At 61.3% G+C, this 57,671-nt stretch carries 48 protein-coding genes and 1 pseudogene (2 of these 49 running past the window's edge); 27 read left to right on the top strand and 22 right to left on the bottom strand.

Translation table 11 applies throughout. The features are described from left to right. The 3 genes in view from NKH98_RS19300 to NKH98_RS19290 are tightly spaced (at most 7 nt apart) and all read left to right on the top strand, a layout consistent with a single transcriptional unit that may run on beyond the window. Window positions 1-198 carry the 3' portion of an ABC transporter ATP-binding protein gene (locus NKH98_RS19300; RefSeq protein ID WP_352475717.1) on the top strand. It extends 513 nt beyond the left edge of the window, so only the last 198 of its 711 coding nucleotides appear in the window; its start codon lies beyond the left edge, outside the window; its stop codon occupies window positions 196-198. 7 nt (window positions 199-205) lie between these two features. Beyond that, window positions 206-1,093 carry a branched-chain amino acid ABC transporter permease gene (locus NKH98_RS19295; RefSeq protein WP_352900670.1) on the top strand — a complete coding sequence of 296 codons (888 nt, stop codon included), beginning with the start codon at window positions 206-208 and terminating at the stop codon, window positions 1,091-1,093. Between the two features lies 1 nt (window position 1,094). After that, window positions 1,095-2,072, top strand: coding sequence for a branched-chain amino acid ABC transporter permease (locus NKH98_RS19290; protein WP_352900668.1), 978 nt, complete (start codon window positions 1,095-1,097; stop codon window positions 2,070-2,072). A 19-nt stretch (window positions 2,073-2,091) separates the two neighbouring features. Here the strand turns inward: NKH98_RS19290 and NKH98_RS19285 are convergent, their stop codons facing one another. The 4 genes from NKH98_RS19285 to NKH98_RS19270 are packed head-to-tail and all read right to left on the bottom strand — an operon-like array spanning window position 2,092 to window position 6,058. Further along, a complete protein-coding gene (locus NKH98_RS19285; protein WP_352900666.1) occupies window positions 2,092-3,267 on the bottom strand; it encodes an ABC transporter ATP-binding protein in 1,176 nt (391 codons plus the stop codon). Beyond that, window positions 3,260-4,402: an extracellular solute-binding protein gene (locus NKH98_RS19280; protein ID WP_352900663.1), complete on the bottom strand. Its 1,143-nt coding sequence runs from the start codon at window positions 4,400-4,402 to the stop codon at window positions 3,260-3,262. The genes NKH98_RS19285 and NKH98_RS19280 overlap by 8 nt, the downstream gene beginning before the upstream one ends. A gap of 22 nt (window positions 4,403-4,424) precedes the next feature. Continuing rightward, entirely contained in the window at window positions 4,425-5,246 is an 822-nt protein-coding gene (locus NKH98_RS19275) for an ABC transporter permease (protein WP_352900660.1), read from the bottom strand. Then, the gene (locus tag NKH98_RS19270; RefSeq protein WP_502894279.1) at window positions 5,243-6,058 is read right to left on the bottom strand and encodes an ABC transporter permease; all 816 of its coding nucleotides are present in this window, start codon (window positions 6,056-6,058) and stop codon (window positions 5,243-5,245) included. Before NKH98_RS19270 ends, NKH98_RS19275 begins: the two co-directional genes overlap by 4 nt. Window positions 6,059-6,373: 315 nt before the next feature. Between NKH98_RS19270 and NKH98_RS19265 the strand changes: the two genes are divergently transcribed. The 7 genes from NKH98_RS19265 to NKH98_RS19235 all read left to right on the top strand — a co-directional run bounded on the left by NKH98_RS19265 (window position 6,374) and on the right by NKH98_RS19235 (window position 13,333). Then, a complete protein-coding gene (locus tag NKH98_RS19265; RefSeq protein ID WP_352507219.1) occupies window positions 6,374-7,300 on the top strand; it encodes an ArsR/SmtB family transcription factor in 927 nt (308 codons plus the stop codon). A gap of 4 nt (window positions 7,301-7,304) precedes the next feature. Continuing rightward, entirely contained in the window at window positions 7,305-7,466 is a 162-nt protein-coding gene (locus tag NKH98_RS19260) for a hypothetical protein (protein WP_352900654.1), read from the top strand. A gap of 18 nt (window positions 7,467-7,484) precedes the next feature. Then, the gene (gene arfA, locus NKH98_RS19255; RefSeq protein ID WP_352897620.1) at window positions 7,485-8,996 is read left to right on the top strand and encodes an arabinosylfuranosidase ArfA; all 1,512 of its coding nucleotides are present in this window, start codon (window positions 7,485-7,487) and stop codon (window positions 8,994-8,996) included. A 49-nt stretch (window positions 8,997-9,045) separates the two neighbouring features. Continuing rightward, window positions 9,046-10,137, top strand: a complete 1,092-nt coding sequence (locus NKH98_RS19250) for an ABC transporter ATP-binding protein (protein WP_352704757.1) — start codon at window positions 9,046-9,048, stop codon at window positions 10,135-10,137. 1 nt (window position 10,138) lies between these two features. Continuing rightward, on the top strand, window positions 10,139-11,074 hold the full coding sequence (locus NKH98_RS19245) for a carbohydrate ABC transporter permease (RefSeq protein WP_352737326.1): 936 nt from the start codon (window positions 10,139-10,141) through the stop codon (window positions 11,072-11,074). Further along, a complete protein-coding gene (locus tag NKH98_RS19240; protein WP_352803032.1) occupies window positions 11,071-11,919 on the top strand; it encodes a carbohydrate ABC transporter permease in 849 nt (282 codons plus the stop codon). The genes NKH98_RS19245 and NKH98_RS19240 overlap by 4 nt, the downstream gene beginning before the upstream one ends. 94 nt (window positions 11,920-12,013) lie before the next feature. Beyond that, the gene (locus NKH98_RS19235; protein ID WP_352900650.1) at window positions 12,014-13,333 is read left to right on the top strand and encodes an ABC transporter substrate-binding protein; all 1,320 of its coding nucleotides are present in this window, start codon (window positions 12,014-12,016) and stop codon (window positions 13,331-13,333) included. Window positions 13,334-13,512: 179 nt separating this feature from the next. Here NKH98_RS19235 and minE read toward each other — a convergent pair whose 3' ends face one another. The 3 genes from minE to minC are packed head-to-tail and all read right to left on the bottom strand — an operon-like array spanning window position 13,513 to window position 15,336. Beyond that, the gene (gene minE / locus NKH98_RS19230; protein ID WP_023677151.1) at window positions 13,513-13,785 is read right to left on the bottom strand and encodes a cell division topological specificity factor MinE; all 273 of its coding nucleotides are present in this window, start codon (window positions 13,783-13,785) and stop codon (window positions 13,513-13,515) included. Beyond that, window positions 13,782-14,597, bottom strand: a complete 816-nt coding sequence (gene minD / locus NKH98_RS19225; protein ID WP_254819515.1) for a septum site-determining protein MinD — start codon at window positions 14,595-14,597, stop codon at window positions 13,782-13,784. The genes minE and minD overlap by 4 nt, the downstream gene beginning before the upstream one ends. A gap of 19 nt (window positions 14,598-14,616) precedes the next feature. Then, on the bottom strand, window positions 14,617-15,336 hold the full coding sequence (gene minC, locus NKH98_RS19220; protein WP_352475705.1) for a septum site-determining protein MinC: 720 nt from the start codon (window positions 15,334-15,336) through the stop codon (window positions 14,617-14,619). A 239-nt stretch (window positions 15,337-15,575) separates the two neighbouring features. Here minC and NKH98_RS19215 point away from each other — a divergent pair, with 239 nt between their 5' ends. Beyond that, window positions 15,576-16,436 (top strand): alpha/beta hydrolase, encoded by an 861-nt coding sequence (locus NKH98_RS19215; RefSeq protein WP_352900647.1) that lies wholly within the window; start codon window positions 15,576-15,578, stop codon window positions 16,434-16,436. 93 nt (window positions 16,437-16,529) lie between these two features. Here NKH98_RS19215 and NKH98_RS19210 read toward each other — a convergent pair whose 3' ends face one another. Together NKH98_RS19210 and NKH98_RS19205 are read right to left on the bottom strand one after the other, a co-directional pair. Beyond that, window positions 16,530-17,636: a glycosyltransferase gene (locus tag NKH98_RS19210; protein WP_352900645.1), complete on the bottom strand. Its 1,107-nt coding sequence runs from the start codon at window positions 17,634-17,636 to the stop codon at window positions 16,530-16,532. Between the two features lie 8 nt (window positions 17,637-17,644). Further along, a complete protein-coding gene (locus NKH98_RS19205; RefSeq protein ID WP_352900642.1) occupies window positions 17,645-19,195 on the bottom strand; it encodes a GumC family protein in 1,551 nt (516 codons plus the stop codon). Between the two features lie 321 nt (window positions 19,196-19,516). Between NKH98_RS19205 and NKH98_RS19200 the strand changes: the two genes are divergently transcribed. Then, window positions 19,517-20,584 (top strand): acyltransferase family protein, encoded by a 1,068-nt coding sequence (locus NKH98_RS19200; protein WP_352900640.1) that lies wholly within the window; start codon window positions 19,517-19,519, stop codon window positions 20,582-20,584. Window positions 20,585-20,742: 158 nt separating this feature from the next. Next, the gene (locus NKH98_RS19195; RefSeq protein WP_352900637.1) at window positions 20,743-22,053 is read left to right on the top strand and encodes a VpsF family polysaccharide biosynthesis protein; all 1,311 of its coding nucleotides are present in this window, start codon (window positions 20,743-20,745) and stop codon (window positions 22,051-22,053) included. 19 nt (window positions 22,054-22,072) lie between these two features. On the opposite strand, the gene NKH98_RS19190 is transcribed toward NKH98_RS19195, so the two are convergent. Then, on the bottom strand, window positions 22,073-23,515 hold the full coding sequence (locus NKH98_RS19190; RefSeq protein WP_352900635.1) for a glucosamine inositolphosphorylceramide transferase family protein: 1,443 nt from the start codon (window positions 23,513-23,515) through the stop codon (window positions 22,073-22,075). A 201-nt stretch (window positions 23,516-23,716) separates the two neighbouring features. On the opposite strand from NKH98_RS19190, the gene wecB reads away from it, so the two are divergent. From wecB to NKH98_RS19175, 3 genes are read left to right on the top strand one after another with little or no spacing between them, the layout of a single operon-like run. Continuing rightward, on the top strand, window positions 23,717-24,871 hold the full coding sequence (wecB, locus tag NKH98_RS19185) for a non-hydrolyzing UDP-N-acetylglucosamine 2-epimerase (protein WP_352900632.1): 1,155 nt from the start codon (window positions 23,717-23,719) through the stop codon (window positions 24,869-24,871). Further along, window positions 24,864-26,195 (top strand): UDP-N-acetyl-D-mannosamine dehydrogenase, encoded by a 1,332-nt coding sequence (gene wecC, locus NKH98_RS19180; RefSeq protein WP_352507205.1) that lies wholly within the window; start codon window positions 24,864-24,866, stop codon window positions 26,193-26,195. The genes wecB and wecC overlap by 8 nt, the downstream gene beginning before the upstream one ends. Further along, window positions 26,192-26,995, top strand: coding sequence for a WecB/TagA/CpsF family glycosyltransferase (locus tag NKH98_RS19175; protein ID WP_352507204.1), 804 nt, complete (start codon window positions 26,192-26,194; stop codon window positions 26,993-26,995). Before wecC ends, NKH98_RS19175 begins: the two co-directional genes overlap by 4 nt. Window positions 26,996-27,039: 44 nt before the next feature. Here NKH98_RS19175 and NKH98_RS19170 read toward each other — a convergent pair whose 3' ends face one another. After that, window positions 27,040-28,479: a lipopolysaccharide biosynthesis protein gene (locus tag NKH98_RS19170; RefSeq protein ID WP_352900630.1), complete on the bottom strand. Its 1,440-nt coding sequence runs from the start codon at window positions 28,477-28,479 to the stop codon at window positions 27,040-27,042. Window positions 28,480-28,648: 169 nt separating this feature from the next. Here NKH98_RS19170 and NKH98_RS19165 point away from each other — a divergent pair, with 169 nt between their 5' ends. After that, on the top strand, window positions 28,649-29,767 hold the full coding sequence (locus NKH98_RS19165; protein ID WP_352900627.1) for a glycosyltransferase family 4 protein: 1,119 nt from the start codon (window positions 28,649-28,651) through the stop codon (window positions 29,765-29,767). Here the strand turns inward: NKH98_RS19165 and asnB are convergent. Then, the gene (gene asnB, locus NKH98_RS19160) at window positions 29,741-31,666 is read right to left on the bottom strand and encodes an asparagine synthase (glutamine-hydrolyzing) (protein WP_352900624.1); all 1,926 of its coding nucleotides are present in this window, start codon (window positions 31,664-31,666) and stop codon (window positions 29,741-29,743) included. The two genes, NKH98_RS19165 and asnB, sit on opposite strands and share 27 nt — an antisense overlap. 166 nt (window positions 31,667-31,832) lie before the next feature. After that, window positions 31,833-33,074 carry a glycoside hydrolase family 5 protein gene (locus NKH98_RS19155; protein WP_352900621.1) on the bottom strand — a complete coding sequence of 414 codons (1,242 nt, stop codon included), beginning with the start codon at window positions 33,072-33,074 and terminating at the stop codon, window positions 31,833-31,835. Between the two features lie 116 nt (window positions 33,075-33,190). Between NKH98_RS19155 and NKH98_RS19150 the strand changes: the two genes are divergently transcribed. The 3 genes from NKH98_RS19150 (at window position 33,191) to NKH98_RS19140 (ending at window position 37,518) form a co-directional block, all read left to right on the top strand. Next, window positions 33,191-35,119 (top strand): heparinase II/III family protein, encoded by a 1,929-nt coding sequence (locus tag NKH98_RS19150; protein WP_352900619.1) that lies wholly within the window; start codon window positions 33,191-33,193, stop codon window positions 35,117-35,119. Between the two features lie 237 nt (window positions 35,120-35,356). Further along, the gene (locus NKH98_RS19145) at window positions 35,357-36,352 is read left to right on the top strand and encodes a sterol desaturase family protein (protein ID WP_352803068.1); all 996 of its coding nucleotides are present in this window, start codon (window positions 35,357-35,359) and stop codon (window positions 36,350-36,352) included. Window positions 36,353-36,684: 332 nt separating this feature from the next. Beyond that, window positions 36,685-37,518 carry a GNAT family N-acetyltransferase gene (locus NKH98_RS19140; protein WP_352900616.1) on the top strand — a complete coding sequence of 278 codons (834 nt, stop codon included), beginning with the start codon at window positions 36,685-36,687 and terminating at the stop codon, window positions 37,516-37,518. Window positions 37,519-37,629: 111 nt separating this feature from the next. Here the strand turns inward: NKH98_RS19140 and NKH98_RS19135 are convergent, their stop codons facing one another. The 5 genes and pseudogenes from NKH98_RS19135 to NKH98_RS19115 form a co-directional block, all read right to left on the bottom strand. Continuing rightward, window positions 37,630-37,941 carry a UBP-type zinc finger domain-containing protein gene (locus tag NKH98_RS19135; protein WP_036238601.1) on the bottom strand — a complete coding sequence of 104 codons (312 nt, stop codon included), beginning with the start codon at window positions 37,939-37,941 and terminating at the stop codon, window positions 37,630-37,632. Then, window positions 37,938-39,630: pseudogene (locus tag NKH98_RS19130) on the bottom strand (FAD-dependent oxidoreductase). The gene NKH98_RS19135 and the pseudogene NKH98_RS19130 overlap by 4 nt, the downstream one beginning before the upstream one ends. 360 nt (window positions 39,631-39,990) lie before the next feature. Then, entirely contained in the window at window positions 39,991-40,917 is a 927-nt protein-coding gene (locus NKH98_RS19125; protein WP_352900613.1) for an NADP-dependent oxidoreductase, read from the bottom strand. A 113-nt stretch (window positions 40,918-41,030) separates the two neighbouring features. After that, complete coding sequence (locus NKH98_RS19120; protein WP_352472517.1) at window positions 41,031-41,468, bottom strand: CBS domain-containing protein; 438 nt, start codon at window positions 41,466-41,468, stop codon at window positions 41,031-41,033. 490 nt (window positions 41,469-41,958) lie between these two features. Next, window positions 41,959-42,972: an AraC family ligand binding domain-containing protein gene (locus NKH98_RS19115; protein ID WP_502894278.1), complete on the bottom strand. Its 1,014-nt coding sequence runs from the start codon at window positions 42,970-42,972 to the stop codon at window positions 41,959-41,961. Between the two features lie 61 nt (window positions 42,973-43,033). Between NKH98_RS19115 and NKH98_RS19110 the strand changes: the two genes are divergently transcribed. The 6 genes from NKH98_RS19110 (at window position 43,034) to NKH98_RS19085 (ending at window position 52,028) form a co-directional block, all read left to right on the top strand. Next, window positions 43,034-44,500 (top strand): alpha-glucosidase/alpha-galactosidase, encoded by a 1,467-nt coding sequence (locus NKH98_RS19110; protein WP_254819493.1) that lies wholly within the window; start codon window positions 43,034-43,036, stop codon window positions 44,498-44,500. Between the two features lie 125 nt (window positions 44,501-44,625). Further along, window positions 44,626-46,710, top strand: a complete 2,085-nt coding sequence (locus tag NKH98_RS19105) for an ABC transporter substrate-binding protein (RefSeq protein WP_352900610.1) — start codon at window positions 44,626-44,628, stop codon at window positions 46,708-46,710. A gap of 105 nt (window positions 46,711-46,815) precedes the next feature. After that, window positions 46,816-47,823: an ABC transporter permease gene (locus NKH98_RS19100; RefSeq protein ID WP_352650414.1), complete on the top strand. Its 1,008-nt coding sequence runs from the start codon at window positions 46,816-46,818 to the stop codon at window positions 47,821-47,823. Between the two features lies 1 nt (window position 47,824). After that, complete coding sequence (locus tag NKH98_RS19095) at window positions 47,825-48,958, top strand: ABC transporter permease (RefSeq protein WP_352467677.1); 1,134 nt, start codon at window positions 47,825-47,827, stop codon at window positions 48,956-48,958. Window positions 48,959-48,968: 10 nt separating this feature from the next. Then, a complete protein-coding gene (locus NKH98_RS19090; RefSeq protein WP_352900713.1) occupies window positions 48,969-50,636 on the top strand; it encodes an ABC transporter ATP-binding protein in 1,668 nt (555 codons plus the stop codon). Window positions 50,637-50,657: 21 nt separating this feature from the next. Beyond that, entirely contained in the window at window positions 50,658-52,028 is a 1,371-nt protein-coding gene (locus tag NKH98_RS19085) for an alpha-glucosidase/alpha-galactosidase (protein ID WP_352803597.1), read from the top strand. 96 nt (window positions 52,029-52,124) lie between these two features. Here the strand turns inward: NKH98_RS19085 and ftsZ are convergent, their stop codons facing one another. After that, entirely contained in the window at window positions 52,125-53,132 is a 1,008-nt protein-coding gene (gene ftsZ, locus NKH98_RS19080; protein WP_023677189.1) for a cell division protein FtsZ, read from the bottom strand. Between the two features lie 220 nt (window positions 53,133-53,352). Next, window positions 53,353-54,471: an NAD(P)/FAD-dependent oxidoreductase gene (locus tag NKH98_RS19075; protein WP_352900607.1), complete on the bottom strand. Its 1,119-nt coding sequence runs from the start codon at window positions 54,469-54,471 to the stop codon at window positions 53,353-53,355. A gap of 165 nt (window positions 54,472-54,636) precedes the next feature. Between NKH98_RS19075 and NKH98_RS19070 the strand changes: the two genes are divergently transcribed. Further along, entirely contained in the window at window positions 54,637-56,013 is a 1,377-nt protein-coding gene (locus NKH98_RS19070) for an aspartate aminotransferase family protein (protein WP_352900605.1), read from the top strand. 5 nt (window positions 56,014-56,018) lie between these two features. Here NKH98_RS19070 and NKH98_RS19065 read toward each other — a convergent pair whose 3' ends face one another. Both NKH98_RS19065 and NKH98_RS19060 read right to left on the bottom strand, forming a co-directional pair. After that, entirely contained in the window at window positions 56,019-57,119 is a 1,101-nt protein-coding gene (locus NKH98_RS19065; RefSeq protein WP_352900602.1) for an alcohol dehydrogenase family protein, read from the bottom strand. Between the two features lie 9 nt (window positions 57,120-57,128). After that, a protein-coding gene (locus NKH98_RS19060; RefSeq protein WP_352900599.1) for an aspartate aminotransferase family protein crosses the window boundary here: on the bottom strand, window positions 57,129-57,671 show its final stretch. It continues 837 nt past the right edge of the window; only the last 543 of its 1,380 coding nucleotides appear in the window; its start codon lies beyond the right edge, outside the window; its stop codon occupies window positions 57,129-57,131.

Raw genomic sequence — 57,671 nt, 5'->3', positions numbered from 1 at the left:
GTGCAGCGCATCGGCGATCTGCTGGCGACGATGAAAAAGCGCGGTATGACGATCCTGCTGGTCGAGCAGAATTTCCGCTTTGCCAGCCGCGTCACCGACCGTTTCTACCTGATGGAGCACGGCAAGGTCGTGGCGGCCTTTCCGGTCGGCGAACTGCCGGATCGCATGACGCTGCTGCATGAAGTGCTGGGTGTATGATGGCGCCATGACGATGATCTTCGGAATACCCGTTCAGGCATTCCTCGGCCAATTGCTGGTCGGCCTCATCAACGGCTCGTTCTACGCAATGTTGAGCCTGGGCCTTGCTGTCATATTCGGCCTGTTGCGCGTCATCAATTTCGCTCACGGCGCGCTCTATATGCTCGGCGCCTTCATCGGCTATCTGCTTCTCACCAGGTTCGGCATCGGCTACTGGCCGGCTCTGATCCTGTCGCCGCTGATCGTCGGCGGCTTCGGCGTCGTGGTCGAGCGCCTGGCGCTGTCGAGGCTTTGCGACATCGACCCGCTCTACGGGCTGCTTTTCACCTTTGGCCTCGCGCTCGTGCTCGAAGGGGTATTCCGTTACTACTATGGCGTATCGGGAAGTCCTTATTCCGTGCCGCCGCTGCTGTCCGGCGGCACCAATCTCGGCTTCATGTTCCTGCCCAATTATCGCGGCTGGGTGGTTGTTGCCTCGATGATCGTCTGTTTCGGCACTTGGGCGCTGATCGAGAAGACCAGGCTGGGCTCCTATCTGCGCGCGGCAACGGAGAACCCCGGCCTGGTGCAGGCTTTCGGCGTCAACGTGCCGTTGCTGCTGACCCTCACCTACGGCCTTGGCGCCGCTCTTGCCGGGCTTGCGGGGGTTCTAGCCGCGCCGATCTATCAGGTGAGCCCGCTGATGGGATCTGACCTCATCATCGTCGTTTTCGCCGTTGTCGTGGTCGGCGGCATGGGATCGATCCTTGGGGCGATCGTCACCGGTTACATGCTTGGCCTCGCCGAAGGCTTGACCAAGGTTTTCTATCCCGAAGCCTCCAATCTGGTGGTCTTCGTCATCATGGCGATCGTGCTTCTGGTCCGGCCAGCCGGCCTGTTCGGAAGGGATGCCTGAGATGGCCGAACTGACACTTCGCGAGACGCGTGCCAAGAATTCCGCACGGCTTGAATGGGCGCTGGTCGGGCTCGGCATCCTGGCGCTGCTGGCGGCGCCTTTCTTCGTCTATCCGATCTTCCTGATGAAGATGCTGTGCTTTGCGCTGTTTGCCTGCGCGTTCAACCTTCTGCTCGGCTACACCGGCCTGTTGTCCTTCGGCCATGCGACGTTCTTCGGCGGGGCGGCCTATTTCACCGCATACGCGGTCAAGGTCTTGGGCTGGCCGCCGGAAGCCGGCATCCTGCTCGGCGTCCTGGGTGCCGCGCTGCTCGGCCTTGTGATGGGCTTCTTTGCCATCCGCCGGCAAGGCATCTATTTCGCCATGATCACGCTGGCGCTGTCGCAGATGTTCTTCTTCTTCTGCGTGCAGGCACCGTTCACCGGAGGTGAGGACGGCATCCAGGGCGTGCCGCGTGGCAGGCTGCTTGGAATGCTCGACCTGAACGTCTCGATCAACATCTATTATTTCGTGCTGGCAGTCTTCCTCATCGGCGTGTTCGCCATCTGGCGCATCATCAACTCGCCTTTCGGCATGATCCTGCGTTCCATCCGGGAAAACGACAGCCGGGCCATTTCGCTGGGCTATTCCGTCGCCAACTACAAGCTGGCGGCTTTCGTCATGTCGGCGACATTGGCCGGGCTGGCCGGCGCGCTCAAGGCGATCGTTTTTCAGTTTGCCACGCTCACCGACGTCACCTGGCAGATGTCGGGCGAGGTGATCCTGATGACGCTCCTCGGCGGCATCGGCACCATGGTCGGGCCGATCATCGGGGCCAGTCTGGTCGTCGGCCTGGAAAACACACTCGCCACCTCGAGTTTTCCGGTGACCATCGCCACCGGCCTGACCTTCATGGTCTGCGTGCTGGTTTTCCGGCGCGGTATTCTCGGTGAGGTCTATGCGCGATTTCTCGGGCCAAAGGGTGACGCGAAAGACTGAACGGCTCAGTTCTGCCTCGCTACGCGATGCGTAAGCCTTGCGCGTCGAGAAGCACGCAGCTCAGAGGATCGAAGCAGACATCGACCATTTCGCCTTCACGCAGCGGCTGGCCGTCGATCAGCGTGTTGGCGCGCACCAGCGTGCCGGCGCCGATGTCGATCTCGTAGACCGCATTGCCGCCCAGATAGGAGGTCGAGACTATCCGTCCCGCCAGCCTGTTGGCAGCACCGACGGTACCGACGGTAAGCTTCTGCGGGCGAACGACGACGGTGACCGCGCTGCCGGTCGCGAGCGCCTTCGGCGCGGCCGCCTTTACGACATGGCCGCTGGCCAGCGCGATCGTCGCCATCTTGCCGTCCATCACAGTCACGCTGCCGGGCAGCATGTTGGCCTTGCCAAGGAAATTGGCAACGAATGCGGTGGCCGGCTGGTCATAGACCTGCGCGGGGGAGCCGATCTGCTCGATCAGGCCGGCATTCATGACGACGATGTAGTCGGACATCGACAAAGCTTCTTCCTGGTCGTGCGTCACGAAGATAGCGGTGATGCCCGTCTCCCTCTGGATTTTCTTGATCTCGACGCGCATGTCCTCGCGCATGTTGGCGTCGAGTGCCGACAAGGGCTCGTCCAGCAGCAGCACTTCCGGCTCGAAGACGATGGCGCGGGCCAGTGCGATGCGTTGCTGCTGGCCGCCAGAGAGCTGTGATGGCAGCTTTGTCTCACTGCCGGGCAGCCGCACCATATCCAGCGCCTTCTTGACCCGGCGCACGATTTCCGGTTTCGGCACGTTTCGATATTTCAGGCCGAATGCGACGTTGTCGAAGACGTTCTTGTGCGGAAAGAGCGCGTAGTTCTGGAACACCAGACCAATGTTGCGCTTGTAGATCGGGATATCGTCGACCCGCTTTCCGCCGATCGAGATCTGGCCGCTGGAGATGTCGACCAGGCCCGCGATCGATCGCAGGATTGTCGTCTTGCCGCAGCCGGACGGCCCGAGCAAGGTGACGAAACTACCTTTGCGGATCGCCAGTGAAAAATCGCGCACAGCGGCGAACTTGCCGTAAAAAATATCGATGTCGCGGAACTCGACCGCAGGCTTTCCTGTCGGTTGCCTCTCGCCTTGGGCAAGCGGGTCGGCAGCGGCCCCGGCCGAAGCCGGCCGGGGCTGCTGGTCGTGGCTGTTGTCGTCATGCACCTTTCGACACCCTGTCCCATTGCTTGGTCCAGGCGTCCTCGTTCTTCGCCCAGTAGAGCGGATCGGCGAAGGTCAGCGACTTCATCGATCCGGTCGGGTCGAAGGCCGGAAGTGCCGCGATCTTGTCGGTCAGCTTCACCTTGGTCGGGTCAAGCGATGGCGGATAGTTCTGGCCCTCGGCGACGGCGATCGACGTTGCCGGATCCAGCATGAAGTTGATCAGTTCCTCGCATTCGGCCATCGGCGAACCCTTGAGCACCAGCATATCCTCCATCCATGCGTATGAGCCGGCAGGGTCGAGATAGCCGATCGGCTGGCCCTGCTGCTGCAGGGCGGCGACACGTCCTGACCAGGCGTCGGTGACGACGATCTCGTTTCGCGACAGGAGGTCCATCAGTTCCGCGCCGGAACTCCAGAACTTCTTGGCCAGGTCGCGGGTCTCGCGAACCTTGGCCCAGATGGCATCCATGTCCTGGATGTTGTTGGGATCCTGTTTCGTCTGCAGCGCCGCATACCAGACGCGCGTCGTCATATCGGCGTAGCCGCCGATCTTGCCGGCATATTTCTTGTCGGTAAGCAGGTTGGCGCCCTTTTCCTTTGCTTCATCCGGCGAAATGACCCTGTTGTTGTAGGCGATGCCAGTGGTGCCGTAATCATATGGCACTGCCGACAGCTTCGGCGTGATCTTGCGGAACGGCTCGATCATGGCGGTCAGCACATTCGCCATGTTCGGGATGTTCGCCTCGTTGATCTCCGAATTGAAACCGCCATTGACGTATTTGATGTAGTAGTTGACGCCGGAAGAATGGACGATCTGGAAGTCGCCCGGCTTCGACGTCTTGATCTTGGTGATGATCTCGTTCTCGTCGCCGAAGGTGCCCTGGACGACCTTGACCTTGGACTTGGCGGTGTAGGGCTGGAACGCGTACTTATCGATCGCTTCCTGCACCACGCCGCCCCATCCGTCGAAGCGCACTTCCGAAACCGCGGCCAGCGCCCGTCCCATCCAGGGCATGGAAAGCCCGGTGGCGGCGGCAGCGGCGGCCGTCAGCGTCAGGAATGATCGCCGGCTGATGTCGCCATCGGCATAGCGTTCGTTGAGCCGTTCCAGTCGTTTGGTGGTTGTCACTTTCATTTCCGTTCTCCCATTTTCATTTTCACTTGCCTGCCTTGAACCAGGTGAGGCTTTGCAGGATGAGCCCGCCAGCCAAGGGAATGCCGACCGTCAAAAGGATCATGACGGTTCCGAGCGCGTTCACCTCGGGGCTGATCGAGATCTTCAGCATCGAAAGGATTTGCGTCGGCATGGTCTCGACGCCCGCCGGCCGCCAGAACAGGCTGGCCGAAGTGTTGTCGAACGAAATGGTGAAAGCGAGCAGGACGCTGGCAAGCACTGCGGGAATGAGCAGCGGCAGCGTAATCTCGCGGAATGTCGACACACGCGGCGCGCCGAGTGACAGCGCCGCCTCCTCATAGGAACGCTTTATGCCGACCATGCGCGCCTGGACGATCAGCACCACGTAGGGGAGCGTGAGCAGAATGTGGCCGAGCACCAGCAGCGTCATGCTGCGCGGCTGGTCGACGGCTTTGATCATGACCAGCAGGCCGACGCCGAGTATCGTTTCGGGGACCAGCGCGGGAAGAATGACAAGTGTGTTGATCGCCTGCTTGCCACGAAACTCGAAGCGCACCAGCGCCAATGCCGCCATGATGCCGAGCAGCGTCGTCACCGTCGCCGTTACCAGGGCAATCCACATCGATGTCCGGAAGGCGTCGAGAACCGGCTCGTTGGTGAGCAGCTTCTTATACCATCTCAGGCTGAAGCCGGTGAGGGGAAAGCCGCCGAACATCGAGGCGTTGAAGGAAAGCACGACCGTGGCGAGGATCGGCGCAAACATGAAGACGTAGACGCACACCGTGACCACGCCGGTCAGCCGCCAGGCCCATCTGCCTTCGCGATCGGGATGATCCGCTCTCATGCGCTGAGGCCCTTCATGATCTGCGACAGGCCCATATAGCGGCTGTAGGCGGCCGCGGCGGCGCCGAGCAGGACGAACAGGACGATGGAAAGCGTTGCGCCCATCGGCCAATTGAGCTGCCCCATAATGGTATCGTAAATCAGGTTGCCGAACAGCGCATCGCGGCTACCGCCGAGCAGCTGCGGCGTCACATAGGAACCGGCCGCCAGCACGAAGCAGAGCAGCAGCCCAGCGCCCAGCCCCGGCATCGATAGTGGCAAGGTCACTTCGCGGAACGCCTGCGCGCTGGTACAGCCCATCGAGCGGGCGGCGGCGATCAGCGTGCGGTCGATGCTTTCCAGGCTGACATAGACGTTCAGGATCATGTAGGGCAGCAGAAAATGCAGCAGCCCCATGATGACGGCGCCCTCGGTGTAGAGCATCGGCAACGGCTCGTTGATGACGCCCAGCCTGATGAGCGCGACGTTGATCAGCCCCTGTTCGCCGAGGATGTGGATCCACGAGAACGTCCGGATGGTGAAGCTGATCCAGAACGGCACGATGAGCAGCAGCAACAGCAGCCATTTGTGCCTGAAGGTCGTGGCCCAGATGAAATAGGCGGGGAAATAGCCAAGGATCGCGCAGATCACCGCGGTGATGGCGCCGACGCGAACGGTCTTCCAAAGAAAGCCGTGATAGTAGCTGTCGGTGAGGAATTCCTTCCAGTTATCGAAGGTCAGCACCGCCGACTCAACTCCGGCGGTGACGAAGGTGAAAAACGTGTAGACCGTCATCATCGCGATCGGCAGCAGCAGAAGCAGGGTAAGCAGCATAAGCACAGGCGCGACGAGGACCCAGGCCAGTCGCTGATCGTATAATTTCCACCCTTTGGTCACGACCCGTCCACACCAATTTATGTGCAAGCCGCCATCACCGGGGCTCGGCTCGGGACTAGATTGGGCGATCGGCGTTCAGGTGTCCACTCTGCATGTGACTCCAGCATAAACTCTGTGCAGGGCCACCGCGCGACCCTCGCCCTGCCGGATTCAACAAATTGCCCGGCGTTCCGCCTGCGCATTGATTAAATCAGCTATCTCGATATACAGGGTAAATTTCGGATATGGATTTCGCATGGGCCGGGCAATTTCATGAGTCGCAATTTTCTGGTGATTGAACCTGAGGAAGGCATTGCCGTGCTCAAGGGGCTTGCCTCCTCGGCGCGGATCTCGATGCTGAAGCTGCTGCATGAGAAGGGGCCGATGAATATCAACGAAATCGCCGCCGTGCTGTCGCTGCCGCAGTCGACCGTCTCGACCAACATCCAGGTGCTGGAGGATGCGGGGCTGATCCGAACCGAGAACCTGAAAGCGAAGAAAGGCAGTCAGAAAATCTGTTATCCGACGGCCGAAGAAGTGCTCGTCGTGTTCAAGAGCGAATATCGTGCGGTCAAGAACGACGCGATCGAAGTGTCGATGCCGATCGGGCTTTACACCGGCTTCGAGGTTACCGCGCCCTGCGGCCTTTGTTCGCCGGACGGCATCATTGGCTTGCTCGATGTTCCCAACACTTTCCTTGATCCGGACCGCATGAAAGCCGGTTTGCTGTGGTTCACGCGCGGTTTTGTCGAATACCAGTTCCCCAACAATGCCAAGCTCGCCAATGCCGAGATCACCGGACTCGAAGTGGCGATAGAGCTCTCTTCGGAAGTGCCAGGCACCAGCGCCGATTGGCCCTCGGACATCACGCTGACGATCAATGGTGTCGATGTCGGCACCTGGACGTCACCGGGGGATTTCGGCGACAAGCGCGGCGTCTTCACGCCCTCCTGGTGGAAGCTCAAGGGCTCGCAATACGGCAAGCTGAAGAACTGGCGAATTGCCAATGACGGCACCTATGTCGACGGTCTCAGGATTTCCGAAACCGGCCTCGCCGCACTCGATCTGAAGAGCCATCATTCAATCCGCGTCCGTATCGGCGTCAAGGACGACGCCGAGCGCCCCGGCGGGATAAACATTTTCGGCAAGGGCTTTGGAAACTACGATCAGGACATCCTGCTCAGGATCAAAACTGGTTGATATCATGAAACCGGGTTCTGAAGATAACTTAGAAATTTCAACTAGCTGGCTTTCTGCTGCGCCAAAGCGTTCGTCTAATTGTCCTACATTTGGGTATTTTGGCTTGACGAAGGGCTGTCAATCCCGCTTTGATATCGGGCAAGATGATTTAAATCATCATTTTTGATATCGATGGGAGGAATGCATGAAGGCAGCCGTTACGGCTCATCCGCATTATGTTGTCTCGGAAATCGATCCGAGGCTCTACGGATCCTTCATCGAGCATCTGGGGCGGGCAGTTTACACCGGCATCTATGAGCCCGGCCATCCGACAGCGGATGCCAACGGCATGCGTCAGGACGTCATCGATCTCGTCAGGGAACTCAATGTTCCGATTGTGCGCTATCCCGGCGGCAATTTCGTCTCGGCCTACAATTGGGAAGACGGCATTGGCCCCAAGGAACAGCGCCCGGTGCGCCTCGACCTTGCCTGGCACACATCGGAAAGCAACGAAGTCGGCCTGCATGAATTTGCCGATTGGTGCACCTGCGCCAACACCGAGATGATGCTTGCCGTCAATCTCGGCTCGCGCGGCCTCGACGAAGCCCGCAACCTGCTGGAGTACGCCAACCATCCCGGCGGCAGCAAATGGAGCGACAAGCGCATAGCCAACGGCCGCAAGGAGCCCTTCGACGTCAAGCTCTGGTGCCTCGGCAATGAAATGGATGGCCCCTGGCAGATCGGCCACAAGACTGCGGACGAGTATGGCCGCCTGGCGCATGAGACAGCCAAGGCCATGCGCGCCTTCTCCAAGTCACTCGAACTGGTGGTCTGCGGCTCTTCGAACGCCAAGATGCCCACCTACCCTGAATGGGAAGCGACGGTTCTCGACCATACCTACAACGAGGTCGACTACATCTCGCTGCACATGTATTTCGACAACGAAGCCAACGACGCTCCGAACTATCTCGCCATGAGCGAAAAGCTCGACGCCTACATTGTCTCGGTCGCCGGCGTCATCGACTATATCAAGGCCAAGAAGCGCTCCAACAAGCAGGTTTACATCTCGTTCGATGAATGGAACGTCTGGTACCATTCCAAGGAGCAGGACAAGAAGATACTCGGCGGTAGCGACGGTTGGCCGTTCGCCCCGCCGTTGCTCGAAGACATCTATAATTTCGAGGATGTGCTGCAGGTCGGCCTGATCCTCAACACCTTCATCCGCCGTTCCGACGTCGTCAAGATCGCCTGCCTGGCACAACTGGTCAACGTCATCGCGCCGATCATGACCGTTCCGAATGGCCCGGCATGGCGGCAGACGATTTTTTATCCGTATCTGTTTGCTTCCAACTATGGCCGCGGCAATGCGCTGGATCTCAAGGTGGAAAGCCCGACCTACAGATCCAGCGTTGCGGGCGACGTCGCCTATGTCGATGTTGCCGGCGTGCACGACAGGCAAACCGGCCACGTCACTTTCTTCGCCGTCAACCGCCATTCGAGCGAGGCAATCGAAACAGTGGTCGACCTCTCCGGCTTCGGCGCGGCGGAGATCGTCGATCACCAGGTGATGGCACACGCCGATCTGAAAGCCGTCAATTCGGCCGAAAACCCTGGCAATGTCAGCCCCAGGAAGGGTGAGGGCGCCGCAGTCGCCGGCGGCAAACTAAACCTGTCGCTGCCGGCGTATTCCTACCAGTTCATACGCCTGAGGCTCTGAGTTCGGGCGGATCATCGAGAAAGCGCAAACGCTGAGGAGGAGCGTCGACGTGACGGCCGATATCGAGATCAGGAACGTGAGCAAGCAGTTCGGTGCCATGACGGTGCTGGATCATCTGTCGCTCTCCATAAGGGCACGCGAATTCATCGTGTTCCTGGGGCCGTCCGGCTGCGGAAAATCGACGCTTCTTCGGATGATCGCCGGTCTTGAAGCTGTCGATAGCGGCGAGATTGCCATCAACAACGAGCGCATCGATCATCTGCCGCCGGGCAAGCGCGGTATTGCGATGGTGTTCCAGTCCTATGCGCTTTATCCGCATATGACGGTGCGCGACAATATGGCCTTCGGCCTTGCGAATATCGGCGTACCAGGCAAGGTCATCGAGGCGCGCATCAACGAAGCCGCTCGCATCCTCGAAATGCCGCATCTGCTCGATCGCAAGCCGGGCCAGCTCTCCGGCGGTCAGCGGCAGCGCGTTGCGATCGGCCGTGCGATCGTCAAGGAGCCGAAGGCCTTCCTGTTCGACGAGCCGCTCTCCAATCTCGATGCGGCGCTGCGCACCCGAACCCGCATCGAGCTTGCCCAGCTTCACCAGCGGCTGCAATCGACGATGATCTTCGTCACCCACGACCAGGTCGAGGCAATGACGCTGGCCGACCGCATTGTCGTCATGAACAATCGCAAGATCGACCAGATCGGTACCCCTATGGAGATCTACGAACGCCCGGCGACCAAATTCGTCGCGGGTTTCGTCGGTGCGCCGGCGATGAACTTCGTCGATGCGATACTCGACAGATCGGGCAAGAACGCCACGGCCAGATTTGCAGACGGCATCTCGGTGCAGACCGAGATCGCCTCCAGCCAATTGACCGACGGCAACTACACTTTCGGCATCCGTTCGGAAGACGTGCGCATCGTTGCCGCCGGACAGGGCAATGCCGACGGCGTCGTCGATGTGCTCGAGCGGCTCGGCGAACGCACCCTGATCTACGCGCGGCTGGGCGATGGCCAGCAGATCGTCGGCTCCGATGCCGGCAACAGCCGCGTCGCCGTCGGCGACAGAATCGGGCTCGCCTTCGACGGCCAGAAATCGCATCTGTTCAACGAGACCGGCCGCGCTTGGCATGCGAGGGAGGCCTGAGATGGTTGACCGGCTGGCGACGTCCCCGACCGCGACGCTTGCCGTCGGCGTCAGAGCCCCTACCGCCGACATCTATGCGCCGCAATGGCGAAACTTCATTTTCGTTGCGCCATTCTTGTTCTTCTTCACCACGCTGCTGCTCTTCCCGCTGCTCTGGGGGATGTGGCTGAGTTTCCACAAGGCCGACACGTTTTCGTCCGGAAATTTTGTCGGTCTCGGCAATTACGCCAGGCTGTATCACGACAAGGTCTTCCTGCAATCGATCTGGAACACCTTCTACTTCGTGCTTCTGACGGTGCCGACGCTGGCGCTGATCGGCCTTTTCCTGGCGCTTTGCCTCAACCGCCGCACGCGCACTGCCGCGGTTTTGCGGACGCTGTTCTTTTCCTCGTCGGTGCTGTCGGTCACCATCGTCACGCTGATCTGGCGCATCGTCTTCATTCCGAATGTCGGCCTGTTGTCGACGATCTACGGATGGTTCGGCGCAACCGCACCGGCCTTCATTTCCGATCCCAGCCTTGCGATGATCGGCATCGCCATTGCCACCATCTGGTGGTGCATCGGCCTGCCGATGATGCTCTTTCTCTCGGCGCTCCAGCAGATTCCACAGGATATTTACGAGGCGGCAGCGCTGGACAATGCCAACCGCTGGCAGACGCTACGCTCGATCACGCTGCCGTCGATCAAGCGGACCTTCATCCTGGTGATCATCATCCAGATCGTGCTGCAATTCCAGCTGTTCGGCCAGGCCTGGCTGATGACGCGGGGCGGTCCGAACAACCTGACCAAGCCGATCGTGCTCTACATCTACGATACCGCATTCCGTCGCTGGGATCTCGGCCTGGGCGCCGCGGCATCGGAAATCCTGTTCATCCTCATCCTGGTCGCGGCCATGGCCCAGTACCTGGTGACGCGCAGCAGGGGAGACCAGGCATGAGCGCTCCGGCCGCTTCCATCAAGGGACGGGCATTTGGCGACCATGTGTTGCTGGCCCTCGTCATCCTGCTTTCGATCGTCATGATCGCGCCGGTTCTGTGGGTCATCGGCCTGTCGCTCAAGGACAATACGGAGCTGATGGCCGATCCGAACTCGGTGTTTCACGCGCCCTATACGCTGAAGAACTACATCAACACCGTCGGCACCTCGTCGGTGTTCATCTGGGTGCGCAACAGCATCATCGTCTCGGGCGGATTGACGCTCGGCACGTTGATCCTGTCGTCGCTCGCCGGCTACGGCTTTGCACGGCTGAATTTCCCCGGCCGAGACGTGCTGTTCGTGATCGTGCTGTTCGGCCTGGCGGTTCCGGAACAGGCGGTGCTTGTCGCCCGCCACCAGATCTTCAGCATGCTGAAGTTCCACAACACCTATCAAGGGCTCATTCTGCCGGGCCTTTCGGCTCCGTTCGGCGTCTTCCTGATGACCCAGTATTTCAAGGCCATCCCGAAAGAGCTGGACGAAGCCGCCATGCTCGATAACGCCAGCCGGCTCAGGATTTTCTGGAAGGTGCTTCTGCCGCTCACGCTGCCTGCGCAGGCGACGCTCGGCATCTTCACCTTTCTCGGCGCGTGGAACGACTACTTCTGGCCGCTGATTTCGGCGACGAGGAAGGACATGTTCACGCTGACGGTCGGCATGGCCTCGACTCAGACCAATTTCGCCCAGTCCGAAGGCATCGGCTTCCTGATGGCGCAGGCGGTGTTCGCCGGTGCCCCGATCCTGATCGTCTACCTGTTCTTCCAGAAATACATCGTCACGGCGGTCTCCGGCGCTGCGGTGAGATAACGAAGATAGCCTGACGGCCGGGGGAATGCGCGGCGATTGAAGCACGAAAGCCAATCCAGGGTGGAGCGGCGGAAACTCAGTAGGAGGAACTGATATGAAACTGAAGAAAATACTGTTTGCCGCAGTCTCTGCGGGCGCAATGCTGCTCGCAGCTCCAAGCTTTGCGGCCACGGAACTGAGCGTGCAGCGCTTTTTCGGCGCCTGCGATGCTGATTTCGGCACCAACACCGATGCCACCAAGGCCGTTGGCGAATGCGGCATCATTACCTCGCTGATCAACAAGTTCAACGCCGACAATCCCGATGTCCACGTCAACGTCACCACCGTGGAATGGCCCGGCTATGATCAGCTGACCGCCCAGTTCGCTTCAGGCGACGCTCCGGACATCGTCACGATCCATGAATCCGTACTGTCGGATTATCAGTCGAAGGGCCTGTTGATGCCGCTCGACGATCTCTTGAAGTCGGTCGGCGTGACACCCGACGCTTTCACCGACGCGGCACGCAATGGCGCCACCAAAGACGGCAAGATCTATGGCCTGCCGATCGACAGCTGGACGATGCTCTATCACGTCAACATGGATCTTTTCAAACAAGCCGGCCTCGTCAATGCCGACGGCACGCCGATTTTTCCAAAGTCGCCCGAGGAACTGCTCGCCCAGGCCGAACAGTTCAAGCAGAAGACGGGCAAGCCTTATTTCGTCCAGAACCTGGCCAATGAGACTGCACTCTACACACGCAACCTCTACACCTATCTTTTCCAGCAGGATTCCGATTTCTTTGCCGATCCGAAGCATGTGAAATTGAATACGCCGGAAGCCAAGAAGGTCGTCGAGATGTACAAGGCGATCTTCGAGAAGGGCTACACCACCAAGGATCTCGACTATGGCGGCTCGATCAACGCCTTCCTTGCGGGCGAGGGTGGCGTCCATCTCAACGGTACGTGGGTGGTCGGCGATTACAACGCCCAGTCCGAGACCAAGGGGACGGCGCTCAACAAGGGCGGATATGCGGTCTATCCGTATCCGCAGCTGTTTGGCGGCGCCCATGCGCAATATGCCGACGGCCACACCTGGGCCGTTTCGCAGAAAGACCGCACGCCTGAACAGATCGCGGCTATCGGTAAATTCCTGAAATTCTTCGCCGACAACGACTTCGAATGGTCGCGCACCGGCCACTTGCCAGCCTACAAGGCCGTCATCACCTCGGACGCCTCCAAGGCACTGCCGCATCGCAACACGATCTCTGCGGTCGCTGATCTCGGCAAGCCGCTGCCGTCCGCCGTACAGCGTCAGTTTGCGATCCAGGACATTATCGGCGAAGAGATGAGTGCAGCAATCAGTGGCCAGAAGGACGTCGACACAGCCCTTGCCGACATGGAAAGCCGCGTCAACGAATTGCTCGCCAACATTTGACCACGGGTTTCGAAAGGCCTCCCAAGGCGCCCCGCGGCTGGAAACGGCCGCGGGGTTTTGGTGAGGGAGTGGTTATTGTCCTCGAATTGCGAGAACTTGCCGGCGACCGGCTCAAGCACACCAACCACGGCGCCGCAATTTCGGCAGCAGCCGACGCAAGCCCTGACTGGAGGGTTTCGTTAGAACGCCGCGGCCATGGGCATTGCGACTTTGTTGGGGATCTGGATGTCGATCTCCAATCTCGACGTCGTTTCGCCGTGATCCATGCTTACCTGCAGGAAATCCTGGTCGACCTGAACATGCCGGGCGATCACCGCCATGATCTCCTCGCGCAACACGGAGACGAGATCGGGCTGGTTGCGGCTTCGACGCTCGTAAGCCAACAGCAGTTGCAAGCGCTCGCGCGCCACGGGCGCGCTGCCACGGCGCTTGAAGATATCGAGCAGGTTCATGCTGCCCTCCTTCCCAACAGCCGGTCGAGGAGGCCCCTCCGTTCGAAAGGCAGAATGACCGGCAGGTCCTCGCCCTCGAGTCTTCTTGCCGCGTCGATATAGGCGCGTGCGGCGGGGTTGGTGTTTTCGCTGAGCGTAACCGGCGCGCCCACATTGGATGCGCGCAGCACGTCCTGGCTCTCGGGAATTATTCCCAGCAGAGGCGTGGACAGGATCTCAAGAACGTCATCAATGCTGAGCATCTCGCCGCGGGCAGCGCGGGCAGCGTCGTAGCGCGTGACGAGGACGTGTTTGGCAATCGATTCACCTTGCTCGGCTTTCATCGTCCTGGAGTCGAGCAGGCCGATGATGCGATCGGAATCGCGGACCGAGCTCACTTCCGGGTTGGTAACGATTACCGCCTCGTCGGCAAAGCGCATGGCAAGTTGCGCGCCCCGCTCTATGCCGGCCGGGCTGTCGCAGAAGACGTAGTCGAAAACCGATCGCAGCTTGTCGATGACATCGGCGACTCCTTCCTCGGTGAGAGCATCCTTATCGCGCGTTTGCGAGGCCGGCAGCAGGAACAGCGTTTCGAGCCGCTTGTCACGGATCAGCGCCTGCGAGAGCTTGGCGGTTCCCTGAATGACGTTGACGATATCGAAAACAACGCGCCGCTCGGCGCCCATGATCAGATCGAGGTTGCGCAGGCCGACATCGAAGTCGACGAGGGCCACCCGCTTGCCGGTTTTCGCGACCGCGGCGCCGAGAGCGGCCGTCGAGGTCGTCTTGCCGACACCCCCTTTGCCGGATGTGACAACCACTACCTTGCCCATATTTGTGCCTCCAATGTTGTTAGTTGAGCGGTGCGACGCAAAGTGCGCCGTCCTCGAGAAAGGCCTGTACCGGCCTTCCTCGCGAGGAGGCGTCCATCTCCTCGGCGGTGCGGTACCAGCCGTCTACCGCCAGAAGTTCGGCTTCATTTTTCCGGCAAAAGATGCGAGCTGCGGAATTTCCCGTGGCGCCGGCGAACGCACGTCCACGCAACGTGCCGTAGACGTGGATCGATCCTCCGGCGATGATCTCGGATCCGGAACTGACGGAGCCGACAATGACCACGTCGCCATCGGGGTGAAAGATCGACTGGCCGGAGCGGATCGGTGCCTTGATCATCAATGAGTTCGGCGCCTGCGGCTCTTCCGTCTTGGCCTCAGCGGCGGCCTTCGGGTTCGGCTGCGCGTAAAGCGCATCAGCGGTGGCCTCCTTGGTGCCAACGAGGAGCGGCGGCAGATCGGCATCAAGAGCAACATTGCCATCGGCCTCGATCGCGTAAATGCGAATCCCGCGCTCCGCGAGTTGTGAGACAAGATCCCGCATCTCGCCCACCTCGGGCTTGAACATAGTCAGATCGAGCACAACCGGGCGGCCGGCAAAGAAGCCGGGAGAGTTTTCGGTCCAGTGATCGAGGCTTTGCAGCCATTCCCCTAGCGGGGCCTCAGGGGTGAGGGTGAAGGCTACAAACGAGCGCGCTCGAAAGCGTATGGACTTGTTTTGGATGGGAGCGACGCAGGTCACAGAGGCGAGTCCTTACTGATTGGTTAAGGCTAGCCCGGCATGGTTAACGAAAAGTTAATGGCGGCTGCCCGAGGCGTTGGCGGAGGCATTCTTTTTGCCTCCGATCGTCCCACCGGCGACCTGCTTCCGGTGCAAGACGAGGTCCTCCTCGCGGCTGCCTGGAGGCGCATCCAGTTCACGAGGTCGGCCGACCGGTATAAGATTGCCGTGAACGCCGGGCGTATTAAGGAGTTATCGGTTTGACAAGCGTTGCCAGGGGGTCTGTCGCAGATCGCGGTCGCGCTACCTATGACCTTGGCGCGACCGCCATCTTTGCTTCCAAATCAGACCCGCGCTTTCACTATTGCCTGTATGTGCCTCCCGCGGTTGGAGAAGGGGCCAAAGTCGACCTGATGGTCGCTGTCCATGGCACCGGCCGCACCTCTTTTCTTGGATTCCGCGACGCGTTTTCCGAGTTCGGACGCTGGAACGGCTGCGCCGTGTTGTGTCCGCTGTTTCCGATCGGCGTTCTCGGGGACGATGCCCGCAGTGGGTACAAATATATGCTCGAGGGCAACATACGCTACGATCAGGTGCTGCTCGCCATGATTGAGGAGGTCAGCGCCAAATACAGTCAGGATTGGAGCCGCTTTGCCATGTTCGGATTTTCCGGCGGCGGGCATTTCACGCATCGTTTTGCTATCCTGCATCCCGACAGGCTCTGGGCGGCCTCAATCGGCGCGCCAGGCTCGGTGACCTTACTCGATCCGACGCATGACTGGTGGGTGGGCATTCGCGATCTGCCGGAGAAGTTCGGCATCACCTTCGATGCCGCAGCGCTGGCAAAAGTGCCTTTCCAGATGATCGTCGGCGACGCTGACCTGGAGACTTGGGAAATCACTCATGTCCAAGGCACCACGCATTGGATGCCAGGCGCCAACGATGCCGGGCGAACACGGCCGGAACGCCTCATGGCCTTGTGTCGATCGTTCGAGGAGGCGGGTGCGCGCGTGCGCTTCGATTTGCTGCCAGGCGTATCTCATGAACGGGACGCGGTTCTCGATTCGGTCAAGGACTTCCTCGCCCAGCAACTCAAGGAACGACGGGACGCCTCACCATGAATCGTTGCGCCTCAGCTTGTGAAGAGATTACGGCAATCAAAACCCGACCGCGTCGATCGCATTCAACAGCGATCTGCTGGCCGTGCGCGACAACTAGAGCAACGCTTCGTAGCGATCGCCGATCTTGTCGACTGTGAAATCCACCGCCCTGTTTTTCAGCACGGCAGCAGGGATGGGGTGATCCAGCATTTCGGCCATCGCCTTTGCCAGGGCTGCGGCGTCACCGACCGGCACCAAGGTGCCGAAGCGGCCGTCACCGAGTATTTCGCGCGGGCCATGCGGAGCATCGGTGGAAATTACGGGGACACCTGCAGCCATGGCCTCGACCAACACGTTGCCAAAGCCTTCGCTGGTCGATGACAGAACGAACAGATCGGCTGCGGCATAGCAAGCTGCGGGGTCGTTGACGTAGCCGGCAAAGAGCACGTGCGCGCCGATGCCGGTCTCTTCGGCATAGGCGTGCAATTCGGCAGCCAGCGGACCTTCGCCGAAGATGACAAGCCGGGCAGGGCGGCCGGCGCGCAGGGCAGCGAAGGCCCGCAGCAAAGTCCGGTGGTCCTTGACCGGCACCAGGCGTCCGGCGGTGGCGATGACCGGGCCATCGCCCATCGCCGCCAACGCTGCCTGCCAGGCATAGGAATTCCTCTGCGGTGCTTCAGCCGGCGGCAGCGGGTTGTTGATGACGACGACCTTGGATTTGGGGAAGCCGCGGGCGATGATGTCACCGCCGACGCCCGCCGAAACGGCGATGGCTTTGGTTGCACGCGCGCCAACCAGCGCGGAAAGCCCGATCGCCAGTCTCGCGCCGAGGCCGCTGGCAGGCAGCGAGGCGGCGGCGTGGAAACTTGGAAAGAATTTTGCCCGGCTTCTGGCCAACATGAGTGATAGCGCCATCACCAGATTGGCGAATTCCGGGGCACTATAGACCGCATCAGGATCAAGCCGGCGGAACAAATTTGCGCTTCGCACGATGCCTTTCAGCGTCGCCGACTTGGCGTAACCCTCGCCGCGCAAGAGAAGGCCGAAGTCGACCAGATGCACGGCAGCGGAACGCAGCGCGGCGTTAGGGCCTTCCGCGTTCCAGGTAAAAAGCGTGACCTCGTGGCCACGCGACGCCAGTTCATTTGCCATCAGGACGAAGACACGTTCGGCGCCGCCGCCCCTCAGGCTGGCGATGTGGAAAACGATGCGCTTCACCATGCCTTGCTTCAGGCTCGGCTGGCGGCAAGGCCTGATCGGTTCGGCGGCCGACGCATGTCGCGGATGATGCCCATGCCGATGGCCAGCAGCATGCCCAGGGCAAAGCCTGCGAACGCTCCTGCGCCTGCTACCAGGGCAGTGCGCGGGGGCCATGAGCGCGCGGGCGGGGGCACCGCGGTCGAAATCACCTGTACGTTTGTCGTGTCGATCTGCTCGCGCTCGCTGATTTGGCGTGCACGTGACAGGAAGCTCTCATAGACGGCTCTCTTCGAGGCGGCATCGCGTTCAAGTTCACGCAGGGCGACTTCGGACTCGCTGTCGGTGAATACATTGCTCTTCAGATCGTTCATCCTGGCGTTGAGAGAAGCCAACGAGGCCCTGGCCTTGTCCAGGCTGGCCTTTGCCGTGCCGACGGTGCGGGAGAACTCGGCCCGGAGTTGCGAGTTGACGGTCTCGAGCTCCGTCCTGAGCCTGACAATCGTCGGGTGACGCGGGCCGAAGGTCATCGACTGTGAATCGATCTGCTGCCGCAGGCTGTTTGACCTGTCGCGCAGCGCTGCGAGCGCTTCCGAAACCGTGGGGTCGGGATTTGCCCCATTGATGCCGGAGGCAACCAGGGCGTCGTAGCTTGCCTGCGCGGCAATGACGCGCGATTGCGCATCGACGATTTCGCCATTGAGCTGCGTCATTGTCTGCGAACTGACAAGCTGGCCATTGCTGGTGGACAGATTGTGGCTACGCCTGTAGCTCTCGACCTTCTCTTCGGCTGCCTGCACGTCGCTCTTGAGTTGGCCAAGCCGGCTGTCGAGGGCTGCCGCGGCACGGCTGGCGCCGGCAGCTTCTGCCTTGGCCAGTTCTTCCTGGAAGTTTTTGACTAGGGCCTGCGAGATCAGGATCGCCTTGGCGGTGGTTTCCGCAGATACCGAGAGGGTTGTGACGAACGATGTCGGGTCCGCGATGGCGTCTACCCGGTCCGCCAGATTCTTCAAGGCGATGAGCCTCGGGTCGGGCTTCGCCACAGCGCCAGACGAGGATGTGCTCCGGTCCGGATCGAAGAATTCTGGATCGTGAGTCAGATTCAGTTCGTCCACCACACGGGAAAGCACGTTGCCCGAGGTCAGGATACGCTGCTTGCTGCGTGTGCTGAGCAGCTGGCTATCGACCTGGCCCGGTTGCGAGTAGAGGTCGTTTTCAACAACCTGCAAATTGGAAGGGTTGATGAGGACCTCCGTCGTGACGGTGTAACGCTGCTTGCTCAGCAATGCATAGGCGCCGCCGACAATGCCGCCGATTACCGCCAGCATGAGCGCCAGGGCGAGGCCGGCCCGCAGCCAGACGAACAGGCGTCGAAAATCGAGCTCGAGGAAATCGCCGATCTTGTCCAGGGTCACCGTGGCGACAGGCTCCGGAGGTTGCGGCGTCACCGGTGCGGAGCTTAGCGCCGCGACTGGGCCATGCTGTTGCAGCAATGCCCTGCGCCGTGCATTGGCAATACGCTCGAATGCACTGTTGTTGGAAGCCGCCGCGGAGATAGGGGGGGTGCCGGAACCGGCAGACATGGTGACAACCCTTGTTAAATCATTACGCTTGGCCTGCTCTACAGAAACATCGTTAACATCTTATTTTCCAAGTTGGCCCATTTGCCGTTCACACCCGTTCGTCCGGTGGACGTTGAAGGGATCCGTTGCCCAGAATCTGGTGCGAAACCTTGCCACCGCCGGATTGGCGCCGAACCGGGTGCGTGATTTTCATGAAATCGGTAACGCGCACTTAACGGCGCGCTTGTATTGAAAGCATCGCAACGCCTTTTGGATGACAACTGAAGCACTGACCGCGACCTGCAGGATGGCATCAGTCGCCTGCAATTGCAGGAGAGGAACGTGAACAAATTCTATTCGATCCAGTATCTTCGCGCCTGCGCTGCCTTGCTGGTTCTGTTCGCGCACGCCTTTTCTTACCAGATCGGCATCGACAATCCGATTATCGTGACCGCGGGGCGCCTTGGCGTTGTGCTGTTTTTCGTCGTTAGCGGGTTCATAATGGTCTATATTACAGGAAATGGTGTTTTCTCTGCTCCAACCTTCCTGAAACGCCGGGCGATCCGGATTGTCCCCCTCTACTGGCTTTTCACAAGCGTCGCCGCACTTCTGGCCGCTCTTGCACCAAGTCTCTTCCAGACGACTGTCTTTACGTGGCCCCACTATCTCCAGTCGCTCTTCTTCGTTGTCCACGAAGCGCCCGAACGAGATGGCGTCAGCCCAATTCTGGCACTCGGCTGGACGCTCAATTATGAGGTCTATTTCTATATCGCATTTGCGGCGCTCGCGTTCCTGTCAGTGACCGCGCGCGTAATTGTGCTGACGGTCTTTTTCATTGCGATGTGGCTGGCCGGGCTGCTGATGGCTCCCACCAACCCTGTTATCCAGTTCTATCTGAACGCTTCTCCGGTGGCGTTCGTCATCGGCATGTGGATAGGCCGACGCTATCTGGATGGCGGCTTTGTTTCCGGCACACGCCATGCCTGGCTACTCGGCCTCATGGCCGCTGCAGGTGTGGTGCTTGCATTCGTCGATGACGGCACGCCGCTGATGAGCCAGATCAGCTTCGTAGGGCAGGTAATGTGGGCAGCCAGCCTGCTTCATCTTGGCCTCATACTGGAACCGAAACTGAAGCACTGGAGCCTGCTCGAAGAGCTCGGCGACGCCTCCTACGCGCTTTACCTGTCGCATATCTTCGTGATCGGCGCCGTGGCCTATTTGGCCAGGCGCACCATCGGCTACGAACATCCGGCAACGGTGTTGCTGGTCTCTGTGGTCAGCATCGTGACGGCCTGCATAGCCAGTCTGGTGATCCACCAGATGATCGAGAAGCCGATACTTCTCGCTCTGAACGGCAGAAGAACGATCAGAAACACATCGCTTCCTTACGCTGTCACGGGGAACAAATAAGGAGACCGTGCAAACGTACGGGCATCGAATTTAACGGTTGTGGCAAACGCATGGCCCGGCGCATATTTCGCCGGCACACACATGCCGCCTCCCTTCGGCGGTCCCTTGAATGGATCGTTGGCCGGAATGCCGTTTGAACATCTTCATCTGGATGGACCATGAGCTATCCCGCTGCCGCATCGGAACGATTGTTGTCCACCCAGGCGCGCCGTCAGAACGCGCTGTCGCTGCTGTTTTTCCTGTGCGCGGCGTTCGCGTTTCTGCTTCGCTTTACGGTATCACCGCAGGTGATGAACATGGTCGTCGACTATACGGCCCAGGGAGGCTCGTTCTACGAGAAGCTGCATTTCGGCACCTATGCGATCTTCCTGCTGCTTGCTGTCGTTCTTTTCAGCCGACCGTTTCTGCTGCAGGGCGACGAAATTGGAATATTCAAGGCGCTGGTCCGCTATTCGGTGCTGATGTTCGCGCTGGTGCCTTATCTGTTCGCTACCGGCCGCGCGGGCTCCTCCGGGTTCATCATCGATACCTATCTGGTGGCCGGCGCCGCAGGCCTGTTGATGCTGGCATTAAACGCGGAGTCGCGGCGGGCGCTGGGCGACGTCGTGCTTGGAATGGCTATCCTCAGCGCCGTGATCGGCACGATCGAGGCCGTGACTCAACATCGATTTCTGCCGTACGGTATCAACGAACTGCAGTTCAGGCCGATCGGCCTGGCAGCCCACCCGCTGTCACTGGGCGCGCTCTGCGCCACAGTCATCGGATTCGTACCGCTGACGCGCTGGCGCATATGGATGCGGGTGGTGGCGATCTTCGTATTGGTCGTCGGTTGTGCTGCATCGGGCGCTCGCGCCGCACTGCTGCTCGCTGCCGGAGAAATCCTCATTCTACTGCTGTTCGTGCCTTGGCCGGGCCTGTCGCTCAAGTATGAGCGGCAGGCCAAATTTGTCGTGCTGATGTTCACCGTGACGGGTGGCGCGGTGCTCGTAGCGATGCTGTTTGCGGGCGGTCTGCTGAACCGGTTCAGCAACACCATCTTCGACCAAAACTTTATGGCCCGGGTGACGATCTACCAGGTGTTCGGACTTGTCAGCTGGAAAGACATCCTGTTCGGCATGAACGGCGACGAACTCCTGAAGATCGTCAACGAGAAGCTGCATCTCCCCTTCATCGAGAGCGCGCCGGTGGTCATCATCATGCTCTTCGGCCTGCCCATAGCCGTGCTCTTTACAGTGTTGATATTCTGGTTCACTTTTCGCCTGCTGCGCGGGGCGCCGCTGCCTGCCTGGATAGGCACCATGACCTTCTTGCTTGCCGCGCTGTCGAATAACGCGCTCTCCTCAAAGTCGCCGGAGATTGCGATTATGGTGGTGTTGCTGCTTGCCTTCAGAAAGCAGCCCTATCGGGGCCAGTTCGAAAGCATTCCTTCGGCCGCTGCGTCCCACCCAAACCCGGCTGGATCTCGTTAAGCCCCGACCTCAGATCCGGTCAGCCGGCGCTATCCACGACCTCAACACCGCCGGCGCGGTTGAGCGTGTGAATGCCCGCGCGGGCCCATGCCGGCCCCGGATCGATTGGGCGGGGTAGTTCGAAACGGATATCGAAATCATCAAGCCGATCCAGTCGCATTAACCCCAAGCCGCCACCATAGGCTCTTGAGCCGTTTTGCACCGGCAGCAGCAGCGAGCCCTCCTGGCGGATAAAGGCGCCGCCTGGCCGAGTGGCGGAGTGGTCGACGGCGACGGGATTGAGCGCGTGGGCAGCCCACGGCCCACGCAATGCCGGGGCGGAATAGACCGCCATCGTGTCAGACGCGCTACCGTGACCGAACCGCTCAGTCCCCAACAGCCAGAAGCGGCCGTCGGATTCGAGCAGCGTGGCGTCGTTGAAATCCCTGTTCGTCATCAGCACCGTATCGCGTACCCAGCGATCCGGAAACTGCACGGCACGGTAGAGGACCAGTTCGCGCGCCGTAGCGCTTTCCGGGATCATGAAAATCTCGCCGGAGTGAGCGAACACCTGCGGATATGACAGGTGATGCGCTTCCTCCAGCACCACCTTCGGCACGCCGAAAGTGCCGTTGGTGCCGAGTTCGGCCACCGAAATCACGCCGCGGCCCGTGGCATAGGGAAATTCCTCGACAAACAGAAAATGGCGGCCGTCGCGCTCGAGAACGAACGGATCGGCGTAGAAGCGCTGCCCGTCATCGGCAAGCACGGTGAACGGCTTACCGTCGAGTCGTCCGGTTTCGGCGACGCCTGGACCGTCGATCAGCCGGTAAGCAACCTGCCAATAGAAGGGGCGCCGACCACGTCGCAGTTTTTGCACCGCGCGGTCGACCATTCCCCTGCCGAAAAAGGGCAGATAGTGCCTGATAAATCCGCCTTTCTGCAGGGGCGGCGCCGGGCTCTCAATAATCGGCGCAAGTTTGCCCGCGGAAAAGCGGGCGACACATTGGGCAATCAGGGAGATGGCGCCGGCGAGCAGGTCGTTGCTGGTCCGGGAGAGCCATAGCCGATCGCTGATCATCGGCCGTGCCCTGGCGACGGCAACGCCGTCGAGGCGCGCGCTGAGTTCGGGCAACCGCCCGCTCGCCAGCATCTCGGTCATGCCCGCGGCAAAGCTGCTGTGGCCGCAAAATTCGAGCGTCAGGACAGGCGTGCCCCGTCGTGCGGCGGTAGCGGTCAGATCGACTATAAGATCGACTGGGCCGGTGTCGCCGGATGGCAACGGCCGGGAACGGCTTGCCAGTGAGGGGCCGAAGCGCCGGCCCTCGAGCGCCAGCACATTATCCATTCCGCGCGCATTGGGTTCAGGCGTCGGCGCGCGGCTACTCGAAACCGCATGTCCAGCCGCACTCAACCGCGCCAGAAGCTCATTTTCCCAGCGCCGGGATGCGTCGGCGTGGCCGATGATTAAAATATTAGTCAATCCAATATATTCTTTTTCAAGACTACTACCGTAGACTACTTGTCAGCCCAACCTTTCACAAGAGTTAAGCCGGGAGAACGCGGCCTTGGTTGTTAATCATATATTAAGAATTGAGATCACGAAGGCGCTTCTCGACGCTATTATAGCTCGTGCGGGCAATAGTCGGCATGTCCCGAAGGCTGCAGGCGACCAGGATCAGCGATGAACGTCCTTTCACGTCCAAAACTGCCATCGAGGCAGAAACTGCTGATCGTGTTCGGCACGAGGCCGGAGGCACTCAAATGCTTTCCAGTGGCGCGTGCCGCCCTTGCTCATCCAGGCTTCATCACCGAAATATGCATAACCGCCCAGCATCGCGAAATGGTCGACCAGGTTGTCGAGCTGACCGGCCTGCCTGTGCATCACGATCTCAACATCATGCAACCCGGCCAGTCGCTGTTCGACGTGACCTCGCGCGTGCTGCTGGGCATGGCCGAGGTGCTGGACAAGGCCAAGCCCGATATCGTCATGGTGCAGGGCGACACCACCACGGCGATGGCCGCGGCTCTGGCTGCCTTCTACAAGCGTATCCCGGTCGCTCATGTCGAAGCAGGATTGCGCAGCCACAACATCAACTCGCCGTTTCCTGAAGAACTGAACCGCAAGATTGCCGGCGACATCGCCACCTGGCATTTTGCGCCGACCGTTCAGGCGCGCGACAACCTCATCGCCGAAGGAAAAGCCGAAAGCACTATCTTCGTGACCGGTAACACGGTGATCGACACACTGTTGCATTTTTCAAGCGCGATCGATGCCGACAGGCTGATGAACGCGAAGCTCGCTGCCCGCTTCCCTTTCCTCGACCCTTCCAAGAAGATGATCCTCGTCACCGGCCATCGCCGCGAGAATTTCGACGGCGGCATCCAGCGCATCTGTACGGCGTTGAAGGGATTGGCGGCGCGCGGAGACGTGCAGATCGTCTACCCTGTCCATCCAAACCCCAATGTGCGCTCAGTGGTCAACGCAGACCTGGAAGGCGTGCCGAACATCCACCTGGTCGAGCCGCAGGACTATCTGCCGTTCCTGTACCTGCAGAAGCAGAGCTATCTGGTGCTTACCGATAGCGGTGGCGTGCAGGAAGAAGCGCCTTCACTCGGCAAGCCGGTGCTGGTAATGCGCGAAAATACCGAGCGACCCGAGGGGATCGTGGCCGGCACCGCCCGTCTTGTCGGCACCGATGTCGAGAAAATCCTGTTGAACGCCAATCGCCTGCTCGACGATCAGGCTGCCTATCGCGGCATGGCGGAACGACACAACCCATATGGCGATGGCCGGGCCAGTAACCGGATTGTTGAGGAACTGCTGCATCATGGCTGAAATCAAAACCGTTTCCGTAATCGGCATGGGCTATATCGGCCTGCCGACCTGCGCCATTTTCGCCAGCCGCGGGCTCAACGTCATTGGCGTCGATGTCAACGGAGCGGTGGTCGAGAAGGTCAACCGCGGCGAAATCCACATCGTCGAGCCGGACCTTGACGGTCTGATCCAGAAGGTCGTGGCGAACGGCAAGCTCATGGCCTACAGCACGCCGCAGCCGGCGGACGCCTATATCATCGCCGTGCCGACCCCGATGACCCACGACCATAAGCCGGACGTAACCTACGTGCTCGCGGCGGCACGAAGCATCGCCCCAGTGCTGAAGCGGGGAGACCTTGTGGTATTGGAGTCGACATCGCCGGTCGGAACCACGCGGATCATGACCGGGCTGCTTGCCGAATTGCGGCCCGATCTCAAATTTCCTGTCCAGCATGGCGAAGACGCCGATGTGCTGGTCGCCTATTCGCCCGAGCGCGTGCTGCCGGGAAAGGTGCTGACCGAGCTGATCAACAATGATCGCTCGATCGGTGGATTGTCCCGCAAATCGTCGGAGCGGACCGCGGCACTCTATTCGACCTTCGTCACCGGCGACCTGTTCATGACAACGGCCGAAAGTGCTGAGCTGGTGAAACTGACGGAGAACGCGTTCCGCGACGTCAACATCGCCTTTGCCAACGAGCTTGCCGCAGTGTGTCAGGATCTGTCTCTCAATGTATGGGAAGTGATCGATCTCGCCAATCGGCACCCTCGCGTGAACATCCTCCAGCCGAGCCCGGGCGTTGGCGGTCACTGCATTGCGGTCGATCCATATTTTATCATCGATGCCGCACCCAACAGCACGCGGCTGATGGCTTCGGCACGCCGGATCAATTCCGAGCGGCCCATGTCGGTGGTCAGGGATATCGAGGCCTTGCTCGATCCCTCCCGCAAGCAGACGATCGCCTGTCTTGGCCTCAGCTTCAAAGCCAACATCGACGATTTGCGCGAGAGCCCGGCCGTCGAAGTGGTGAAGCTTCTGTCCGATATCCCCAATGTGAAGATCATTGCGGCTGAACCCAACACAAATGCGCTGCCGCACGAGCTGGAGGGCAGGGGCATCGTGTTCACCGATGCTCTATCGGCCATCGACAAATCCGATATCGTCGTCCTCCTGGTCGACCATCGGCAATTCAATCTGGTCGACCCCGAAGCGCTCAAGGACAAGAAGCTCGTCGATACGAGGGGCCTGTGGACGTGGCGCAAGGCGCGCAAGCCGGACGCCCGCATCGAAGGCAAGAAACCAGAGATCGCACAAGTGCCGCTTGCAAGGGAGCAGGCCGCATGAACGCGCACGCCCCGGCTTGGGCGCAGCATTCCCTGTTGGCATCACGGCGCCGGGAGTTCCTTGGTGCACCTATCCATGCGCTGACCATGGCAGAGACGCTGGCCATCGCCGAAGAGGCGATGACCCTGCGGCGGCCGCTGCATCATGTGGTGGTGAACGTCGCCAAGCTGGTGACCATGCGCCAGAATGCCGAACTGCGCGACGACGTGGCCGGGGCGGACGTGGTCAATGTCGATGGCATCGGCGTGCTTTGGGGCGCCCGTTTGTGCGGCGTCGCGTTGCCCGAGCGGGTGGCGGGCGTCGACATCATGATCAATCTGCTGAGCCTCTGCGCGATGCGTGGATTCAGGCCGTATCTGCTGGGGGCCGAACAGCACGTTCTCGATGCGGTCGTAGCGAGACTTGCCAATGACCATCCGAGCCTCAGCATAGCGGGAACGCGCAACGGCTATTTCAAGCCGGAGGACGAGGCTGGGATCGTCGCGGCGATCAACGCCTCGGATGCCGACTGCCTGTTGGTGGCCATGCCGACACCGCGCAAGGAACGTTTTCTCAAACGCTACCGCGATGAACTCGCCCCAAGCTTCGTGATGGGCGTGGGCGGCAGTTTCGACGTCTATGGCGGCAAGGTTGCCCGTGCGCCGAGGCTGATACAAGCGGCCGGCCTGGAGTGGCTGTTCCGCGTCGTCCAGGAGCCGCGACGCTTGTGGCGCCGCTACTACGATACCAACACTGCCTATGCCGGGCTGCTCTGCCGAGAGTTCTGGGAGCGTCGCTGGCGCCGAAACGCCGGTTTATAGATTCGCGTTCCCTCACAAAACAGGCGTCGGCCCTGAACTTCGCCTTACGCGATCCGCAGCCGCGCCCGCAGCTGGGCGACGAATTGCGTCGCTGCTACAGGATGGAACAACGAGGTCAGCCCGAAGAAGACCGCAGCGCCGGCGGTGCCGCCGGCGACAAGCGAGAAGATCGCCGGCACGTCGCCGGCCACCATGCTGGCAAGCTTGGCGGCCACCCCCGTGCTGAGCGAGATGATTACCGAAACACCGTTGTCGCGCCACGGCACCGGCACCGGCGTGAGCCGCTCGCTGATGACAATGCAGGTTATGGAGCCCACTACCGAGCCGCCCGCAAGCGCCAAAGCCGCACCGATCTCGGCCATCGGGGGGATCAACAGCAGGGACAATGCGATTGTTGCCACCGAGCCGAAGAGGTTGGCGATGATCAGCAGCCACGGCCGCTTGTGCGCGTGCACCACTACGCCATAGACGAAGCTGGTGAGGTTGGCGCACAGCACGCTGAAGGCAATGATTGGAAACAGCAGGCCGAAGCGGCCGTGATATTGCGAGGGCAGCATGAGCTCAGTGATATCGCCGCTGAGCGCGACCAGCATCGCTGCAATAGGCAGGCAAAGCCGCATCATCAAGGCCATCAACTGCGACAGCAACCGACCCGATGCCGCGGGCCCGTCCTCGTCGAAGCGGCTGACCACCTCGGGAAAGGCGCCCATGTTGATGGCGTTGGCGACCATATCGATCGGTTGGCGGGCTAACGCATAGGCTGCGGCGAAGATCGCCACGGCGCTGGCATCGTAATAGAACTTGAGGAACAGACGCTCCGCGCTGTTGAGCCCAAACCCAACCAGCGCCATGATGATCAGCGGCACACCGAGCGCAAAGAAGTCTCTGTGGGTGAAACGCGGCGGACCGGTAACAACGCGTCGGGATGCCATGATCCCCGCCACGATGCCGGCAATCAAGGCGCCGAGGCTCGAACCGAGCGACACCGTCAGAAAGCTGTCCTGAAAGATAAGGATAGCGCCGATCGGTAACGCGAGTTGCAGCAACGCACGCAGGGCTTCTAGCATTGAATAGACCGAATGGCGCTGCTGCATCTGCAGCACCGTCAAGGCGAAGCGGCTGATGGATCCGGCGACCAGATAGCCGCAGACCGCGATCGCGAACTCGACCCAGCGTTCAGGCACGATCACCGCCGACGCGCCTATCGATATGACCAGCGCCAGGGCCGTGGTCGCAAGCAACACCTGCCCCGCCAGCATTAGGCTGCCGCGGCTGACCTCGCCCTTGCCGCCAAGCCTGAGCAAGGCGATGCGCAGCCAGTTGGTGACGGCAATGTCGGTCATTTCACCGACGGTCACCACCAGGGTGAGCAGGCCATACTCGGTCTGGTCGATCAAACGCGTCACGACGACCAGCAGGAGCAGCGCCGAAATTCGCGTCAGCAGGATCGCCGGAGCATAAATGAGCGTGGAACGGAGCAGCAAGGGCGTGTCCCTGGAAAACTCACCTTCGACTAGCCGCCGACTGGCGGAAAATCCAGCGCGATGACGGCGAAGGGTGAACAGATTCAGTTTGAACTAAAAGATTTGCCGTAAACCTTATTGGGAACGTTTGCTTTGCAGTTACCCGGTCTGTGTTATTTAGGGTACCATCATGTTGCAGCGCCTCATATCCGATCGAAAAATACATGTCCTGGTCGCGACGCCGTCGGGCGTTTCGGGGCAGGGCGGCATCGACCGCATCATGGGGGCGCTGAAGCAGGAGTTCGAACGGCAAGAAATCGCCGACATCGATGTGTGCTTCCTTGCCAGCCGTGGCCCGGGGCATGTCGGACTTTCGATCTTCTATATGCTCGGCTTTTGGTTACGGATGCTTAAAGCGCGTGTGGCTGGACGTGCCGATGTCATTCACATCAACATCTCAGTTTCCGGCAGCACCTATCGCAAGATGGTGATCGCCGCCTGGGCACGGCTGCTGTCGATACCCTATGTCCTGCATTTGCACGGGGCGCAGTATCAGACATTCTGGAAAGCCGACCGCGGTTTCATAAGCGGCCGTATCAAAGCTCTGTTCGAGCACGCCGATCGGGTGATCGTTTTGGGTCGGCTTTGGCGCGATTTCGTCGCCAGCCGGGCGCCGGGCGCAGCCGGCAATATTGTGATCGTGCCCAATGCGACCGAAGTCCCGTCGCTGGCGCATGTCGGCGGCGGCGACCATGTGCATATCCTGTTCCTGGGCCGCATCGGCGACCGCAAGGGCGTACCGCAATTGCTGGAGGCACTGCACCGCATGAGCCCTGTCAAGAATTGGCGCGCCACGATTGCCGGCGATGGCGAAGTCGAGGCGGCACGGACAAAGTCAGCCGCGCTGCGGATTGCAGACCGGATCGCCTTTCCAGGTTGGGTGGGACCTGACGATGTCGCATCGCTGATCTCTTCGGCCGATATTCTGGTTCTTCCCTCCTTCGCCGAAAATCTGCCGATGTCGGTGATCGAAGGCATGGCAGCCGGTTTGGCGGTGGTGGCGACCCCGGTTGGCGCGGTCGAAGACATAATCACCGACGGGCAATCCGGGCTGCTGGTGCCGCCAGGCGATGTTGCAGCGTTGACCGACGCGTTGAGCTGCCTCGTGGAGGACCCGGCACTGAGGGCAAGGCTTGGTGCCGGTGCCATGGCTGTGCATCGGGAACGGCTTGAGCTCGCCCCGTTTGTCGGCGCAATCTGCGACGTCTGGCGGTCGGCCGCGTCAAGCCGTCAACCGGTCAAGCGCTGAGGCCGATGATCGCGGCGGCGCTTCGAGCCTGAATTCGCGGTGGAATATCTCCAAATTCAACAGCGCCCATATCAGTTTTTCGTGGTCGGCGGCGCGCGTGGTGTGTTCGGAGACGATTTGATCAAGCTGTTTCGGACTCAGATAGCTGCGAATGACGGAGTGAGGCGAGCAAAGATGGTCATGCACGTAGTTCCTCATCGATCCGCGAAACCATTCGGCGACCGGTACCTTGAACCCGACCTTGCGGCGGCTGAGAATTTCCTCCGGGAGGATATTGGCCATGCTGTCGCGCAGGATCTGCTTGCTGTGCAACCAACCCAGCCTGTAGCGATCGGGCAATTTGCTGACGAACGAGACCAGGTCGCGATCGAGGAACGGCATTCTTCCTTCGATTGAACCGGCCATCATCATGTGGTCGCCTCGTTCCAGGAGATTGTCAGGCAGCCACGACGTCTGATCAAAAAACAGCACGCGGCGAAGATGGGAGGCCGCAGCGCTTGACGAGAACGGAAAGTCGTTGTGCTCATAACGGCGACTTGCGGACGCACCGATCAGGCAAGCGCGCTGCTGCGCGGAAACGGCTCCAAACCAGGAGACCATCCGGGCGGCAAAGTCCCTTTCGCCCGCGGTGCGGGCAAACGTATCGACCTTGGCCGACGCGCCCGGCATCGCGCGTACCACAGGGGAAAGGACGTTATCGTGCAGCGAGGCTGGGACAAGCGACTGGTAGATCCCGGCCAGTGATTCCGCGCGATGCTTGGGATAGCCGCCGAGAATCTCGTCGGCTCCTTCGCCGGTGAGCACCATCTTGACGTCTTGCGAGGCGCGCTCCGACATCAGGTAAATTGGAATATCGCTGCTTTGCGAAACAGGTGCCCCGCGTTGGCGAACCATAGTCGGCAGATGATCCATCAGATCGCCTGGCTGGATTACAAGTTCGCAATGATCGGTCTTGAAATGATCGGCAACGCGTCGGGCGAATGCAAATTCGCTATAGGCTGCGTCGTCGAACCCGACAGAAAACGTGCGAATGGGCGTGGCGCTGTGCCTGGCCATCAGCGCGACGATAGCCGAGGAGTCGAGCCCTCCGGAGAGAAAGGCCCCAAAAGGTGCATCGCTTCGCATCCTGATCTCGACGGAATGGTCGAGCAGTTCCAGAAATCGCCGCTTTGCGGTTTTTCCGTCGATCCGCTCGGTCAGGGCCGCCTGGTCCGGAGGCGTATAGTAGCGCGTTTCCTTGACTACCCCTTGCGACCAGACAGCATAGCTTCCCGGATTGAGCTTGCGGATCTGTTTGAAAAGCGTGCGCGGTCCCGGCACATAACGCCAGTTCAGATACTCGTGCACGGCATCCAGATCGAGTTCCTGAGCATCTTGCTGCGATGACAGCAATGCGTTGATCTCCGAGGCAAACAGCAGCAATTTTTCGCTTTGCATGAGGTAAAGCGGCTTTTCCCCGAAGGGATCCCGGGCGAGGATCAATTCCTGCCTCTGAGCATCCCAGAGTGCAAAGGCGAACATGCCGCTCAGCCGGTCGAACATTGACAAGCGCCACTGATCGTAGGCTCGGAGCAGCACCTCGGTATCGGAGCGCGTTCGAAAATGATGGCCAAGGCCGATCAGTTCCTGGCGTAGCTCGATGTAGTTATATATCTCGCCGTTGAAAATTATTTTGAGACGACCGTCCTCAATCTGCATCGGCTGATTCGACTCGGGCGCTAGGTCAATGATCGCCAGGCGGCGATGGACCAATGCCAATTGTTGCTCGCCGGTATTCAGGTCCAATATCTCGGTGCCTTCGGCATCGGGACCGCGATGCCGCAATGCGTTTGACATTCTGGCGGCCCGCTCTTGTGGATTTTTAGCTCTTCGACCGATCCATCCGGCAATTCCACACATTGTTCCCCCTAGGCGCGCGCATTCCTCACTTCAGTACAACAAATGTGTTAAACACTTCGTGCCGACACAACCCAACCGGGAGAAAGCTGCCACGGGCCATCCTCGATGGCGCCTGGCGGTCAGGGGTTGCCACCGGTTGTTCCTTGGTGAGGGCGAGTGACGGCACCTAGGGCAGGCCCAATGCCTGCAGCATCTCCGGGTCAGGAACCGGGGGACCATCGGGCGGGATGAGGCTCATCCCATAGGGATTGGAGAACTCCCAGACAGACCATGGGATCGCGAAGCGTTCGGCCTCTCGGCGCACTGCCTTGAGATAGCGCGAACGGTCGGCCTCAAAGGCGCCCATGCGGCCGTCCGCGGACATGAGGATAGCGCCGAATTCGCCCATGAAGAGCCGCCGACTGGGGATGCCATGGCCTTCAGCCCAGTCGACAGCCTGGCGAAAGCTCGCCTCCAGTTGGCTCTGGCCCCAGTTCTGCTCGAAATACCTCGCGATTGCTTGGCGCGCGGTGGCCATGTTCATGACCTGCTCGACCCTGCTCAAGCCGGCAGCCTCCATCCGCGCTCTAAGGGTTTCGGTCACCACTTCGGGTGTACTGCTGTCGGCCGGCCAGGGAAGTCCCGAAGCAAAGCTGATTGTGTCATCGGGCCGCTGGTGGGTGAAGCTGTGCGGCTCATACATATGGAAGCTGTAATAGAGGTTTGGGTCATCAAAGCCGGGGCTGAGGTTGACCAATCCGGCAATGCTGCCGCCGCAGGCGCCGGTTGCAACGATGGTAAGTTCGCTGCTGACCGCTCGAATGTCGTGGACGGTTCCTGCCATGATCCGCTGCCAGTCATCGCTGCCGCTCGCATCGCAAGGGTAGTATGCGGGCTCGTTGTAAGGTTCGAGGGCGACTTTGTCGGTGCCTATCTTGACCAGCATGGCGGCGACCGCCACAACCATTTGACGATAGCGGGCAACGCCCTCGCTGTCGGCGCCGCCATAGATCATCTCCATGCTGTAGTCGGGAACCTGAGTGACGCCATGCAGGTCGAAAACCACCTTGAGGCCGGTCGACGTGATCCGCTCGACGGCGGCGGCAAGTATGTCCAGCGCCTGTTGCCGCTTGGCGCCCTCGCTGGCAAGCAGCGGGCCGGGATCGACGCTCAGCCGGACGAAGTCGAAGCCCATCGATCGGATGTGGGCAAACACCTCCCCGGACGGCCAGTCGGTGAGCGGCCTGCTTTCCGCAAGCCACTCCTTTTCGCTGCGATAGGGCGGCCAAACGTAGGTTCCGTCTTTTTCCACCGGCGACCAGTTGAGCCACTGATGCACGCCAACGCCGCGCTTGAGAGCGATGGGCGCTGCGTCGGCAGCCACAAGCAAGGCGAGCACCCAGGCAACAACACACGCCGCTTTTCGCATCGCTCTCTCCGTATGGTCGCCGGAGATATTAACCGCAACGAACGGGAAAGAAGATTGGCGGCCCGCAGCTTTTCGACGGCATGGTATACAAGGACCGAAACGTTGACGGGGCGTGCATGAGAATCGGCTGGTACATCAACCGATTGCGCAGCATGGGACCGGCCGAGGTGCTGCACCGGCTGGTGGAGCAACGTCGAAGGATCGCGTCGCGCCGCCGCGATGATGGGTGGGAGCGCTATCCCTCGCCGCGGTTGCACCCAGTGCTGGCCGGATTTCGTCATGCTGCGCTGGCAGCGACCGACGCCCAACGGCAAGCCATAGCGGCGGCCGCGCAAGAGATGCTTCAGGGCCGGTTTTCTGCACTCGGGCGGACATGGCCAAAGCGTGAGCCCGAACTGTTGTTTCCTGCCGAGCTTTGGCGTCTTGATCCGGTGACCGGCAGGCTTTGGCCTGGCCCCGAGGCTCATACTTTCGACATCGATTTTCGCCATGGCGGCGACCTTGGCGATATAAAATATGTCTGGGAGATCAACCGGCTGCAGCAATTGCCGCCACTGGCTGCACACCTGCTCCTCGGCGAGGACGATCGATCCCGGAGTGCCATCGAGGCGGCAATCGGCAGTTGGCATTCCGCCAATCCACCGTTCCGAGGCATCGGCTGGGCGTCCGGCATCGAAGTAGCGCTGCGGGCCATCAGCCTGATCGTCACCCTGGACCTCGTCGGCGACCAGCTTGACCCAGCGACGCTGCGGAAAGCTGGTGAGATACTCGCGGCAAGCGCCTATTGGCTGCCGCGGTTTCCGTCGCGATATTCCTCCGCCAACAACCATCTCGTCGCAGAGTTGGCCGGCGAATATCTGGCCGGCCTGGCGCTCGGGGCCGGATCCGAAATCGCCCGCGGCGCCCTCCTGAATGAGACGCACAAGCAGATACTTGCCGATGGCGCAGGTGCCGAGCAAACACCGACCTATGCAGCCTTCAGCGCCGAACTCATCTTGCTGTGCGCCGCCGCGGCACGCCAGGCGGGAACGCCGTTTCCCTCGGCTGTCGAAGCGCGTCTGGGCGCCTTCGCCAATTTCGTCGGCTGGCTGCCACAGAAAGCCGCCCGCTTCGGCGACGACGATGAGGGCCACGTGCTGAAGCTGGGGGACGAGCCGAACTATGTCCGATCCGTCGCGTCCGCCATCCAAGGCTTACTGGGGACGCCGGGCAACGCGCCGGAGCCCGACGACTTTCGTTCGCTTTTCTTTGGTGCGCCGTCGGGTCCGGCGCCCGTGGTGCACGGCTTGCAGACATTCGCGCAAGGCGGGCTCTCAGTCTGGCGCGGAGCAATGAATGGCCGCAATGTCGAACTGACGTTCGACCACGGACCGCTCGGATATCTCTCGATAGCGGCGCACGGCCATGCCGACGCGCTGTCGCTCACCCTGTGCATCGACGGTGAGCCGGTGCTGGTCGATCCAGGCACCTGGCTCTACGGCTCGGGAGGCGCATGGCGCGACTGGTTCCGCTCCACACCGGCGCACAACACGCTGAACATCGAGGGCAAGAGCCAAAGTACCATCGCTGGAAATTTCAACTGGTCGCACAAGGCAGTCGCAGCGCTGGTGGAGAGCGAGCCGGGACCGCACTGGAGGCTGAGCGCCCGGCATGATGGCTATAGAAGCCGCTTCGGCGTCGTGCATCAGCGCACTTTGGCGCGCCAGGCCGATGGCATCCTCATCACCGACCAACTGCTCGGCGGCGGGCGTCAGTCCGAGATCGTCTTCCAACTGGCCGCCGGCCTCCATGCCGACCGGCACGAAGATACGGTCACGGTATTGCGCGGCGACGAGGCGCTGTTGGCCATCCGCTTTCCTGACGCTGCGCTCGACGTCGGCGCCGGCGGTGACATGCCGGGGCAGGGCGGTTGGGTTTCACTGCGCTTTGGCACCAGGCAGCAGGCCGAACGCCTCGCCTGGCACGGTGAAGTGGGCGAAGCCGGAATCCATATCCATCTTGCCCCAATTCACCCGCCACAACGGCAAAAACCGGCGCCAACGTAGAGTTGCCGGGCGAGTTCCAGCCGTATTCGACATTAATTACGTTTGGACATTTAGCGGTTTCGTTACCGTTGATCTGCTAGTCTCGCACCATCCAGCCTGCTTTGCCCGCTGCGTCCGCAACAGCCACTGGTTGCAGGCGGCGTAGCAAGTTTGGCGGGAATTTTGTGCTTTGCTATTCGCCAGATCGCCTTCGTACGACCCCAGACTGCCTTCTTACGACCAGGAGCCGCTGCAACGATGTTTTCCGAATTTGCCAGAGCGATTGTGGAAAAGCTTTCGAACGTCAATCTGACCACGCTCGGCCTGCTTCTCCTCACCGCACTGGGCAGCGCGGTGGTCGCCTACTGGCGAACTGCCGAACATAAGTCTCTCAGGGATTTTTTCGACTTCGCCTTCCCCCAGGAAGTCATCCTGCACCCGTCGGCGCGAGCCGACGCCCTGTTCTGGATCACGAAACGGGCGATGATGCCTTTCCTGCTTATTCCCGCCGGCGTCACCTTCGTCGTCGCGGTGGGCTATGGCACACGCGAGGCAATTGGCTGGCTCCTTAACATCCACGCGCCGCTTCTCGGCGGCCCGGCGGGACCAGTGACGATCGTCATCTTCACCGCAACCATGCTGGTCGCCTATGATATCTCATACTACCTCTACCACGTCGCCCAGCACCGTTTCCCGTTCCTGTGGGAATTGCACAAGGTACATCATTCGGCCGAAGTGATGGTGGGGATCACCAAGGACCGGGTTCATCCGCTGGACGATCTGATGAACCGCATGTGGGATGGCGTCATTCCGGGCATCTGCTTCGGTATATGGAGCCTGATCGCACTCGATCCGGTAGAGGTCGCTATCTTCGGCATCAACGTCTACGTCATCCGTAACATCCTGATGATGGACTTTGTTCGTCATACGCATCTCAAGATCTCGTTCGGCCCGTTGAACAACATCATCCTGTGTCCGCACTGGCACCAGGTGCATCACAGCATCGACCCTCGTCATTATGACAAGAATTTCGGCCTGCTTTTTTCGTTCTGGGATCGTCTGTTCGGAACGCAATTTGTCCCGGAACCGGATGAAGACCTGAAATTTGGCCTGATCGATCGTGATGTGCGCGATTATCAGTCGCTCTTTGGGCTCTACATCCTGCCGCTGAAGAAGATGGCAAGGCACGTCATGCGACTGTTTCACAGGCGGCCCAATGTAGTCGCGCAGCCACAGGACAGTTCTCCTTCATGAACACTGTTGTTTCCATCGACGTCCTAGGCGCGGAGCGCCTGGAAATCGTCCGTTCGGCGGATCGTCTGGCTGCGGTCGAAGCCGCTTGGATGGACCTTTGGCATCGTACCGACGGGCTGATCTTTCAAAGCCATGCCTGGATTTCGGCATGGTGGAGTACCGTACAACGCCGTGACCAGCGCGCGTTGCGGATCGGCCTGGTCTGGAAGGGCGAGAAACTCGTTGCTGTCGTTCCGCTGGCGATCGGCAGGCGCAGAGGGCTGCGGTTTCTCGAATGGGCGGCCGGCAGCTATAGCGACTATGGGGATATTCTCGTTGCTCCGGAATGCTCGTTGTCGGCGCTGCAGGAGCTATGGACCCAACTCTGCGATGCAGGCGGCTTCGATCTTGCCTTGATCAGTCGTCTTTCGCCGGATGCGGCGGCCCGCAAAATTTTCACGCCGGGAGCTTTCGGCGGCATCAGGCTTCGTCACTTTCACCGAACGGAAGTCAGCTATCGCGTTGCCGGACAATGGGAAAGCGGAGCGGCATGGTTCGCGGACCAGTCGAAAAAGACGCGCCAGAACTATCGGCGCGGCATCAAAGCGCTGGAAGAAACCGGAGAGGTGAGATTTCGCCTGCTTGCCCCCGACGAGCCGCTGCAACCGGTACTGGAGCGCCTCGCGGCCTTGAAGCGGAAATGGCTGACCGAGCGCATGCGTGAGTCAGACCTGTTCGAAGAGGGCGTGCCGGTACTCGCCGCGCTCGTCGATGCGTTGGCGCGCGCCGGCGTGCTGCATATCTTCGTCCTCGAATGCAATGGCGTGATGGTCGCGGTGTCGATCAACTTCGTCCAGCACGACGTGATGATGGCCTTCGTGACGACATTCGATCCGGATTTCGGCCGGGCGTCGCCGGGTGTGATCCTGTTGATGGATTACGTGCAGTGGTCGATCGATCACGGCTTGAGCATGGTCGATTTCCTCTGTGGCGCAGAGTCGTTCAAACACAAATTCTCGACGCAGGCGGTTACACTGGAATCCGTCATCGGGACGCGCACGGCACAGGGTGCGCTTGCATCTCTTGCCGATCGTGTCCTCCAGACCGTCAGGCAAATGCGCGAGCGTTCATCGGCACCACCAGAGGGACGCGATACCCCCACTCAAGCCGAAGCAGCCTTGGACTAGAACGGTTCTTCACGGAAACGCCGAACAGCTCCATCCTTTTTGACCCAATTGCGGACAAAAACCGTTCACACTTTTTCTGGAATTGCTCGAGCGGCCCGCTGGCAAAAAAGCTCAAATGAAGCGCGGTATCGGTCCGTTTTGCGGCGTGGTGCGGTCGCCGAGGTCGAGGAAGATTTCGTCGATGTAGCACCATCCCCAGCCTTCCGGCGGATCGTAGCCTTCGATGACAGGATGGCCGGTTGCCCGAAAATGCTTGGTGGCATGACGGTTGGGCGAGTCGTCGCAGCAGCCAACGTGACCGCATGTGCGGCAGAGCCGCAGATGCACCCACTGCGAACCGCTCTTCAGGCATTCCTCGCAGCCGAGCGCGCTCGGCGTCACGTCGCGAATGTCCCCGGCGTGCCTGCATTCGTCTGCCATCATACGCTCCTGACCAATTGTGGCGCCACGGCTAGGCTGCCGTTTCGCGCGAGATATGCATGCAGCGCCGCAACCACCTGGGCGCCTTCGCCGACGGCAGCGGCGACGCGCTTGATCGAGCCGGAGCGCACGTCGCCGATGGCGAACACGCCGCCGCGGTTCGTCTCCAGTGCACCACGTTCCTGGCCAATGTCAGGCCCGGTGCGAACGAAGCCCTTCATGTCCAACGCCACGCCGCATTGCGCCAGCCAGTCGGTGTTCGGATCGGCGCCGATGAACAGGAAGAGGTGGCGGATCGGACGTGTTGTCTCGGTGTCGCGGTTGCGCCAGCGCACTTTGCCAAGAGTGCCGTCGGCGCCTTCCAGCGCCGTGATCTGCGTCTCAGCCAGCACTTCGATGTTCGGCTGTGCGCTGACGCGCTCCACCAGATAGCGCGACATGCTCGCATCCAGGCTGCTGCCGCGCGCCAGCAGCCATACCTTCTTCACATGCGCCGCCAAATAGACAGCAGCCTGTCCAGCCGAATTGCCGGCGCCGACCAGGGCTACCTCTTGCCCGGCGCAAAGCCGCGCTTCGATCGGCGAAGCCCAGTAATGCACGGAGGTTCCCTCGAATTGCGCCAGGTTTGCCATGTCGAGGCGGCGATAGCGCGCTCCGCTGGCGATCACCACCGACCGTGCCCGCACGGTCTCCCCGCCGCCGACGGCGAGCGTGTAGTGGGCACCGGACCTGTCGCTTGCGCTGCCCAGCAGCTTCGCCTCGTCCGGTATCACCATCTCGACGCCGAATTTCTGCGCCTGGTTGTAAGCGCGCGCCATCAGCGCCATTCCCGAAATGCCGGTCGGAAAACCGAGGTAGTTCTCGATGCGCGAGGAGGCACCCGCCTGTCCGCCGAAGGCACGGCAATCGAGCACGATCGTCGACAACCCTTTCGGAAGCCGCGTAGACGGCCGCAGCGAGGCCGGCCGGTCCGGCGCCGACAATGGCCACGTCGTACAGCTTGCCGGCGTCGATCGGCCTCACCAGGCCGATGCAGCGGGCAAGCTCGTTCTCCCCGGGATTGAGCAGCAGCTTGCCGTTTGGACAGAGCACGATCGGCAAATGGTGGATATCGACATGGAAGCGTTCGATCAGCGTCCTGGCGCAGGGATCGGCAGCCGAATCGAGAACGCGATGCGGCTGACCGCTGCGAGCCAGAAAACCTTGCAGCCGCAATACGTCGCCGCTGTCGACCGGTCCGACAATGATCGGGCCGGCTGTGCCGCTCTCGAGCAGGCCGACACGGCGCAGGATCAGCGCCCGCATGATGCGCTCGCCGAGGTTTGCTTCCTGCACCATCAGGTCCCTCAGCCTTTGCGAGGGGATGACGAGCGCCTCGACCGGCTCGATCGCCTCCACATCCACCAGTGAGGGCCGGGCTGAAAGCTGCGCCAACTCGCCGACGAAATTGCCTGCACCGTGCGTGACGATTGTTTCGCGCCGGCCGAAGCTGCCCCCCTGGATGATATCCACCTTGCCGGACAGGACCACGATCAGACCGGGCGCCAGCTCGCCGGCTTTAACGATCTGTTCGCCTGCGGCATAGGACACGGCTTCGCCGAAACGGCCGATGCGGTCCAGGTCCGCCTCAGCCAGCGCTGGAAACATCTGATCGCGACGGGCAATGGAGATCGGATTGGCGGGTTGAGACATGGTTCGAACCTATCGCCGGTTTCCGACAGTTTGAAGCGGTTTTTTGCGGCTTGCGGCCGGTAGGAACCTAGCCCGCCTGTCGGTAAACGCTGTGCCCTTCGCTTCGCAGTTAACTGACGGCGGCCGTGCGACGGTGTCGTCGTGACGTGCCTCACAATCCGTTGCATCTCCTTGATTTGTTTGATTTGCGCATCCCGGCAAACCCGGCGCATGCTGCTTCAACCGGCATCTGCCTAAGCCGGCCAGGCCCGGCGGGCCGTCCTGTGTCAAACTCTCGGCCGCCGGGCTTCTGGACGGCAGAAAACGGCCTGTGTCCGAGCGCTCCGCAAACTCGCCTGCGGCCTGTTGTTCGGCGAGTGCTCAGGCAGCTACCTGAAGCACAATCTTGCCGCGCGTGTGCTGCTTCTCGAGCTGTTCCTCGGCCCTGGCGACTTCCTCAAGAGGATAGATTGCCTGCACGAATGGCCTGACCTTCCCGGCGTCGATGAGGCGGCTGATCTCGGCAAGCTGCGCCGCGTTAGGCTTGGTCAAATAGGAAACGCCGCGAGCCCGATGCAGGCGGGCCTTCTCCGCCGACGGTTCGGAAAGCGTTGAGACGAGCGTCCCCCCGGGTTTGAGCACGTCCCACGAGCGGTCCTGTGTTTCACCCGCTACCAGGTCGAAGACGAGGTCGACGTCCTCGACAACCTCCTCGAAGCGCTGGTTCTTGTAGTCGACCGCCTGGTCGGCGCCAAGCCCGCGAACGAAATCGAAATCCTGCGCGGACACGGTCGTCGCGACAAACGCGCCCGCGGCCTTTGCGAACTGCACCGCCAGATGACCGACGCCGCCGGCGCCGCCATGGATAAGGACCCGCTGCCAGGATTTGAGGCCGCCGTGATCGAAAAGGCCTTGCCACGCGGTAAGGCCCGCAAGTGGCACCGCGGCGGCTTCGGCGTGGCTTAAGCGTTGCGGCTTCGCCGCCGCCTCCGTTGCCTTGACGACGACATATTCGGCGTTGCCGCCGCGGTCGTTGCCGAGCATGGCATATAGCGGATCGCCCTTCTTCAGCGTATGGGCTCGCGTGCCGCACAGTTCCACCACGCCGGACACGTCGCGGCCGACCGTGACGGGCAGATCCGCGCCCGAAGAGCCCTCGCGAACCTTGTAGTCGACGGGATTGACGCTTGCCGCGTAGACCTTGAGCGTGACCTCGTCGTCATGGGGCTGAGGCAACGGAACCGCGTCCAGCGAAAGAACCTCCGGTCCACCAAAATCGTGGATACGGACGGCCTTCATAGTAATCATGGCTTGCTCCTCGTCGGGTTGAGTCCAATTCGCCTCTGAACTGTTTCGCCGGCAGACCGGCGTCTATCAAGCCGGCGGTTCGGTCGTGGCAAAGGCCGGCCGGTGGCGCGCCGTCAGTGTATCGTTTGCGAATGCTCGCCGCCGGGTTGCGAGATGCCGCTCAGCGCTTCACCTGCTGTCGCGGTCTCGCTGTTGGTGGCGAGGTCGCCCAGCGAAACGATGCCGACCAGGCGCTTGTCACGGTTTAGCACTGGCAAGCGGCGCACTTTCAGGTCAGCCATGTTGCGCAGAACATCCTCCGCGTCTTCGTCTTCGAAGCAATACCTGACCTCGGTACTCATCACTTCCCGTACCTTGGCGTCAGGTGTCTTGCCTTGGGCGACGCCGCGGATTGCGATGTCGCGATCGGTTACCATGCCGACAAGTCGATCGTTCTCGCCCACCGGCATCGCGCCGGCGTCGAGGCGACCCATCATTTCTGCCGCATCGCGCAGGGTTTGCTGCGGACTGGCGATCTCGACGTCCTTTGTCATGCAGTTGCCAACTTTCATTTTAACCTCCGTTGGTTGCAGGGCCCGCCGCCGAATTTCGTGATGGAAGGGTGAATGAGCGCCAGCGCAAAACGTTCCATGGCAAGACCCGTTTCGAGCGCTTCGCCAAATCACCCATCCTCCACTCCGACCGCCTTCAGGCGGTCGGCCCGGGAAAGGTCGGTTCCGAAGGAATTTCGGAAGGCGTGCCGGGAGGAACTCCAAGTGGCTCCTGATCCGGCGTCGGAATTGGATCCGGCGAGGGCGGGGGTACGCCTGGAGGTTCTCCCGGCGGAGTCTCCGGCGGGGCAGGCGGCCGCGCCGGCTCCGGATTGGGATTGTCCGGCAGTGGATTCGGGTTGTTCGGATCGGGGTTGTTCATCGATCACTCCCCTGATATCTGTGGCCTGATCTCCGCCAGAGCGGGGTGCGGCAGCGGCGAGCGGGCTCTCTTGTCCTAAACCGAGGGGAAGCAAAAGCGTTCCCTCACCTGGTGCCAAGCGGGGCCAATCTATCGGGCGGTTCCCAGGCTGGCATACATTCCGTTGGTGCGGAATTGCGTCGGGTTGATGCCGTAGAGGCGGCGGAAGACCTTGGAAAAATAATTGGCATCCTCGAAGCCGCACATGATGGCGACCTCCTTGACCGGCAGGAAATCGGCCTTCGTCAGCAACTTCGCCGCGCGCTGCAGTCGCTGCTGCAGCACGAATTCGGCGGGCGGAAGTCCCTCGCTCTCGGCGAAGCAGCGCGAGAAATGCGCGCGGCTCAGGCCGCTGATCTCGGCGAGATCGGCAACGCGGAGCGGCCTGTCGAGATTGGCCCTGATGTGGTCGATGACCGGCTGCATGGCGCTCTTGTCGTCGGTGACGGCATGCGAGCCGAAGACATCGTCGTAGAGCGCCATGGCGGCTTCATAGGCGACGGCCGAGGCGGCTCCCGGCGAGACCGCGCCCGTGATCAGGCGTACGCTGCAATCCGCGAGATGATCGATCGTCGAGGGCTGCAGCCGCAGCACCGGACCGACGGCGGCAAGGATCGACTTGTGGATGCGCAGTGCCTCCTCGCCGTTCATCGATATCCAGAAGAACTCCCAGCGTTCGCCCTTGGCCAGCCAGTAACGGTGGTTGTGCGGCACGAGGACCAGCAAAGTGTCGCCCTTTTGCAGGCGGTAGTTCCGGTTCTCGTAGCGCAATCGGCCGGTGCCGCTGATCGTATGCTGGAGCACGGTAAACGGCGTCTGGCCGCGCTTGCGCCCATCCCAGTCGTAGACCTCGTTCTCGCGCACTTCATAGCCGGTGCTTGTCGGCATGGTGTGTAGACGCTGGCGCCCGCGCGGCAGCGATACCGTCCTGCCCGCCGGCCCGATGTCGATCAAGTTCCGCAGCACAAAATTACCCCTAAAAGCATAATCCTTCTCTGGTCGCGTGCCGAATAAGGCGCATAATCCCTCGAGAAAAGCAAAAGAAACTGCGGTCAACGAGCGGATGGGAGGAAGTGCCGGATTCCAGCCTGCATGATGTGGCAGGCGGGCCAGGCCTCTTTTCGCCGCCTTTGCCCTAGCGTTCGATCAGGTCGAGGTGAGGCTGATGAGTTTCAAGATCGCTATTATCGGTGCGGGAAGCGTCGGGTTCACCAAGAAGCTCTTCACCGACATTTTGTGCGTTCCTGAATTCAGGGATGTCGAATTCGCACTGACCGATCTCAGCGAACGCAACCTCCAGATGATCAAGTCGATCCTCGACAGGGTCGTCGAATTCAACAGGCTGCCGACCAAGGTTACGGCAACGACCGACCGCCGTGCCGCCCTCGAGGGTGCCCGCTACATTATCAGCTGCGTTCGCGTCGGCGGTCTCGAAGCCTATGCGGACGACATCCGCATTCCCTTGAAGTATGGCATCGACCAGTGCGTCGGCGACACGATCTGCGCCGGCGGCATCCTCTATGGCCAGCGCAACATTCCGGTAATCCTCGATTTCTGCAAGGATATCCTCGAAGTCGCCGAGCCTGGGGCGAAATTCCTAAACTACGCCAATCCGATGGCCATGAACACCTGGGCGGCGATCGAATATGGCAAGGTCGATACCGTCGGCCTTTGCCACGGCGTCCAGCATGGCGCCGACCAGATCGCCGAAGTGCTCGGCGCCAAGTCGCGCACCGAGCTCGACTACATCTGCTCCGGCATCAATCATCAGACCTGGTTCATCGACCTGCGTCTCAACGGCCGCAAGATCGGTAAGGACGAACTGGTTGCCGCCTTCGAGGCGCATCCGGTCTATTCGCAGCAGGAAAAGCTGCGCATCGATGTCCTGAAGCGCTTCGGCGTCTATTCGACCGAAAGCAACGGCCATCTTTCCGAATACCTGCCTTGGTATCGCAAGCGGCCGGACGAAATCACCCGCTGGATAGACATGTCCGACTGGATCCACGGCGAGACCGGCGGCTACCTTCGTTATTCGACCGAAACACGCAACTGGTTCGAAACGGAGTTCCCGCAATTTCTGGAATCCGCCGCCAGGCCGATAGACCCCGCCAAGCGCTCCAACGAGCATGCCAGCCACATTCTCGAGGCGCTGGAGACGAACCGCGTTTATCGCGGCCATTTCAACGTCAAGAACAACGGCATCGTCACCAACCTGCCGCAGGACGCCATCATCGAGTCGCCCGGTTTCGTCGATCGCTTCGGCATCAACATGGCTGCAGGCATCACGCTGCCGGAGGCCTGCGCCGCCACTTGCACTTCCTCGATCAACGTCCAGCGCATGTCGGTTCATGCGGCGATCTCAGGCGATATCGACCTGCTGAAGCTCGCCGTCCTGCACGATCCGCTGGTCGGCGCGGTTTCGACGCCGGAAGAGGTTTGGCAGATGGTGGACGAAATGGTCGTCGCCCAGGCCCGCTGGCTGCCTCAATATGCCGATGCGGTGCCGGCCGCGAAGGAGCGGCTTTCCAAATCCAGGATCAAGACCCGTGAATGGGCCGGAGCGGCACGGCGCGACGTCCGTTCGATCGAGGAACTACGTGCGGAAAAAACGGCTCTCAAGCAGGCCGTCTGAATTTCGCCAGGACGGATCGCGGCAAGCTTTCGGGAGGAATTTTCGGCACCGCACCCGGAAGTACATTCGTTCGAGGAGAAATGGAGCGGCGTCAACGCGCTCCTGAACAACAGGGAGGAGAGACGATGAGGAATTTCCGAAACATTGGCATTCTCGCCGGGCTGGCGCTTAGCGTCTCGGCCTCGGCCCTGAACGCGTATGCATCCGAGCCGACCGTGCCGCCGGTGCCCGCGCAATTTCCGGCCGAGGGAAAGATCAAGTACGTCGCGCGCGACTCCATCCTGGAGTTCAAGGCACTTCCGGAATACCACGAACCCGATTGGGTCACCGACAAATACGTCAAGGCAGGCAAGCTGCCGCCGGTCAAGGACCGGTTACCGAAGGAGCCGCTGGTCTTCAAGACCGGCAATATGCCGGACGGCGTCGGTATCTACGGTGATACGATGCGTCATGTCATCGGCGGCCGGCCGGAGGGCTGGAACTATGGCGCCGGCCAGACGCAGGGCTGGGGCGGCATCGACATCGGCCTTTCCGAATGCCTGACGCGCACCGCGCCGCTGTTCCAGGTCGAGGCCAAGGACACGGAGCCGCTGCCGAACCTCGCCAGGAGCTGGGACTGGTCCAAGGACGGCCACACGCTGACGATGCATCTGGTCGAGGGCGCGAAATGGTCGGACGGCGTTCCGTTCAACGCCGACGATGTGATGTTCTACTGGGACGACGAGGTGATCGACCCTAATGTGTCGCCGCTGAACGGTGCCACGCAGGAGACCTTCGGCGTCGGCACGACGCTGAAGAAAATCGACGACTACACCGTCGAATGGACGTTCAAGGACGCCTTTCCGAAACAATACCTTTACGCCATGGCTTACGGCACCTTCTGTCCGGGCCCGTCGCATATCCTCAAGCCGCAGCATCCGAAATATTCGAAGAACACCTACGAGCAGTTCAAGAACGCCTTCCCGCCGGAGTATATGAACATGCCGGTGATGGGTGCCTGGGTGCCGGTGGCATACCGCCCCGACGACATCATCGTCATGCGTCGCAATCCGTACTATTGGAAGGTCGACGAGAAGGGCAACCAGCTGCCGTATCTCAACGAGTTGCACTACAAATTGTCGACCTGGGCCGACCGCGACGTTCAGGCGGTCTCCGGGGCGGGCGACTTCTCCAATCTGGAGCAGCCGGAGAACTTCGTCGCCTCGCTGAAGCGCGCGGCACAAAAGGACGCGCCGGCACGGCTTGCGTTCGGTCCGCGGCTGATCGGCTATAATCTGCGCATGAATTTCTCAGCCAATGGCTGGGGTAACCCCGACGAGCGCGGACAGGCGATACGCGAGCTGAACCGCAACGAGGATTTCCGCAAGGGCGTCACCATGGCGCTCGACCGCAAGGCGCTCGGCGACTCGCTGGTCAAGGGTCCGTTCACTGCCATCTATCCCGGCGGCTTCTCCTCGGGCACGAGCTTCTACGACCGGAAGTCGACGGTCTACTACCCCTTCGATCTCGAAGGCGCCAAGGCGGAACTCGCCAAGGCAGGCCTAAAGGACACGGACGGCGACGGCTTCGTCAATTTTCCTGCCGGCACCGCCGGCGGCAAGAATGTCGAGATCGTGATGCTCGTCAACAACGATTACACCACCGACAAGAGCCTCGCGGAGGGCGTCGTCGGTCAGATGGAGAAGTTAGGTATTCGCGTTGTCCTGAACGGGTTGAACGGTACCCAGCGCGATCAGGCCAATTACTCCGGTCGCTTCGACTGGCTGATAAGGCGCAACGAAACGGAACTCACCTCGGTCGTGCAGAACACCGAGCAACTGGCGCCGGTCGGCCCGCGCACCAGCTGGAACCACCGCGCTCCGGAAAACGGCCAGGTAGATCTGATGCCGTTCGAGAAGGACCTTGTCGATATCGTCAACAAGTTCGTCTCGGCGCAGGACAATGACCAGCGCGCCAGCCTGATGAAGCAGTTCCAGAAGATCTCGACGGAACACGTCTATACCGTCGGGCTCACCGAATATCCCGGCGCGCTGATCATCAACAAACGTTTCTCCAATATCCCGCAGGGAACGCCAATCTTCATGTTCAACTGGGCCGAGGACTCGATCGTCCGCGAGCGGGTCTGGGTGGCCGCCGACAAGCAGCAGAAATATGAGCTGTTTCCCGAACAGCTTCCCGGAAAGCCCGGGGACAAGGGTCCGACGAACTGAGTTTCCTCCCCTGACTTGAAAATTCCCGGCCGCGCTGCTGGCGCGGCCGGGACAAAGCCAGCGGTGAGGGATAACTGAGAATCTGAGCGAGGAGCAAAACGGTCGATGCTGCGATTTCTGCTTATGCGCATAGCATCCGCAATACCGGTTCTCGCCATTTTGAGCGTGGTTACCTTCGCGATCATCCAGGCACCGCCGGGTAACTATGCCGACTATATCCGCTTGCAGCTCATCAACCAGGGTGGAGCCTCCTTTGCCGAGGCGGATGCTCAGGCGAAGGCTTACAGCGTGGAGCACGGCCTCGATAAGCCGGTTCCGCTCCAATACCTGAACTGGATCGGCGGCATCATCACCCGCGGCGATTTCGGCCACAGCCTGTATTACAACAAGCCCGTCGCCGACGTGGTAGGCGAGCGGCTGCCGCGCACGCTGCTGCTTGCGCTTGTCTGCCACCTGTTGGCATCGGTGCTGGGCATCGGCTTCGGCATCTGGGCGGCGACCAGGCAGTACAGCTGGATCGACAGTACGCTGTCAGCGATTTCCTTCCTCGGAATGACGGTACCGCGCTTCCTGATGGCGCTGATCATCGTCTATCTGCTGGTCTTCCAGTTTAACGTCTCCGAGATCGGCAGCTTCTTTTCGCCGCAATTTGGCGGGGCGCCGTGGTCCTGGGCGAAGTTCGTCGATCTCGTCCGGCATGTCTGGCCGGTGGTCGCCATCGCGACCTTCGGCGGGCTCGCCTACAACATGCGGGTGATGCGCGGCAATCTGCTCGACACGCTGAACGCGCAATATGTCGAGACCGCTCGCGCCAAGGGCCTCAGCGGCGGTGCGGTCGTCATGCGCCATGCGGTGCCCAATGCGCTGCATCCGCTGGTTATGTATCAGGGCGTGGTGCTGCCCTACATGCTGACCGGCGAGATCGAGACGGCGATCATCTTTGCCCTGCCGACCGTTGGCCCGGCGATCGTCGGCTCGATGGCGGTCGGCGACGTCTATGTCACGGCGACCTTCATGATGGTGCTGTCGGCGACGCTGATCGTTGGCAACATCATCGCCGACATGCTGCTCGTTATGCTCGACCCGCGTGTGCGCCAATATGCAGGGTCCTGAGATGCTTGCCTTCGAGCCCTCGCTGCCGCCGCTTGCCGAGGAACCGGCCAAGATCAAGCCGCGCGGCAATGAGAGCTACATCGCGCTCGTCTGGCGCCGCCTGAAACGGTCCTGGACCGGCATGGCCGGGCTCATCCTGGTCGCGTTTCTGGTGCTGCTGGCGGTGTTTGCCGACTTCTTCGCACCGATGGATCCCAAGGTGACCGATGTCGGCTTTGCCCCGCCGCAGATGATGAGCTTCCATGACAAGGACGGCAACTTCGTCTTCCAGCCGCGCGTCTATGCCCTGGCGGATTCGGAAGACCTCGACCCGGTTACCTTCCAACCCGTCGTCGGGCCGGACTACGACCATCCGCGGTTGCTCGGCTTCTTCGTCAAGGGCGCGGAGTACAGACTGCTCGGCCTGCTTCCCGCGAACCGGCACTTCTTCGGCTCGACCGACGGCCAGCCGGTGCATTTCCTTGGCACCGACAAATTCGGCCGCGATGTGTTGGCTCGTGCGATCTATGGTTCGCGCATCTCGTTGATGATCGCATTGACCGTGGTCTTCATCGTCACCGTGATCGGCACGACGGTCGGCATGGTGTCGGGCTATTTCGGCGGCACATTCGATGTCTGGGTCCAGCGCTTCGTCGAACTGGTGCTCGCGTTTCCGCAATTGCCGCTCTATCTGGCGCTGACGTCGCTTGTTCCGGTGACGGCGCCGACGAATGTCTTCCTGGCCTTCGTGATCGTCGTCATGTCGGCGCTCGGCTGGGCGCAGATGTCGCGCGAGGTGCGCGGCAAGACCCTGGCGCTGGCGCGGATCGACTATGTTCGTGCGGCGATGGCGGTCGGCGCCACAGATGGCCGCATCATCATGCAGCACATTTTTCCAAACGTGATGAGCCACGTCATCGTTGCCGTCACATTGGCGATCCCCAGCGTCGTCCTGCTCGAATCCTTCCTCGGTTTTCTCGGTTTCGCGGTGAAACCGCCGCTGATCTCCTGGGGCCTGATGCTGCAGGACACCGCGACCTATTCGGTCATCGGCACCTATCCCTGGATCCTCTCGCCGGTCGGCTTCGTGCTTGTCACCGTCTTCGCGTTCAACGCGCTTGGCGATGGATTGCGCGATGCGGTCGATCCGTATTGAGCGTGACATGATGCAACACGCGCTCGTCAAATCCTTCGCACCGCCTGTCCGGCTCGACCATGACGGCCGTTCGGAAAAACCGGTCATCGATGCCCGCAACATCGCCGTCGATTTCAAGGTCGAACACGGCATGGTCGAAGCCGTCAAGGACATTTCCTTCCAGCTCTATCGCGGCGAGACGATCGCCATTGTCGGCGAGTCGGGATCGGGCAAGTCGGTGACGGCGCGCACCGTCATGGGACTGTTGTCGAAACGCGCGGTCGTGTCGCCGAAATCGACCGTCGAATACAATGGGGCGAACATCCTGAAATATTCCGAGCGTGCGCGGCGCAAACTGCGGGGTGACCGCATCTCGATGATCTTTCAGGAGCCGATGAGTTCGCTCAACCCGATCTACACGATCGGCAGCCAGATCGTCGAGGCGATACGGGTGCATCGCAAGATGAGCCGCAGGCAGGCCGAAGCAAGAGCGCTCGAACTGCTGCAGCAGGTGCAGATTCCTGAGCCCCAGGCGCGGCTGAAACAATACCCGCACCAGCTTTCCGGCGGCCAGCGCCAGCGTGTGATGATTGCCATGGCGCTGGCCAACGATCCCGATGTGCTGATCGCCGATGAGCCGACGACGGCGCTCGACGTCACGGTTCAGGCGCAGATCCTCAATCTCATCCGAAACCTGCAGAAGAAACTGCGCATGGCGGTGATCCTGATCACGCACGACCTGACCGTGGTGCGGCAGTTCTCCGACTATGTCTACGTCATGCAGCATGGGGAGATGCGCGAGCACAATGTGACGGAGAGGCTGTTCGCCGATCCGCAGCATCCCTACACCTGTCATCTGCTTGCCTCCGAGCCGCGCGGCCAGGCAAATCCGTTGCCCCAAGGCGCCGACGTCATTCTTGAAGCCAAGGATGTGCGCGTCTCCTTCATGCTGCGGCATGGCACGTTCATGAGGCCGGACCTGCGCGAACTCGTCGCCGTCGACAGTCTCAGCCTGACCCTTCGGCGGCACGAGACGCTGGGTCTCGTCGGCGAATCCGGATCGGGCAAGACCACCTTCGGCGAGGCGTTGCTCAGGCTCAACACCACGGACAGTGGCGAGATCTGTTTCGATGGCCAGCCGATCCATGGCTGTTCACGTTCGCAGATGCGGCCGTTGCGGTCGCGCATGCAGGTCGTCTTCCAGGATCCGTTCTCGTCGCTCAACCCGCGCATGACGATCGGCCAGATCATCGAGGAAGGGCTGGTCGTCAACCGAATCGGCGCCACCAGGAACGATCGGATCGAGCGGGTGCGCGAGGCGCTGATCAGCGCCGGCATGCCCGGCGATATCCTGTCGCGCTTCCCGCACGAGTTTTCCGGCGGCCAGCGCCAGCGTATTGCGATTGCCCGCGCCGTCGCGCTCGAACCGGAATTCATCGTACTCGACGAGCCGACATCGGCGCTGGATCTCTCCGTCCAGGCGCAGATCATCGAATTGCTGCGCAAGCTGCAGCGCGAACGGGGCCTGAGCTACATCTTCATCTCGCACGACCTCAAGGTCGTTCGGGCGCTGTGCCACCGCGTCATCGTCATGCAGCACGGCAAGATCGTCGAAGAGGGGCCGGTCGACGAAGTCCTGTCCCATCCCAAAACCGCTTACACCGAACGGCTGGTCAAAGCCGCTTTCGAGGTAGCCTGATTGCTTATGCCGGAGGTTGTTGTGGCAAGAAATCCCAAGGTCGCTTTCATCGGAGCTGGCTCGACGGTGTTCATGAGGAACATCGTCGGCGACATATTGCAGCGTCCGGCCTTATCCGGCGCGACGATCGCACTGATGGACATCAATCCGCAACGGCTCGAGGAAAGCGCAATCGTGGTCGGCAAGCTGATCTCGACGCTCGGCGTGAGGGCCAAAGCCGAAACCTATTCGGACCAGCGCAAGGCGCTGGCGGGCGCCGATTTCGTCGTCGTCGCCTTCCAGATCGGCGGCTACGAGCCCTGCACCGTTACCGATTTCGAAGTTCCGAAGAAATACGGTCTGCGCCAGACCATCGCCGATACGCTCGGTGTCGGCGGCATCATGCGCGGCTTGAGAACCGTGCCGCATCTCTGGAAGATCTGCGAGGACATGCTCGCAATCTGCCCGCAGGCGATCATGCTGCAGTATGTCAACCCGATGGCGATCAACACCTGGGCGATCGCGGAGAAATATCCCGACATCAAGCAGGTCGGCCTCTGCCATTCGGTACAAGGCACAGCGATGGAACTGGCGCACGATCTCGACATTCCCTACGAGGAGATTCGCTACCGCTCGGCCGGCATCAATCACATGGCCTTCTACCTGAAATTCGAGCATCGCCAGCCGGACGGCTCCTACCGCAACCTCTATCCGGATCTGCTGCGCGCCTACAGCGAAGGGCGGGCGCCGAAGCCGGGATGGAACCCGCGCTGCCCGAACAGAGTGCGCTACGAGATGCTGAAGCGCCTCGGTTACTTCGTCACCGAGAGCTCCGAACATTTCGCGGAATACACGCCCTATTTCATCAAGGACGGGCGCGACGATCTGATCGAGAAATTCGGTATCCCGCTCGACGAATACCCGAAGCGCTGCATCGAGCAGATCGAACGCTGGAAGGGGCAAGCGGAAGCCTATCGCTCGGCTGACAAGATCGAAGTGGAGCAGTCGAAGGAATATGCGTCCTCGATCATGAACTCGGTCTGGACCGGCGAGCCGTCGGTGATCTACGGCAACGTCCGCAACAATGGCTGCATCACGTCATTGCCATATAATTGCGCGGCCGAGGTGCCATGCCTCGTTGACGCCTCGGGTATTCAACCCACCTTCATCGGCGACCTGCCGGTGCAGCTCACCGCGCTGATCCGCACCAATATCAACGTCCAGGAGCTGACGGTCCAGGCGCTGATGACCGAAAACCGCGAGCACATCTATCACGCGGCGATGATGGACCCGCATACGGCGGCTGAGCTCGACCTCGACCAGATATGGTCGCTGGTCGATGATTTGCTGGTTGCGCATGGCGATTGGCTGCCGGCCTGGGCGCGTGGAGCGCGCAGCGTTCGGGCGGCCTGACTATCGGATACAGTTCGCGAGCAACCGTCGGCTGATAGGAAGTCATCGACGGCGCGCGGCTCTGGTGACGCAAGGCTGGTAGTCAGCGGTACGCGTTCAGTTCATGCGAACTTCCGGTTCGGCAAGCAGTGGAATCTCCAGGCCACGCCGCAAGCCGGTCGCCACGACCGATACCCTGAATTTTCCGGCGAGTGCCTTGTCGAAGATGGCGCCGACGATGATGTCGGCATCGTTGTCGACCTCCTCGCGGATGCGGGTAGCGGCTTCGTCGACCTCGAACAGCGTCATGTCCATGCCGCCCGATATCGAGACAAGGACGCCTTTGGCGCCCATCATCGAAGCTTCGTCGAGCAGCGGGTTGGCGATTGCCGCTTCCGCCGCCTTCTTGGCGCGGCCTTCTCCGGCGGCCTCGCCGGTCCCCATCATGGCGCGGCCCATGTCGCGCATCACCGACTTTACATCGGCGAAGTCGAGATTGATCAGGCCTTCCTTGACGATCAGATCGGTGATGCAGCCGACACCCGCATAAAGAACCCGGTCGGCCATGGCGAAGGCGTCGGCGAACGTGGTTCTGGCGTCGGCGATCCTGAACAGGTTCTGGTTGGGGATGACGATGACGGTATCGGCGCTTTCGCGCAGGCGCTCGATGCCCTCGTCGGCAGCGTACATGCGGCGCCTGCCTTCGAAGACAAATGGCTTGGTAACGACGGCGACGGTCAGTATTCCGGCTGCCCGTGCTGCCTGCGCTATGACAGGCGCGGCACCGGTGCCGGTTCCGCCTCCCATGCCGGCGGTCACGAAGCACATATGCGTTCCAGCAAGGTGATCCATGATCTCGTCGATGGATTCCACGGCCGCGGCACGGCCGACCTCGGGCAGGGACCCGGCGCCGAGACCTTCGGTGATATGAGCGCCCAACTGGATCAGCCTCGTTGCCTTCGACATGGCAAGGGCCTGGGCATCGGTGTTGGCGACGATGAATTCCGCGCCCTGCAGGCCTTCGGCGATCATGTTGTTGACGGCGTTGCCGCCGCCGCCGCCGACCCCGACGACGGTGATCTTGGGCCTCATCTCCGAGATTACCGGCCTCGTCGCGGTGTTCATTGCCGTTCTCCCTGGATACGCCGAGTGGTCGCTGAAAGCTTGTCCCGGGCGCACTGCGAAAACTTTGAACCGGGCAGTGCGAATCAGGACAGCCCAGAGTGCAGGGAATCAGAGCGCGGAGCGGGCTGCAAGTGCGCGATGTGCCTCATAGGCGACTTGCGCCTGAAAGTTCACGCAATGCGCCTTGATACAGTGCAGATCGTTGCGCGGGCGCCGCACGCTACAAGTTCGGCGCGAGGCACTGCGCGACATGGTCGGCAATCGCCAGGCAGGAGGTCAGGCCGGGGCTTTCGATGCCGAACAGGTTGACCAGGCCATCCACGCCGTGCACCGCCACGTCCTGAATGACGAAGTCGGCATTGGCCTCACCGGGACCGGACAGTTTTGGCCGGATGCCGCTGTAAGCGGGCTGCAGGCTGTCATCGGCCAGCTCCGGCCAGTATTTGCGGATCTCGCTGTAGAAGCGCTCGCCACGAGCTGGGTCGACGCGATAGTCGAGTTGATCGGTCCATTCGACGTCCGGCCCGAAGCGGATGACGCCGTCGAGATCGAGCGTCAGATGAACACCGAGCCCGCCGGGTTCGGGCACCGGATAGACCAATCGTGAGAACGGCGCCCGGCCGGTCACCGAAAAATAATTGCCCTTGGCATAATGGAGCTTTGGCACGAATTGCTGATTGAGCCCTTCAAGCGAACCTGCAAGTGCTGCCGCGCCAAGCCCGGCGGCATTGACGAAACGCGGAGTGGCGATCTCGAAGCGCTCGCCGCCGGCAGCGTCCACCGTCTCGAGCACGACGCGGCCCGCTTCGATGCGGCCGGCGGCGATGCGCGTGTTGAGACTAAGTGCCGCCCCGTGCGCTTCGGCATCAGCCAGCAAGGCGAGCATCAGGGCATGGCTGTCGATGATCCCGGTGGCCGGCGACAGCAACGCTGCCGTACACCTAAGGCTGGGCTCCAGCGCATGCGCCTCGGCTTCGCGCAACGGCACCAGGTCGCCGGCGCCGCAAGCGCGTGCATTGGCCCGGATTGAGGCGAGCACCGGCTCCTGTTCGGCATTTGTAGCAACGATGAGCTTGCCGCAGCGCGCGTGCGGGATCGCCCGCTCCTCGCAATAGCGATAGAGTCTTTCCCGGCCGGCCACGCAGAACCGGGCCTTCAGCGATCCAACCGGATAGTGGAGGCCGGCATGGATGACCTCGGAATTGCGCGAGCTTGTCCCGGTGCCGATGGCGTTCTCGGCTTCCAGGACCAGCGTATCGATGCCGCGCTGCGCCATCTCTCGCGCGATCGCCAGGCCTACAACACCGGCGCCGGCGACAATGCAGTCGACATGGTCCACGGTTAGGTCAAGCCGAAGTTCTGCATGCGTCCACCCATCCGCTGGCCCTGTCGAAAGCGCTTGACACTATACCGTTCGAGAAAGATGCATCAAAGGCATAACGCACGGGGACCTTCTGAGCCGGACCGGCGGCAGGACTGTTTCGCGTGCAGCACAGGAGCCGTCATGGACGCACGACCGAATTCACCCGAAGCCCGCGACATAAGCTTTCACATGCATGGCTATACGAATGCGCGCAAGCATCAGGAGTCGGGGCCGCTCGTCATCGAGAAGGGCGACGGCATCTATGTCGAGGACCTTGCCGGCAACCGCTATATCGAGGCGATGGCGGGGCTCTGGAGCGTCGCGGTCGGTTTTTCGGAGAAGCGGCTGGTCGATGCGGCAGTACGGCAAATGTCGAAGCTGCCTTACTATCACGATTTCGGCTCCAAATCGCATTCGCCGCTGATCGATCTCGCCGAGAGACTGGTGCAGATGGCGCCGGTGCCGATGAGCAAGGCGTATTTCACCAATTCCGGTTCCGAGGCCAACGATACGGCCATGAAGATGATCTGGTACCGGTCGAATGCGCTCGGCCAGCCGGCGCGCAAGAAGATCATCAGCCGCAAGAAGGGCTATCACGGCGTCACCATCGCCTCGGCAAGCCTGACCGGACTGCCCAACAACCACACTTCCTTCGACCTGCCGATTGCCAATGTGCTGCATACCTCGACGCCGCACCATTGGCGCGAGGCGCTGCCGGGTGAAAGCGAAGAGCTGTTTTCGACGCGGCTGGCCGACGAGCTGGAAACGCTGATCCTGGCCGAAGGACCGGAAACCATCGCCGCCTTTTTCGGCGAACCGATCATGGGCGCCGGCGGCGTCATCGTTCCGCCGGCCGGCTACTGGGAGAAGATACAGGCGGTGCTGTCGAGATACGACATCCTGCTCATCGCCGACGAGGTGATCTGCGGCTTTGGCCGAACAGGTGAGATGTTCGGCTCGCAGACCTTCGGCATCAGGCCCGACATCATGGTGTTGTCGAAACAGATCTCTTCGTCCTACCTGCCGATCTCAGCCCTGCTGATCAACGACAAGGTATTCGAGCCGATCGCCGACGAAAGCAATCGTATCGGCACCTTCGGCCACGGTTTCACCGGCGGCGGCCATCCCGTTGCGGCCGCAGTCGCGCTCGAGAACCTGAAGCTGATCGAGGAGCGCGACCTTGTCGGCAATGCGCGCACAGTCGGTGCGCATATGCAGAAGCGGCTGCGCACACTCGCTTCGCACCCGCTTGTCGGCGAGGTGCGTGGCGTCGGCCTGATTTCGGCGGTCGAACTGGTCGGCGACAAGGCGAACAAGGCGCCGTGGGACACGGTTGGTGCCTTGGGCGGGCTCGTCAACGGCTTCATGCAGCAGAACGGCGTCATCTCGCGCAATATGGGTGATGCGCTGGCTTTCTGCCCGCCGCTGATCATCACCGGGCCTCAGGTCGACCAGGTGATCGACGCGTTTGAACGGTCGCTCGAGGCTGCCGCCAAGCAGGTCCGATCGCAGAGCTGATCGTGCTATTTAGCGACGCCGACCGCATCCGGCACGACGACCAGCTTGCCGACGAAATCCTTGGCGATGAAATCGGCCTGGGCGCAATGGAAATCGGAGAGCTTGTAGACGCCGCCGACCAGCGGCCGGATCTTCTTCTCCTCGATGTAACGCACGATGCGGCGGAAATCGGCGCGTGTGCCCTGGCTCGAGCCGTGCAGCTGGAGCTGTTTCAGGTACATGGTGCGCAGATCGAGCTGCACGACCGGGCCGGCAATCGCGCCCGCCGTCGTGTAGCGGCCTTCCGGCCTGAGGATGCGCAGCAGGTCGTTGAAGATCGCGCCGCCGACCAGGTCGGCCACCACGTCGATCGGCCGGCCGCCGGTCGCCTCGTTGACGGCGGCCGGCAGATCGGCAACGCCGCGGGTGATCACCGCCTCGGCCCCGATGTCACGCACGGCCTGTTCCTTGCCCTTGCCGGCAACCGCATAGGGAATGGCGCCGCGTGCCCGCGCCAGCTGCACGATGCCCGAGCCGACGCCGCCCGAGGCGCCGGTGACCAGCACGCGCTCGCCGGCTTTCAATGCGGCGCGTTCCAGCATCTGTTCACCGGTGAGATAGGCGCAGCAGAAGGTGGCGAGTTCGACGTCGCTCAGATCGGTGCTGACGACATGGGCGTTCTCGGCCGGCACTGTCTGGTATTCGGCATAGCCGCCGTCGCGGCCGTGGCCCATATAGTCGATGTCGGCGAGTGAATCGTCGTCGCGATTGTAGATGGAGAAATCGACCATCACCCGCTCGCCGATGCGGGCCGGCGACACGCCGTCGCCGACGGCAACGATGTTGCCGACCGTGTCGGTGCCCTGGATGCGCGGGAAGGTCAGTGTGTTGCCTTGCCGCCGCCATGTCGAGACGGCGGCTGCATCCTCCTCAGTGCCATAGGCGCCCTGGCGCACCCAGACATCGGTGTTGTTCATGCCGCAAGCGGTGACCTTGACCAGCACCTCGCCCGGAGCGGGCGAGGGCACTTTGACATCGGTGCGGTAGACGAGCTTTTCCGGTCCGCCGTGCCCGATCAGCTGCACGGCGGCCATGGTGGCGGGGAGGTTTTTGGTCATGGCATTCATGTCGGTTCTTCAGATGTTGGCAAACACGCTCTTCACCGCGTCGGCCGTCTTGGAGACGACGATGTCGGCCTCTTGCCGTGTCAGGCAGAGCGGCGGCGCGAAACCGAGAATGTCGCCCTGCGGCATGGCGCGGCCGATGACGCCGCTTGCCGCAAGGGTGGTCGCGACCTGCGGTCCGATCTTTTGCGAGGCGTCGAAGAACACGCGGTCGTCCCGGTCGGCGACGAACTCGATTGCCGCCAGCATGCCGTCGCCGCGCACCTCGCCGACGTTTTTGTGGCCACCGACGGCTTTCGTCAGCTCGGCGCGGAAATAGGCGCCGGTCTCGCCGGCGTTCCGCACCAGGTCCATCTCGTCGATCAGTTCCAGGTTGGCGACACCGGCGGCCACGCAGATCGGATGCGCCGAATAGGTCCAGCCATGGCCGAGCGAGCCGAGCTTGTCGGAGCCTTGGACGAGCACCTGCCACACCTTGTCGGAGACGATGACGCCGGAGAGCGGCGCATAGGCCGAGGTCAGGCCCTTGGCGATGGTGATCAGGTCGGGCTTGAT

Source organism: Mesorhizobium sp. M0833, from assembly GCF_040319905.1.
Lineage (GTDB): Bacteria > Pseudomonadota > Alphaproteobacteria > Rhizobiales > Rhizobiaceae > Mesorhizobium.
This window is presented reverse-complemented; position numbering and strand designations above follow the sequence as displayed.

What these genes read in the sequence shown, in the direction of transcription:
- NKH98_RS19270 (WP_502894279.1), bottom strand. Translation starts at nt 6,058, where the DNA reads ATGCTGCTTACCCTGCTTCTGCTGCTGCCGATCGCGATGATGACGGTC.
- NKH98_RS19155 (WP_352900621.1), bottom strand. Translation starts at nt 33,074, where the DNA reads ATGCGAAAAGCGGCGTGTGTTGTTGCCTGGGTGCTCGCCTTGCTTGTG.
- NKH98_RS19235 (WP_352900650.1), top strand. Translation starts at nt 12,014, where the DNA reads ATGAAACTGAAGAAAATACTGTTTGCCGCAGTCTCTGCGGGCGCAATG.
- NKH98_RS19065 (WP_352900602.1), bottom strand. Translation starts at nt 57,119, where the DNA reads ATGAATGCCATGACCAAAAACCTCCCCGCCACCATGGCCGCCGTGCAG.
- minE (WP_023677151.1), bottom strand. Translation starts at nt 13,785, where the DNA reads ATGAACCTGCTCGATATCTTCAAGCGCCGTGGCAGCGCGCCCGTGGCG.
- NKH98_RS19240 (WP_352803032.1), top strand. Translation starts at nt 11,071, where the DNA reads ATGAGCGCTCCGGCCGCTTCCATCAAGGGACGGGCATTTGGCGACCAT.
- ftsZ (WP_023677189.1), bottom strand. Translation starts at nt 53,132, where the DNA reads ATGAACACCGCGACGAGGCCGGTAATCTCGGAGATGAGGCCCAAGATC.
- NKH98_RS19095 (WP_352467677.1), top strand. Translation starts at nt 47,825, where the DNA reads ATGCTTGCCTTCGAGCCCTCGCTGCCGCCGCTTGCCGAGGAACCGGCC.
- NKH98_RS19275 (WP_352900660.1), bottom strand. Translation starts at nt 5,246, where the DNA reads ATGAGAGCGGATCATCCCGATCGCGAAGGCAGATGGGCCTGGCGGCTG.
- NKH98_RS19125 (WP_352900613.1), bottom strand. Translation starts at nt 40,917, where the DNA reads ATGATTACTATGAAGGCCGTCCGTATCCACGATTTTGGTGGACCGGAG.
- wecB (WP_352900632.1), top strand. Translation starts at nt 23,717, where the DNA reads ATGAACGTCCTTTCACGTCCAAAACTGCCATCGAGGCAGAAACTGCTG.
- NKH98_RS19150 (WP_352900619.1), top strand. Translation starts at nt 33,191, where the DNA reads ATGAGAATCGGCTGGTACATCAACCGATTGCGCAGCATGGGACCGGCC.
- NKH98_RS19260 (WP_352900654.1), top strand. Translation starts at nt 7,305, where the DNA reads ATGAAACCGGGTTCTGAAGATAACTTAGAAATTTCAACTAGCTGGCTT.
- NKH98_RS19135 (WP_036238601.1), bottom strand. Translation starts at nt 37,941, where the DNA reads ATGATGGCAGACGAATGCAGGCACGCCGGGGACATTCGCGACGTGACG.
- NKH98_RS19295 (WP_352900670.1), top strand. Translation starts at nt 206, where the DNA reads ATGACGATGATCTTCGGAATACCCGTTCAGGCATTCCTCGGCCAATTG.
- NKH98_RS19195 (WP_352900637.1), top strand. Translation starts at nt 20,743, where the DNA reads ATGAGCTATCCCGCTGCCGCATCGGAACGATTGTTGTCCACCCAGGCG.
- NKH98_RS19145 (WP_352803068.1), top strand. Translation starts at nt 35,357, where the DNA reads ATGTTTTCCGAATTTGCCAGAGCGATTGTGGAAAAGCTTTCGAACGTC.
- NKH98_RS19120 (WP_352472517.1), bottom strand. Translation starts at nt 41,468, where the DNA reads ATGAAAGTTGGCAACTGCATGACAAAGGACGTCGAGATCGCCAGTCCG.
- NKH98_RS19290 (WP_352900668.1), top strand. Translation starts at nt 1,095, where the DNA reads ATGGCCGAACTGACACTTCGCGAGACGCGTGCCAAGAATTCCGCACGG.
- NKH98_RS19105 (WP_352900610.1), top strand. Translation starts at nt 44,626, where the DNA reads ATGAGGAATTTCCGAAACATTGGCATTCTCGCCGGGCTGGCGCTTAGC.
- NKH98_RS19265 (WP_352507219.1), top strand. Translation starts at nt 6,374, where the DNA reads ATGAGTCGCAATTTTCTGGTGATTGAACCTGAGGAAGGCATTGCCGTG.
- NKH98_RS19100 (WP_352650414.1), top strand. Translation starts at nt 46,816, where the DNA reads ATGCTGCGATTTCTGCTTATGCGCATAGCATCCGCAATACCGGTTCTC.
- asnB (WP_352900624.1), bottom strand. Translation starts at nt 31,666, where the DNA reads ATGTGTGGAATTGCCGGATGGATCGGTCGAAGAGCTAAAAATCCACAA.
- wecC (WP_352507205.1), top strand. Translation starts at nt 24,864, where the DNA reads ATGGCTGAAATCAAAACCGTTTCCGTAATCGGCATGGGCTATATCGGC.
- arfA (WP_352897620.1), top strand. Translation starts at nt 7,485, where the DNA reads ATGAAGGCAGCCGTTACGGCTCATCCGCATTATGTTGTCTCGGAAATC.
- minD (WP_254819515.1), bottom strand. Translation starts at nt 14,597, where the DNA reads ATGGGCAAGGTAGTGGTTGTCACATCCGGCAAAGGGGGTGTCGGCAAG.
- NKH98_RS19175 (WP_352507204.1), top strand. Translation starts at nt 26,192, where the DNA reads ATGAACGCGCACGCCCCGGCTTGGGCGCAGCATTCCCTGTTGGCATCA.
- NKH98_RS19245 (WP_352737326.1), top strand. Translation starts at nt 10,139, where the DNA reads ATGGTTGACCGGCTGGCGACGTCCCCGACCGCGACGCTTGCCGTCGGC.
- NKH98_RS19205 (WP_352900642.1), bottom strand. Translation starts at nt 19,195, where the DNA reads ATGTCTGCCGGTTCCGGCACCCCCCCTATCTCCGCGGCGGCTTCCAAC.
- NKH98_RS19280 (WP_352900663.1), bottom strand. Translation starts at nt 4,402, where the DNA reads ATGAAAGTGACAACCACCAAACGACTGGAACGGCTCAACGAACGCTAT.
- NKH98_RS19070 (WP_352900605.1), top strand. Translation starts at nt 54,637, where the DNA reads ATGGACGCACGACCGAATTCACCCGAAGCCCGCGACATAAGCTTTCAC.
- NKH98_RS19210 (WP_352900645.1), bottom strand. Translation starts at nt 17,636, where the DNA reads ATGGTGAAGCGCATCGTTTTCCACATCGCCAGCCTGAGGGGCGGCGGC.
- NKH98_RS19110 (WP_254819493.1), top strand. Translation starts at nt 43,034, where the DNA reads ATGAGTTTCAAGATCGCTATTATCGGTGCGGGAAGCGTCGGGTTCACC.
- NKH98_RS19090 (WP_352900713.1), top strand. Translation starts at nt 48,969, where the DNA reads ATGCAACACGCGCTCGTCAAATCCTTCGCACCGCCTGTCCGGCTCGAC.
- NKH98_RS19165 (WP_352900627.1), top strand. Translation starts at nt 28,649, where the DNA reads ATGTTGCAGCGCCTCATATCCGATCGAAAAATACATGTCCTGGTCGCG.